Origin of the sequence: Motilimonas sp. 1_MG-2023, from assembly GCF_030547455.1 — a bacterium.
GTDB lineage: Bacteria > Pseudomonadota > Gammaproteobacteria > Enterobacterales > CBDFNC01 > Motilimonas.
In genome coordinates this window covers 57,672-112,253 of the sequence record NZ_JAUOPX010000014.1, presented here as the reverse complement: position 1 = coordinate 112,253, position 54,582 = coordinate 57,672, and the positions used below count along the sequence as shown (strand labels likewise).

53 protein-coding genes and 1 pseudogene (1 of these 54 cut by a window edge) are annotated in these 54,582 nt (G+C 43.7%); 23 read left to right on the top strand and 31 right to left on the bottom strand.

From position 1 onward, the window contains the following. A pseudogene (locus Q4519_RS09915) lies at positions 1 to 240 on the top strand (IS66 family transposase); the annotation flags it as partial. Between the two features lie 129 nt (positions 241 to 369). Here Q4519_RS09915 and Q4519_RS09910 read toward each other — a convergent pair. Together Q4519_RS09910 and Q4519_RS09905 are read right to left on the bottom strand one after the other, a co-directional pair. Beyond that, complete coding sequence (locus Q4519_RS09910; RefSeq protein ID WP_303511885.1) at positions 370 to 1,470, bottom strand: hypothetical protein; 1,101 nt, start codon at positions 1,468 to 1,470, stop codon at positions 370 to 372. A 256-nt stretch (positions 1,471 to 1,726) separates the two neighbouring features. Then, positions 1,727 to 2,362: a glutathione S-transferase family protein gene (locus tag Q4519_RS09905; protein WP_303511884.1), complete on the bottom strand. Its 636-nt coding sequence runs from the start codon at positions 2,360 to 2,362 to the stop codon at positions 1,727 to 1,729. Positions 2,363 to 2,508: 146 nt separating this feature from the next. On the opposite strand from Q4519_RS09905, the gene Q4519_RS09900 reads away from it, so the two are divergent. Continuing rightward, positions 2,509 to 3,063: a TetR/AcrR family transcriptional regulator gene (locus Q4519_RS09900; protein ID WP_303511882.1), complete on the top strand. Its 555-nt coding sequence runs from the start codon at positions 2,509 to 2,511 to the stop codon at positions 3,061 to 3,063. A gap of 271 nt (positions 3,064 to 3,334) precedes the next feature. On the opposite strand, the gene Q4519_RS09895 is transcribed toward Q4519_RS09900, so the two are convergent. Then, entirely contained in the window at positions 3,335 to 4,861 is a 1,527-nt protein-coding gene (locus tag Q4519_RS09895; RefSeq protein ID WP_303511881.1) for a DUF3360 family protein, read from the bottom strand. A gap of 175 nt (positions 4,862 to 5,036) precedes the next feature. Between Q4519_RS09895 and Q4519_RS09890 the strand changes: the two genes are divergently transcribed. Beyond that, positions 5,037 to 5,924, top strand: a complete 888-nt coding sequence (locus Q4519_RS09890; protein ID WP_303511880.1) for a LysR substrate-binding domain-containing protein — start codon at positions 5,037 to 5,039, stop codon at positions 5,922 to 5,924. Between the two features lie 354 nt (positions 5,925 to 6,278). After that, a complete protein-coding gene (locus Q4519_RS09885; RefSeq protein WP_303511878.1) occupies positions 6,279 to 7,283 on the top strand; it encodes an acyltransferase family protein in 1,005 nt (334 codons plus the stop codon). 52 nt (positions 7,284 to 7,335) lie between these two features. On the opposite strand, the gene asnB is transcribed toward Q4519_RS09885, so the two are convergent. After that, on the bottom strand, positions 7,336 to 9,234 hold the full coding sequence (gene asnB, locus Q4519_RS09880; RefSeq protein ID WP_303511876.1) for an asparagine synthase (glutamine-hydrolyzing): 1,899 nt from the start codon (positions 9,232 to 9,234) through the stop codon (positions 7,336 to 7,338). A 216-nt stretch (positions 9,235 to 9,450) separates the two neighbouring features. Next, positions 9,451 to 9,846, bottom strand: coding sequence for a hypothetical protein (locus Q4519_RS09875; protein WP_232802042.1), 396 nt, complete (start codon positions 9,844 to 9,846; stop codon positions 9,451 to 9,453). 236 nt (positions 9,847 to 10,082) lie between these two features. Between Q4519_RS09875 and Q4519_RS09870 the strand changes: the two genes are divergently transcribed. Together Q4519_RS09870 and Q4519_RS09865 are read left to right on the top strand one after the other, a co-directional pair. Beyond that, the gene (locus tag Q4519_RS09870; protein ID WP_232802043.1) at positions 10,083 to 10,937 is read left to right on the top strand and encodes a Tim44 domain-containing protein; all 855 of its coding nucleotides are present in this window, start codon (positions 10,083 to 10,085) and stop codon (positions 10,935 to 10,937) included. A 412-nt stretch (positions 10,938 to 11,349) separates the two neighbouring features. Next, positions 11,350 to 12,753 carry a hypothetical protein gene (locus Q4519_RS09865; protein ID WP_303511874.1) on the top strand — a complete coding sequence of 468 codons (1,404 nt, stop codon included), beginning with the start codon at positions 11,350 to 11,352 and terminating at the stop codon, positions 12,751 to 12,753. 6 nt (positions 12,754 to 12,759) lie between these two features. On the opposite strand, the gene Q4519_RS09860 is transcribed toward Q4519_RS09865, so the two are convergent. Further along, positions 12,760 to 13,392 (bottom strand): hypothetical protein, encoded by a 633-nt coding sequence (locus Q4519_RS09860; RefSeq protein WP_232802045.1) that lies wholly within the window; start codon positions 13,390 to 13,392, stop codon positions 12,760 to 12,762. A 181-nt stretch (positions 13,393 to 13,573) separates the two neighbouring features. Between Q4519_RS09860 and Q4519_RS09855 the strand changes: the two genes are divergently transcribed. Further along, complete coding sequence (locus tag Q4519_RS09855) at positions 13,574 to 13,816, top strand: TIGR02647 family protein (protein ID WP_232802046.1); 243 nt, start codon at positions 13,574 to 13,576, stop codon at positions 13,814 to 13,816. Between the two features lie 81 nt (positions 13,817 to 13,897). On the opposite strand, the gene Q4519_RS09850 is transcribed toward Q4519_RS09855, so the two are convergent. The 5 genes from Q4519_RS09850 to Q4519_RS09830 form a co-directional block, all read right to left on the bottom strand. Further along, entirely contained in the window at positions 13,898 to 14,419 is a 522-nt protein-coding gene (locus tag Q4519_RS09850) for a DUF3833 domain-containing protein (RefSeq protein WP_232802047.1), read from the bottom strand. After that, positions 14,419 to 14,928 (bottom strand): chalcone isomerase family protein, encoded by a 510-nt coding sequence (locus tag Q4519_RS09845; RefSeq protein ID WP_303511872.1) that lies wholly within the window; start codon positions 14,926 to 14,928, stop codon positions 14,419 to 14,421. The genes Q4519_RS09850 and Q4519_RS09845 overlap by 1 nt, the downstream gene beginning before the upstream one ends. Positions 14,929 to 14,997: 69 nt before the next feature. Then, positions 14,998 to 16,107 (bottom strand): HlyD family secretion protein, encoded by a 1,110-nt coding sequence (locus Q4519_RS09840; RefSeq protein WP_303511871.1) that lies wholly within the window; start codon positions 16,105 to 16,107, stop codon positions 14,998 to 15,000. A 107-nt stretch (positions 16,108 to 16,214) separates the two neighbouring features. Then, complete coding sequence (locus Q4519_RS09835; protein ID WP_303511869.1) at positions 16,215 to 17,573, bottom strand: glycosyltransferase; 1,359 nt, start codon at positions 17,571 to 17,573, stop codon at positions 16,215 to 16,217. Continuing rightward, complete coding sequence (locus tag Q4519_RS09830; protein ID WP_233054810.1) at positions 17,566 to 18,999, bottom strand: diguanylate cyclase; 1,434 nt, start codon at positions 18,997 to 18,999, stop codon at positions 17,566 to 17,568. The genes Q4519_RS09835 and Q4519_RS09830 overlap by 8 nt, the downstream gene beginning before the upstream one ends. A 240-nt stretch (positions 19,000 to 19,239) precedes the next feature. Between Q4519_RS09830 and Q4519_RS09825 the strand changes: the two genes are divergently transcribed. The 5 genes from Q4519_RS09825 (at position 19,240) to Q4519_RS09805 (ending at position 22,320) form a co-directional block, all read left to right on the top strand. Beyond that, positions 19,240 to 20,202: a bifunctional helix-turn-helix transcriptional regulator/GNAT family N-acetyltransferase gene (locus tag Q4519_RS09825; RefSeq protein WP_303511866.1), complete on the top strand. Its 963-nt coding sequence runs from the start codon at positions 19,240 to 19,242 to the stop codon at positions 20,200 to 20,202. A gap of 3 nt (positions 20,203 to 20,205) precedes the next feature. Further along, entirely contained in the window at positions 20,206 to 20,958 is a 753-nt protein-coding gene (locus Q4519_RS09820) for an AzlC family ABC transporter permease (protein WP_303511864.1), read from the top strand. 2 nt (positions 20,959 to 20,960) lie between these two features. Next, complete coding sequence (locus tag Q4519_RS09815; RefSeq protein WP_303511862.1) at positions 20,961 to 21,284, top strand: AzlD domain-containing protein; 324 nt, start codon at positions 20,961 to 20,963, stop codon at positions 21,282 to 21,284. A 61-nt stretch (positions 21,285 to 21,345) separates the two neighbouring features. After that, positions 21,346 to 21,891, top strand: a complete 546-nt coding sequence (locus Q4519_RS09810) for a lipocalin family protein (protein WP_303511860.1) — start codon at positions 21,346 to 21,348, stop codon at positions 21,889 to 21,891. 72 nt (positions 21,892 to 21,963) lie between these two features. Then, positions 21,964 to 22,320: a hypothetical protein gene (locus Q4519_RS09805; RefSeq protein ID WP_303511858.1), complete on the top strand. Its 357-nt coding sequence runs from the start codon at positions 21,964 to 21,966 to the stop codon at positions 22,318 to 22,320. 208 nt (positions 22,321 to 22,528) lie between these two features. Here the strand turns inward: Q4519_RS09805 and Q4519_RS09800 are convergent, their stop codons facing one another. Then, entirely contained in the window at positions 22,529 to 23,446 is a 918-nt protein-coding gene (locus tag Q4519_RS09800; protein ID WP_303511856.1) for a sugar kinase, read from the bottom strand. Positions 23,447 to 23,586: 140 nt separating this feature from the next. Between Q4519_RS09800 and Q4519_RS09795 the strand changes: the two genes are divergently transcribed. Both Q4519_RS09795 and Q4519_RS09790 read left to right on the top strand, forming a co-directional pair. Continuing rightward, on the top strand, positions 23,587 to 25,611 hold the full coding sequence (locus Q4519_RS09795) for a TonB-dependent siderophore receptor (protein ID WP_303511854.1): 2,025 nt from the start codon (positions 23,587 to 23,589) through the stop codon (positions 25,609 to 25,611). 40 nt (positions 25,612 to 25,651) lie between these two features. Next, the gene (locus Q4519_RS09790) at positions 25,652 to 26,803 is read left to right on the top strand and encodes an HmuY family protein (RefSeq protein WP_303511852.1); all 1,152 of its coding nucleotides are present in this window, start codon (positions 25,652 to 25,654) and stop codon (positions 26,801 to 26,803) included. A gap of 856 nt (positions 26,804 to 27,659) precedes the next feature. Here Q4519_RS09790 and Q4519_RS09785 read toward each other — a convergent pair. The 5 genes from Q4519_RS09785 to hutX all read right to left on the bottom strand — a co-directional run bounded on the left by Q4519_RS09785 (position 27,660) and on the right by hutX (position 32,691). Continuing rightward, positions 27,660 to 29,252 carry an alkaline phosphatase gene (locus Q4519_RS09785; protein ID WP_303511850.1) on the bottom strand — a complete coding sequence of 531 codons (1,593 nt, stop codon included), beginning with the start codon at positions 29,250 to 29,252 and terminating at the stop codon, positions 27,660 to 27,662. Between the two features lie 213 nt (positions 29,253 to 29,465). Then, complete coding sequence (locus Q4519_RS09780) at positions 29,466 to 30,230, bottom strand: ABC transporter substrate-binding protein (protein WP_303511848.1); 765 nt, start codon at positions 30,228 to 30,230, stop codon at positions 29,466 to 29,468. Positions 30,231 to 30,520: 290 nt separating this feature from the next. Next, the gene (locus tag Q4519_RS09775) at positions 30,521 to 31,276 is read right to left on the bottom strand and encodes an NYN domain-containing protein (protein ID WP_232802059.1); all 756 of its coding nucleotides are present in this window, start codon (positions 31,274 to 31,276) and stop codon (positions 30,521 to 30,523) included. A 339-nt stretch (positions 31,277 to 31,615) separates the two neighbouring features. Continuing rightward, entirely contained in the window at positions 31,616 to 32,167 is a 552-nt protein-coding gene (gene hutZ / locus Q4519_RS09770) for a heme utilization protein HutZ (protein WP_232802060.1), read from the bottom strand. After that, positions 32,164 to 32,691 (bottom strand): heme utilization cystosolic carrier protein HutX, encoded by a 528-nt coding sequence (hutX, locus tag Q4519_RS09765; protein ID WP_303511846.1) that lies wholly within the window; start codon positions 32,689 to 32,691, stop codon positions 32,164 to 32,166. Before hutX ends, hutZ begins: the two co-directional genes overlap by 4 nt. 121 nt (positions 32,692 to 32,812) lie before the next feature. On the opposite strand from hutX, the gene Q4519_RS09760 reads away from it, so the two are divergent. From Q4519_RS09760 to Q4519_RS09745, 4 genes are all read left to right on the top strand, one after another. Next, on the top strand, positions 32,813 to 33,679 hold the full coding sequence (locus Q4519_RS09760; protein WP_303511844.1) for a hemin ABC transporter substrate-binding protein: 867 nt from the start codon (positions 32,813 to 32,815) through the stop codon (positions 33,677 to 33,679). Positions 33,680 to 33,681: 2 nt separating this feature from the next. Next, on the top strand, positions 33,682 to 34,710 hold the full coding sequence (locus Q4519_RS09755; protein ID WP_303511842.1) for an iron ABC transporter permease: 1,029 nt from the start codon (positions 33,682 to 33,684) through the stop codon (positions 34,708 to 34,710). After that, entirely contained in the window at positions 34,710 to 35,558 is an 849-nt protein-coding gene (locus Q4519_RS09750) for a heme ABC transporter ATP-binding protein (RefSeq protein ID WP_303511841.1), read from the top strand. Before Q4519_RS09755 ends, Q4519_RS09750 begins: the two co-directional genes overlap by 1 nt. 84 nt (positions 35,559 to 35,642) lie before the next feature. Next, positions 35,643 to 36,056 (top strand): response regulator, encoded by a 414-nt coding sequence (locus tag Q4519_RS09745; protein WP_303511840.1) that lies wholly within the window; start codon positions 35,643 to 35,645, stop codon positions 36,054 to 36,056. A 151-nt stretch (positions 36,057 to 36,207) separates the two neighbouring features. On the opposite strand, the gene Q4519_RS09740 is transcribed toward Q4519_RS09745, so the two are convergent. Together Q4519_RS09740 and prs are read right to left on the bottom strand one after the other, a co-directional pair. Beyond that, the gene (locus Q4519_RS09740; protein WP_303511839.1) at positions 36,208 to 37,806 is read right to left on the bottom strand and encodes a nicotinate phosphoribosyltransferase; all 1,599 of its coding nucleotides are present in this window, start codon (positions 37,804 to 37,806) and stop codon (positions 36,208 to 36,210) included. A gap of 23 nt (positions 37,807 to 37,829) precedes the next feature. Then, positions 37,830 to 38,669 (bottom strand): ribose-phosphate diphosphokinase, encoded by an 840-nt coding sequence (prs, locus tag Q4519_RS09735; RefSeq protein ID WP_232802067.1) that lies wholly within the window; start codon positions 38,667 to 38,669, stop codon positions 37,830 to 37,832. A 294-nt stretch (positions 38,670 to 38,963) separates the two neighbouring features. Here prs and Q4519_RS09730 point away from each other — a divergent pair, with 294 nt between their 5' ends. Further along, complete coding sequence (locus Q4519_RS09730) at positions 38,964 to 39,692, top strand: NUDIX domain-containing protein (RefSeq protein ID WP_232802068.1); 729 nt, start codon at positions 38,964 to 38,966, stop codon at positions 39,690 to 39,692. Here Q4519_RS09730 and Q4519_RS09725 read toward each other — a convergent pair. Continuing rightward, positions 39,689 to 40,336, bottom strand: coding sequence for a bifunctional 2-polyprenyl-6-hydroxyphenol methylase/3-demethylubiquinol 3-O-methyltransferase UbiG (locus Q4519_RS09725; protein WP_232802069.1), 648 nt, complete (start codon positions 40,334 to 40,336; stop codon positions 39,689 to 39,691). The genes Q4519_RS09730 and Q4519_RS09725 overlap by 4 nt on opposite strands. Before the next feature lie 397 nt (positions 40,337 to 40,733). Between Q4519_RS09725 and Q4519_RS09720 the strand changes: the two genes are divergently transcribed. Together Q4519_RS09720 and Q4519_RS09715 are read left to right on the top strand one after the other, a co-directional pair. Next, on the top strand, positions 40,734 to 41,351 hold the full coding sequence (locus Q4519_RS09720; RefSeq protein WP_303511838.1) for a DUF4303 domain-containing protein: 618 nt from the start codon (positions 40,734 to 40,736) through the stop codon (positions 41,349 to 41,351). Positions 41,352 to 41,401: 50 nt separating this feature from the next. After that, on the top strand, positions 41,402 to 41,647 hold the full coding sequence (locus Q4519_RS09715; protein WP_303511836.1) for a hypothetical protein: 246 nt from the start codon (positions 41,402 to 41,404) through the stop codon (positions 41,645 to 41,647). A 146-nt stretch (positions 41,648 to 41,793) separates the two neighbouring features. Here Q4519_RS09715 and glmS read toward each other — a convergent pair whose 3' ends face one another. Then, a complete protein-coding gene (glmS, locus tag Q4519_RS09710) occupies positions 41,794 to 43,626 on the bottom strand; it encodes a glutamine--fructose-6-phosphate transaminase (isomerizing) (RefSeq protein ID WP_303511834.1) in 1,833 nt (610 codons plus the stop codon). A gap of 180 nt (positions 43,627 to 43,806) precedes the next feature. Continuing rightward, positions 43,807 to 45,171: a bifunctional UDP-N-acetylglucosamine diphosphorylase/glucosamine-1-phosphate N-acetyltransferase GlmU gene (gene glmU / locus Q4519_RS09705; protein WP_303511832.1), complete on the bottom strand. Its 1,365-nt coding sequence runs from the start codon at positions 45,169 to 45,171 to the stop codon at positions 43,807 to 43,809. Between the two features lie 254 nt (positions 45,172 to 45,425). On the opposite strand from glmU, the gene Q4519_RS09700 reads away from it, so the two are divergent. Beyond that, positions 45,426 to 46,085 carry an OmpA family protein gene (locus Q4519_RS09700; protein ID WP_303511830.1) on the top strand — a complete coding sequence of 220 codons (660 nt, stop codon included), beginning with the start codon at positions 45,426 to 45,428 and terminating at the stop codon, positions 46,083 to 46,085. Between the two features lie 66 nt (positions 46,086 to 46,151). Here Q4519_RS09700 and Q4519_RS09695 read toward each other — a convergent pair whose 3' ends face one another. The 8 genes from Q4519_RS09695 to Q4519_RS09660 form a co-directional block, all read right to left on the bottom strand. Continuing rightward, positions 46,152 to 46,526, bottom strand: a complete 375-nt coding sequence (locus Q4519_RS09695) for a DUF805 domain-containing protein (protein WP_232802075.1) — start codon at positions 46,524 to 46,526, stop codon at positions 46,152 to 46,154. A gap of 312 nt (positions 46,527 to 46,838) precedes the next feature. Beyond that, complete coding sequence (locus Q4519_RS09690) at positions 46,839 to 47,828, bottom strand: rhodanese-related sulfurtransferase (protein WP_303511827.1); 990 nt, start codon at positions 47,826 to 47,828, stop codon at positions 46,839 to 46,841. A 335-nt stretch (positions 47,829 to 48,163) separates the two neighbouring features. Further along, the gene (gene folX / locus Q4519_RS09685) at positions 48,164 to 48,529 is read right to left on the bottom strand and encodes a dihydroneopterin triphosphate 2'-epimerase (RefSeq protein ID WP_232802077.1); all 366 of its coding nucleotides are present in this window, start codon (positions 48,527 to 48,529) and stop codon (positions 48,164 to 48,166) included. Positions 48,530 to 48,550: 21 nt separating this feature from the next. Beyond that, positions 48,551 to 49,258 (bottom strand): dihydromonapterin reductase, encoded by a 708-nt coding sequence (folM, locus tag Q4519_RS09680; RefSeq protein ID WP_303511826.1) that lies wholly within the window; start codon positions 49,256 to 49,258, stop codon positions 48,551 to 48,553. Between the two features lie 570 nt (positions 49,259 to 49,828). Further along, positions 49,829 to 50,275 (bottom strand): peroxiredoxin, encoded by a 447-nt coding sequence (locus tag Q4519_RS09675; protein ID WP_303511825.1) that lies wholly within the window; start codon positions 50,273 to 50,275, stop codon positions 49,829 to 49,831. Further along, positions 50,272 to 50,727, bottom strand: a complete 456-nt coding sequence (locus Q4519_RS09670) for a hypothetical protein (protein ID WP_303511824.1) — start codon at positions 50,725 to 50,727, stop codon at positions 50,272 to 50,274. The genes Q4519_RS09675 and Q4519_RS09670 overlap by 4 nt, the downstream gene beginning before the upstream one ends. A gap of 3 nt (positions 50,728 to 50,730) precedes the next feature. Continuing rightward, entirely contained in the window at positions 50,731 to 51,225 is a 495-nt protein-coding gene (locus Q4519_RS09665) for a TlpA disulfide reductase family protein (RefSeq protein WP_303511822.1), read from the bottom strand. A gap of 23 nt (positions 51,226 to 51,248) precedes the next feature. After that, positions 51,249 to 51,944: a cytochrome c biogenesis protein CcdA gene (locus tag Q4519_RS09660; protein ID WP_303511820.1), complete on the bottom strand. Its 696-nt coding sequence runs from the start codon at positions 51,942 to 51,944 to the stop codon at positions 51,249 to 51,251. 227 nt (positions 51,945 to 52,171) lie between these two features. Between Q4519_RS09660 and Q4519_RS09655 the strand changes: the two genes are divergently transcribed. Continuing rightward, positions 52,172 to 54,523: a winged helix-turn-helix domain-containing protein gene (locus Q4519_RS09655; RefSeq protein WP_303511819.1), complete on the top strand. Its 2,352-nt coding sequence runs from the start codon at positions 52,172 to 52,174 to the stop codon at positions 54,521 to 54,523. Positions 54,524 to 54,576: 53 nt separating this feature from the next. Here Q4519_RS09655 and hemH read toward each other — a convergent pair whose 3' ends face one another. Next, on the bottom strand, positions 54,577 to 54,582 hold the 3' portion of the coding sequence (hemH, locus tag Q4519_RS09650) for a ferrochelatase (protein WP_303511817.1). It continues 1,008 nt past the right edge of the window; only the last 6 of its 1,014 coding nucleotides appear in the window; the start codon falls outside the window, past its right edge; the stop codon is at positions 54,577 to 54,579.

Genomic DNA, 54,582 nt, shown 5'->3' with positions numbered 1-54,582 from the left:
CGCGGTACGCCGCTGACAAACAATGAAGCCGAGCGGTGCCTGCGCGGCAGCGTTATCATGCGTAAAATTTGCTACGGTACAAACTCAGATCGTGGCGATAAGTTCCGTTCACGCTTGCTATCAGTGATAGAAACGAGCAAGAAGCGGGGCTTAAATGCGCTCAAAATGATTGAAACGATAGTCACCGCAGTGATGAAAAAGGGTGAATACCCAGATGTGTTTGGGTTGATATCGGATTAGTCAAGCTGGGGTTGGTGAAAGGTTACAGTGATTGGGAATATTTCCCTACGGTGATTTGAGTCGGATTATGTGATGGTTGAAGCAAGATTAGCAGCCAACTTTTCAGCTGGCTGTTAATTGATTAAGCAACTACTGCGAAGCTGACTGGGTATTCTGGCGATTCGTTTTAAGATCCATCCACAGGCTTCTGACGGTTGGGTCTATCAATCGGCTTATCGTACGCTTTACAGTCCACAATAAACCTAAGCCAACCAATGCGGTGAGCCAAAGGTTACTTACAAAGAACAATAACAAAGCCAAAATTCCCAACATTAACAAGCTGTTTCGCGCAGAACGAAAGCGACTGAAATTGTGCGTATTTAAAATCAATCGCTGCGGTAGGTGACGCTCTAATTGCGCCAAGGCATGAGCTTTTACGGTTGGATTTAAGAATTCAAGGGTGGCAGACTGTTCAGCGCCGTATTCCACAGTAAATACATCACTGTAATGATCACTTCTCACTCGGATAATATCATCAAACGGTATTTCCTTCAGTTTACCGTGGGCCGAGGTCAAAATTTGCTGCCAAGAGCCCCCTTGTTGATACAAGTGCTGTACATCATCGATGTGTTTTTTATGAATGGATAAAGAAGATAAGTGGTCACTGTTGTATACCACTAGGTAACCATCTTCAACGTCTAGCCAACTGTTCTCAGTATAAAAACCTTCAGGTAAATAGCCTTTAGGTTCGCGCGCGAAAATTAAAGCGAGTATGTAATTCAGCAGCACTGCAATTGGCACAACAATTAAAGCCACATTTAACGCTCTGTGTCCCAATGTTTCTTTTGCAATTTCGCTGGCTAGCTTGAATTCAGTCGTATTAATATCAGGTCTACCTGCTTGATACCAAACCTCTAATTGCTTTTTACCGGCGAGCTCGGTGTATTGCTCCGGCTCTATTTGCAACTCACCAAAAAAAAGCTGGTCGCCAACTAAAAAATCATAACGCACAAAATACACATCACGTGTTTTTATTCGGCCTTTTCGCCCATGGTACTCTTCGACATCTAGATACAGATCAGTAATATTGCCTTGTGCCGTTTCATGGTGCAGATAGAAAGATTGATGTTGTTTTAATGTTTGACCTTGCTGATAAACACCCATTGCTATTGCGAGCAATGCCGCGACAGCAATAACCAATTTTATTAGACGTTTTCGCTTTTGCCCAGGAGTGAGCATTTTCTTCGCCATTGCGTTGCCCATATAGATTTAAAATATTTATAAGCACATATTTTAAGCAAAATCTGACAAAAAACTGATTAATGCGACGAACGGTAATAATGTAAATGTTACAAAACAGCATGAAGTGCCACGTTTAACAAAATGACAACAGATCATAAAACCATTGTCATTTGCGTGTTTTATTATAATGAATAATATCGCTAATTTAGTTAAAGTCGCCATCTTGATATAAAGCATAAAAACAAGATATCGATCACGTTATGATTTAGATAAGTACCTCTGAAAAACTAGATAGAGCCCGTACTTTTTCAATATAGGGATGGATCGCACTGTCAGGTGTAATCAGGCTTAATTCTGTTGGTAAGCGCGTTGCGTATTGTAATGTTGGTACTAGCAACGCATCGGCAATACTAAAGTATTCTGAAGCAATAAACCCTTGTTGCGTCAGCTGATGCTCCACCACCTTAACGGCTTGTTCCGCATCCGGTTTGCGACTTGCCATACGTGATAGATTCGGGTTTTCCACTAAGCCATGCATATTTACAAATTCGAGTAGATAACGCCTAATAATAGCCCTGTCGATATCACCCACAGCCAAGGTTGCCCACATGTCTTGCTTAGCTTGTTGCTTTGGATCTGTGTCTAATAGCACTTCACCTTGTGATTTTTTAGCAAGATAGCGACAAATTGCTAAGCTTTCCGCCAACACAAAGTCTTGCTCAAATAAAATAGGCATACGGCCAAACGGATGCAGTCTAAAATGCGCAGCACTTTTCCATTCTATTTCTTGCTGCTGGTTTTTATAACCGATTTGATAGTCGATTTCTTTTAAGCGGCATACAAGCTCTACACTGCGCACGAAATTACTGCGTTGGTCGCCATAAATTATTACCTGACTCATTGGTTTTCCTTATCCTAAACGTTGGGTTAAGAATAGATGCCGATGCACCTTTCATCTTCATCAGAGTAAAAGTTGTGACAATATGTTCAAGAACATATTTTTAAGGTGTGGCATTGTAATCACCGCAATAGAATTCAGGAGGCACTATGGCATGGCAGCAAACCCATAAAGAGCAAACACGACAACGCATTTTGTCTAGTGCGGGCAAACTGTTTACCACGCAAGGTTATAAGCAAGTTTCCATTGATGATGTAATGAAAGACGCACAGCTTACGCGCGGCGCTTTTTATCACCATTTTAATTCAAAACAAGCTTTGTATAGTGAAGCGATTGTTTTCGCCGCACGCCAAGCTGGACAAAACCGCCAGCAAAAGAGTCTGTCCTTGCCCGACTTGATCCGCCGTTACCTATCAATGGAGCATGTTATTGCAACTGAAGATCCCTGCCCACTGGCTTTCTTAATATCAGATATTGGTCTGCAAGAAGAAGCGGCGAAACAAAGTTATGGCAAGGTGTTAGATGGGTTTGTGGCTCGGCTTAGTCTTCACTCTGGTATCGACGAAACTAAGGTGTTGCAGGCTGCCATAACGATGATCGGTGGCGTTGCCTTAGCTCGCTCAACAGCATCAGCACCGCAAGCACAAAATATACTCGATGCCGCTTATTGCAATGCACTGCGAGCACTTGAAATAATTAAATGAAGAAAACAGTCCCTGCTCGAAATCCAGCTCTTGTCGACTTTAAGTATATGAATAATTTATAAACATAATAAACCGATAGTAAATCAAAAAAACTGATAAGACTAATAAGTAAAGCAAGGTAATTAAATTACTACTTTATTGACCTAGAGGGGTATTTTTGTCGGTCGATAGACAGGGTTCGTAACTAAGTAACAAATAAAAAACCTTGACCAGCAGGCCAAGGTTTTAAATTTTATCTATTGGATGGCCTAATTAGAGGCTAGTTAGGCAATTAAATTAGCTTAGGAATACCTGGTAGCATACCTACAGCCGCCATTGCTAATGTACAGATTACAAAGGCAAGGCCTGGCACGATAATACGGTCAGAAACCGATAACGTCTTAGCACGGTCCTTATCACCAATCAGGCCATTGTTGTCTAGCAACATAGTCAGTGCCCACGCAAACACAGGGTTAGCAACAAAGGCAGCGAAGATACAAATACCTGCTGATTGACTGCTCTTAGAGTCTTTAACCATTTGCATGCCCGCCTCTAGTAGCGGTAAGAACACACCTACTAGTAATGCAATTGACATCACTGGACGCCATACCGTTACATCCATTGGGTAGCCCAATACTGCCACTATGATACATAATGCACCCAGTAGGATGGCACCAGCTGGAATGGGACGCTTCGCAATCGCGGCAGGGATCATGTAAGTACCCCAGCTTGATGTAATGTTACCACCCCCTAGTGCAGTACCAATCATTTGGCGTACAGAACAAGTGGTCATGGTGTCATCAACATCCATTAATACTTCTTCAGTCTTTTTCGGGTAGTTCAGCTCTTGGAAGATACGGTGACCTAAGAAATCAGGTGACCACATTGCAACAGCTAAGATGGCAAATGGTAATGACGCAATAAAGTGCTCTAGATTAGGTAAGCCTAACTGCCAACCTGTTTCAGTTGAGCCCCACCAGTAAACTGGGCTTAAGTTTGGTAAACCAGGCTCAGTCACAAATTTAAGATCTAAACCTGCACCCAAAGCAAAGGCGATGGCAATAGCAGCAATAGAACACAAAGGAATAGCTAGCCAACGCTTACCGATACGAGCCAAATAAGCATATAAAACAACATTTAAGGCTAATATGATAAAGGCAACATGGCTTAAGCTGTAATCCAAAGCGTGGCTGCTTTGCAAACCACCAGACCAATCAAATAAGGAGGTTATTTGGCTTTTCGCGCCCATGAAACCAAGGAACACCAGCAGACCACCGGCAACCCCGTCACTGGTGAGGTTAACCAGTTTCGAGCCGCCTTTAAAGTAAGCGAGAATTAAGCCAAACACCCCTAATAATATAGCTAACGCTAATGGGTGAGCACCCGCTAACGCGATAGCGCCGATTAACGGAATCATTGGACCGTGGTTACCGGCAAGGTTAGCTTTCGGGTTAATAAAACCTGAACTGATAATACAAAACAGTAAGGCTGGGATCAGCATTTCTACACGTACAACGGCGATAGCAAAGTCGGCACCTAGGTTTACGTGGTCCCATTTTTCCGTCAGGCCTGCGGCCCAAGCCTGCATTACTGCTGAGTACATCACCGTAATACCGATAGTGCCGGCAATGGCGGGAACTAAGTCTTCCCATTCAAAGCGAAAATCACGGCCCGGAAGATTTAAGCCCCAGCGGCGTGGCTTCATTATTTGTAATTCATGATCTAAGTAATCTGAGCGTGAAGCAAATTCAGAAGCCGGTTTATGCCGTTCCTGATATGTGCCCTCTGCAGCAGCGTCCTGTTTTGCTGTATCAGTCATAACGTCCTCGAGTATTTCAAGATAAAAAACTGTACTATCGGTTACGAATTAAAGTATGTTGCCAATTCGCTGCAAAATCCTTTGCAATGCCGATGTTCTATGACTAGAGAGACTAAGGAGACGAGGTAAATTAGTTAAACCAGTTTTACTTATTTACTTTATCATTTTTTCTTATATGAAATTTTCTCTGAAACAAATTGCTATCTTTGATGCCATTGCTGATACCGGCAGTGTCAGTGCGGCTGCTGCCCGTATTGCCATCAGTCAATCTGCCGCCAGCATGTCACTACAACAACTTGAGCAACAGGTTGGTACGCATCTGTTTGATCGTCAAGGTAAGCGCCTCGTGCTGAATTCGTGGGGGCTATGGCTCAGACCCAGAGCGAAAGCACTGTTGCAAGATGTGCATCAAATCGAAATGGGCCTGAATGCTAAGCATTCCTTAAGCGGTAAGTTACAACTTAGTGCTAGCCAAACCGTAGCTGAAAGCTTAATCCCTAAATTGATTAGTAACCTCGACAGCAACTTCCCGCAAATTCAAGTTAAGCTTCAAGTAAAAAACAGCCAACAAATCATTCAAGATGTGCGCAGCTTTAATATTGATTTAGGTGTGATCGAAGGACGTTGCGACGACAGTAAAATCAATCAAGAACTTTGGTGTGATGATGAACTGATCATCGTGGCTGCTGCGTCTCACCCTTATGCGCGCCAAGATGAAGTGTCATTTAGTCAATTAGAAGCCAGTAAATGGGTTTTGAGAGAGCCCGGCTCTGGCACTCGAGATGTATTTGATGCCGCTATCTTTAGCAAACTTGAGCACCTTGACGTCAGTAAAGAATATGACCACATTCCAACACTAATCGCCCTGATTGCTTCTGGTGAATATATTAGCTGTCTACCTGCACGCAGCTGTGCTGCTGGCATTAAGCAAGGTATGCTGCAAAAATTGAATATTAAGGGCTTAAGCCTAAAACGCCACTTTTCTTTTATTTGGCATAAAGATATGAACGATCATGCACTACGAGACTGCCTGATTAAGGAAGCTAAACGATTAATTAGATGATAATTAAGCGCAAAAACCTTCGCTTACCCCTTAAAATATGGCGCTGTCAACAAGCCAAAACCACGGCACTGTTGGATAGAGCTAGGCTAACAGCATAATCATAACGTTAGGCACTAGCTGCAATGGCGTGCAGCTAGATATTAAACTCGCTTACTTAAATCTTTAACATAAGGTTAATCATTACAGGCTACAGTAATGCGGGTTTACCAACTCATCTATTAAAATGAAAAATTTTACTTTTAGTGAAATTTTTTCTGTCGTTGGCCTTTCTATGTCGAAGCTGTAAAAAATGAACATTCAGCGACTTGTTAAATCGTGAAATCAAATAAAGCGCACTTTAAAAAGGATTTTATTTTGGACTCTATTGCAAAAAAGGAAAGAAATTTCAGCGTTGACACCCTCAGAGGGCTTGCATGTATCCTGCTCATTCTATGTCATGTAATAGGAGTCAATGCATTTAATGGGCTAAAAATAGAAGAAGGTTTTTTACGCCAAATCACCGACTTTCTTGCCTACATTAGAATGCCACTATTTACTTTTCTTTCTGGTTACATTTACGCCTACAGGCCATTTAATGGTGAGTTTAAAGAGTTTATCAGTGGCAAAGCCACTCGCTTACTTATTCCAATGTTTGTTGCTGGCACAAGCTATGCCCTAATGCACTCAATAACCAGTGGCGTCGAATATCGTTGGCTATACTTGCATATTTGTCCAGTGAATTTATATTGGTTTGTCGAATCATTGTTTCTGATATTCATGTTTATATCGATACTAGAGTCGATAAGACTGTTGGACAACAAGATTTCATTCTCTTTCTTATTTATTATTTTTTCCACTCTCTATATTTTAGATTTAAAGCTAAAACATAATTTTTTCTCCATTAATGGGGCTATCTACCTACTGCCGTACTTCATGGCAGGGCTTGCATGTTACCGATTCAAACTTAAATTACCAAAACTATATCTTGCTGTACTCCTATCGGTTTCGACTTATGCTCTTTTAGGCGTATTGGATATTTTTGCAAAAGAAGATACAAAAAGCATTATAGGATTAATCATTGGACTTCTCGCATGCTATAGCCTATTAAAATCAGGCTGGAAGAATAAATTCCTTAGCTACATAGGCCACTACTCTTTCAGTATATACCTATACCATATCTTTTTTACTGTGCTATCAAAAAAGGTATTAAACGCACTATCAATAGATAACACATTGTTACTAATAACATCTGGAGTAATTATAGGTATCTCACTCCCTATAATTATTGAAAAATTGGTATCAAGAAACAAATATTCACACTTCCTGGCGTTAGGAGTGTGGAAAAATAAGGTTAAAAACAAAGAAGTGAATTTTGATTGAAAATCAAAAGCCATATAGAAGCCGCTACAGCTGAAGCTGTAGCGGTGACAGACTAGTTTGGATTATCAGAAATTTTTATTTTTGATAATTCAGTCATCATGTTTTTCGCTACAAACCCCGACACGTCTTCAATGGATTCATTATGAATATTCAATCGTCCCCATATATCCATTGAGGCGATATTTCCTAATGTATAGCTACTTGTATTTTCGCACATAAACTCTAGTTGTTTATTTGATAAGCCAACAAATTCTTGCCAAAAGCCATTTTTAAAAAAATCAGCATTTATACTATTTTCAGATTGAGTATGAACTCGAAATGCGTACTTTTTTCTCTTCACTAATTCTTCGCTCAAACCTTGAATTCCAGCTTGGCGAACAATATGCTTTGATATATGAAAAGGATGACGAATATCACCAAATTTCCAGCTACGTCTAATTTTATGCTTAACTGGTAAGTTTGCTGCAAATTTTAAAATTGATTCATCTAAAAAAGGAAAACGAGATTCTATTGAATTCATCATTCCCATTCGATCATTTCGCCAAAGTAACGCATGCAAGGTTGTCGTCAATAATTTAAGGCTTTGCGCCTGCAATCGGTGCTGTGATTTAGGCAATGCCAAAACCGATTGGTTAATTTTATACTCATCCTCAAGTTGCTCGTAATCTAACTGCATATCATTTAATTGACTTAAATATTTATTTTTTATTGCCTGCTGCTGGGATTGTGAGCCAGGAATTTTAGAATACAGTCGATTAAACCAATTCCATGGAGAATTGATTGCCTGATCAAAAGCAGCCCTCACATGAACAGGGTAACCTAAAAATAATTCATCAGCCCCTTCTCCTGTCAACACAGCTTTCTCACCATTTTTATATGCTAGAGCTGTTAAATTACCAAAAGGAACCGCATGAGGATTAATCGTAACTGGGGCATCGTTGAACCAAGTTGTTTTTACCCAATCACGCAGAAACATTTCAGGCTCAAAATTATAAATATGTAATTGGGTCCCAATTTCACCTACCAATTTTTTTGCATATTCTATTTCGCTATGCCGGCCAGTAACATTTACTGAATATGCCTGCAACTTTGCACCTAACTTCTTCGCTTCCATTGCAATTAAAGATGAATCAATGCCTCCAGACACAAAAGCACCAATCGAAGCATCCGCAACTAACATTTTTTCCACTGAATTGGTAAATAATGATGCGAACTCGTTAGATACTTCATGATCAGATAGCCTATCCAACTCATTGTAATAGGCTAGATCGACCAAATCAGCAGGATGAAACCAAACATTAGACTCAACGTTTCCAGCAGCATCAAATACCATTGTAGTACCAGGAGTAAGTTGTTTAATACCCTTGAACAAAGTTCTGCTTCGACTACGTTCAGCGTGGCCTGATAATCCAGCAATCACCATTGGGTGATCAACCTTAACATCGACTACATTTTTTATTGATTTTAGTTCAGAGGAAAAGAGAACAGAGTCATTTTTAATCGTATAAAATAATGGTTTTATTCCCAATCTATCACGGACAAGATAAAGCTTATTTATTTCGTTGTCGAAAAATGCAAATGAGAACATACCTTCTATTTTTTCCAGTGTTTTTTCGACACCAAAGTAAATCAAACTGTAAAATAACACTTCAGTATCTGTGCTAGATAAGAAGTTAATATTAAAATTCAATTCAATTTCTTTTCTTATTTTTTTAAAGTTATATATCTCACCATTGTATACCAATGAATACCGATTATTGTAAAAGGGTTGGTGTCCATTCTCAGAAAAGTCAAGTAAGCTCAATCTTGTGTGAGCGAGGCATAATGCCCCAAATGACTTTACAGCTTGATGGTCTGGACCCCGATGATGTAGAGCTGAAGCCATATTTGATACAGTTTGCAGGTCTGCGACTTGATTATGAAATGAAAATTGTCCAGCAATACCACACATAGATTCCCTTCTTATATATAAGTTTAAGTGAGTTAACTAGTGGTAATATAACCGATTGAACCAACATTAGTGAACTATAAAAACATTAATTAGTGCTTCTGGAACGAGCAAGCTGAAGGGAAAAGTAGCTACTTATTATTGGTTAAATAATCATTGATAAATAAATATGCCACATCCGTTATAGGGTAAACATTAGTTTTGGAAACACGGACAAGTCTAGGCCATGAAATCAAACAAAGTGCCTACTTTTCTTTCTGATCCGCTACTATCAAAACCAAATAGTTCATTGGTTTTGTTGCTAGCAAAATCTTTAATCGCAAATTGCATCGCGCTCACTAACTCGTCCAATTCATTTTGTAATGGTTTTAGTTGCTGTTCTTTATCGCCTGCAGCTATTTCGGTACTGTAACGAATATCATTCATCGACTGCTTAACCCTCTGTATACCTTCTAGGATGGTTTCTTGAGTCGCTGGAGTACCGTTGGAATCTTCATTTTCAGCCGCATCTGGCAAGGTCGTCGGCTTATTGGGCTCTTTAACCTCCTCTGCCACTTTATTTTTATCTGGCAAACCGTAAGCCAGACCGGGTTGGTTGTAAGCATTTAGTTTCACGACATCCCCTTTTAACGTCAAAATGTTAACGATTATCAAATTTACTGGCCACAAGTAATAAACAAAGCAAAACCTATGCCAGAGAATATGACTAATAATAAAAAGCTTTAAAATAAAACCCAAAAAAGCACGCTCACCCCGCTTTTTCATTTAAATAACAATCATTGTCGATTGACATATAATGTCGCACAGCTATGATGAGACCACCTCAACCAATTAAAGAAAAAACCCTACAAATGAAAAAGTTTTTTATTATGTTCGCGATGATTTTTGCCGTCGGCTTGGTGAGCAGCCCAGTTGTTGAAGCAAAGAAATTCGGTGGCAGTAAATCAATCGGTAAAAGCCATAAAACGGCCCCAGCACAGCCTGCTGCGCCAAATAAACCGGCGGCAGCACCAGCAGGAACACCTGGTAAAAAAGGCTTAATGGGCGGCATGCTAGGCGGCCTATTAGCGGGTGGCTTACTCGCGGCACTCTTTATGGGTGGTGGTTTTGAGAATATTCAGATTATGGATATTCTGATCATCGCCTTAGTGGCCTTCGTCTTATTTAAAATATTCCGTGCTGTTATGGCATCAAAGGCAGGCGCACAACAACGACCCGCTTACGCCACTGCGAATCAGCAAAACCCAAATCAGTTCCGCCAACAAGCCGAACAAACGGGTTTTGCCAATACTGGCAGCAATGGTTTTGCCCAAGCGGCAACTGATGTCCCATTTGACTTGCCACCGGGATTTGATTTGGCAGGCTTTTTGGAAGGTGCTCGTAGCCACTACAAAACACTACAACAAGCTTGGAATGACAACGACTTAAGCAAGATCCAAGAGTATGTTTCCATTGAACTCTACAACGAGCTAAGCAGCCAACGCCGAGAGTTAGCCGGTGCACAACACACTGAAGTCATGTTTATGGATGCTGAACTAGTACGTGCTACTCATAGCGCGAGCCTAGCGGAAGTCAGTGTTAAGTTCAGCGGTCGCTACCGTGACACGGTGGAAGGCGTAGAAGAAGACATTAAGGAAGTGTGGCACTTAGAGCGCAATGCCGCTCAAGCCGACGCTCCTTGGTTAATCGTGGGTATTGAGCAGTAAATAAAACCAATATACCTCAAGATACCTCAAGATGGAGGATTCAGAGCCGCTCATTCTTTTTACTTTGAGGCAAAAAGACGAAGTAATGGTGCTCCCTTGCGAGGCTTTTTAACGAAAAAATGAACATAATGAGCGGCTCCCAAAGGGCGAGTTGTGTAGGCTGTTATGCTTTGTTGCTGATTTTCAACGTAGGATAACTATGTCTCAAATCAGCGTCGCGCCTAACAGCTTACAAATTCTCGCTGAACAAGTATCTTGAGGTAACTTGGGTATAAATATCAGCCCCTTTGCTTAGCAAAGGGGTTATCGCTTCTCTAACTTCGTGAAACAACCAAACATACTATGCATTAAGCTAAGCTATTATTTAACGCCTTGTTTATAATAAGGGGAGATCCCTACTCAAGGAACCAAGTTGCGCCAAGTTAATATAACAAGTCATGAAAAACTCTCATTTAAACTGAAGCATCAGTTAAACAAAGGTGAACAGCGTCGCCTCGATTTATATTTTTCCCTGCCTAAAGAAATGGGCATTAACAGTAATACGCTCTCGGAAACCGAATACTTTAACTCAGCAATCACAGGTCAACGCGCCTACTTTACCCAAGGTTTACATTTACCTTTGTTACATACTCGGTTTGCCAGCCGCATGAAACGCTCTCCTGATGAATACCGAGTTAACCTTAACTTATTTGCCTATCAATACCTGGTCGCCCTAGATACAGATATTGCTGAAGCCTTGATTTTGGAAGACAGTGAGTATACTCATGCCTTTTACGATGCCGCCTTAGTGCTGGCTTCAAACAGCTTAACAATTTTAAAAAAATTGCGTCGTAACGCGCCCAACGATGTAAAGCTCAATGCAATATTTGAAAACGTTGATAATTACCTTTCTTGGTACACCGAACAGTCATTACTCAAAATGCTGGCACAAAAACCACGTCAATCGGATTACAGCCAACAACGTAATGAGTTACTGCAATTTTGTGAGCAAGAAAATAAATACCGTTTGAGCCTTAATTACAATTCCACCTCAACCCTTAACGACCCCAACCGCATCTCAAATAAAATGCGCTTATTACGTCGACTCATTGAGCATGGTGTCGTATTTCGTGAACAAACCACAGCTTTAGGTAGCATCACTCGAAAAGTGGTAACGGGAGTCGCAACCGCCTTGGTGATGACAGTAGTGCTAACACTTATCATCAAAACCCAAGGGGCGCTGAGTGGCATTACTTCAGTGATGATTCTAGTGCTTTCCGTTATCTATGGCGTGCGAGAAGTGTTTAAAGATGATTTCAAAAACATGCTTTGGCGCTGGATCAGACGTGGTAAACCGAAGTGGCTGCGCACCCTGAAAGACACGGTTAACCAAACAGAAATGGCCAAGCAAAAAATTTGGCTCGACTACATCCGCTCACGTAAGTTGCCAAAACAAGCACAAGAGTTGTTAGCAAGACGTCATACCCAAAACCAACAAAGTGCTGAACTACTGCATTACCGCCTAGAAACTCGCGTCGCTAATTCCGAGTTTCAACCTGGCTATGAGTCGTTAGAAGAAACCATCATTTTTAGCTTACGGCCACTGGCGCGTTATTTAGAGCGAGGCCAAGGTAAACTATTCGAACTCAATGGTGAGAAGATTCAAAAAACGGCCATCGAACGACGCTACCAGATAAATGTCATTATCGCCCTCAATCAAGGATTTGCTGAGGAGGAATTTGAACGTTATAAGATCACCCTAAACCGCTCTGGCATTATAGATGTAGAGCACGCCGGGACGTATCAAAAACCGGTAGCAAAAGAGCCAGAGCAGTAGGCGGAATTATTTTAGATAATATTCCAATAATTTCATAAACAAAGGTTTAGCTTGATCAAACAGCGGATTCATTTCTACTACGCCAGAGTTTTTCAAATAGCGCCCCACTGTTTGCTGGTTGGGGCGAAACACTAAACTATAGTGATTCTCTCTCTCTTCAATGCCAAATTCATCTTCGCTTAAGTGCACCGTATTGTCAGAGTAAATTTTAAATACGTTGAGAATTTTCTCCATGGTTGGCGACACCAATTCAGCGCGCGCCATGGTGATCCCCTGCGCATTTGAAATTAGCACCTCAAACACGTTAGAACGATAAGCCACTAGTGAATAAAGTTTACGAATTTGACTGCGCGTGGGCGGGTTAGCAGCATGAATTTCACCTTTCAAACAAAAGCGCAGCAAACGTAGCTCAGCCATTAATGCTATCAAATCAACTTCGTTCCATTGTTTACCCGAGGGCGGACGGCCATATATCACAGATACCGCATCGACATGGTTACGTCTACGATCGGGATACCAACGCTGTAAATTGAGCATTCTACCGTCAGGTAAAATAAAACCCACATCCTTAGCAGAGGTGGACAGACCAAAGTGATCGATGAGTATTTGCGTTTTCTGCTCTGCCGACATGTCATTCATGTTGTGCGCTCATTGGTGAAGAACTCTATTCACGCTATAAAAGCCGAGCCAGAAAAGCAAACTTGCTCACGAATAATTGTGAATAGTCGCGCCTTATCGGCAATATTTGACTTAGCACAGCGTTTTCAACGTCTAAACTGTTTAGTGTGGCGTTAACCCTTTATTCAGTTAAGGAAATCTTATGAAAGGTGCTGAAATAATCTCCGTTGAACTGGTCAACGATTTAAAAATTCTCTCTTGCTTTAATACTGACAACCACGAACAGGGCATTAAAATTCACAGCGAGTGTTCTCCTGAACTGGCCGTGGCAGCTAAACGATTATTCGACAAAGGTTTAATTACACGCGATGACGGCGGCTACTTAACTGACATTGGAGCCAAAACAGCTGAAAACTTAGAAGCGCTACTTATCTCTCTGCGCTAATTATCACTGGCTAACCTATTTCGCACCGCCACTCATTGAGTGGTGGCGTTTTTATTTATCCAACTGATTTAAATGGAATGATTATTTCTTTCTAATCGACAATATCACTTCACCGACATCAAAACCCCACTTCTTAATTTTACTTTTATTAATGATTTCATTGTCTGACACTTGGTACATCCAATCATCAAACTTAACTTGATACACGCTGCCATCCACTTCAATTTCTAGGTCATAAACCCACTTCAAGGCATTACCAGCGCTGGCGCCTTCAGCAGTGCCGATAATATCGCCTGCAGTGCCCGTATATTGGCCATTGCCCAAATCATTAATACGCCAAGTGCGAGTGGTTTTTTCGCCATCATCAAACACAAACCACTCTTCTAATACCCCTTGATTATTTTGCCAAGTGCCTAGTAACTCCACTGTAAATGTGCGCGTCACCTTGCCTGTTGGCCCAATCACTATGCCAGACGCTTCCAACTCACCGGTAAAGAAAGCTTGCAAGTCCAGCGTTGGTTGCTTGTCTTGATAGTCACTCAACTGTTGGTTACTACAGGCTAATAGTAAGAAGCTGCTTATTAGTAAAGTAAATGAACGCATTACAGGGCTCCTATCAATTGCTGGCGTAATTCTGGGCGGCTGGTGTGTTCTGACAACCAAATAGCGAGAAAGGCTGTTGAAAATTCACCATCTTGAACCTTGCCGATGGGTTTATTATTGAAATAAAACATATTGCTGGCATCAGCTTGCACCACAAAAGTCAGCTCATCGCCACTGTTTACGTCAGGCCAGATCTGATTTAGTAGCATCAACCAATCGTTCTGCTGTTTATTATCAATTCCAAGGTGTTGCCACTGCTCCTGAGTCGCTTCAAGTAGATGTTTTTTATCAATCTGTTTGTGATATTTGATTTGCAGTGCGATTGGAAAACGGTCGGACTGATAAGTCCCCGTTTCACTGTAGAGACTGGCATCATAAAGCGAAAAAAATAACCACTCCATTTGCCCTGAGCCAACTTTTTTTAAATCACTTACGGGAGAAACGGCAAATGCAGCGTTAATGCTAAGCAAAAACAATAACCCTAGGACTCCTAGCAACTTATGTTTCATATCCAACCCTTAACCTTTACTGTTAAATTAGATACGAGCCGCTACAGATGTTAGATCGATAATTAATCATTAAGCCCACATGCGTTGCCACCAACGAGATAACTGATCTAACCAATAACTGGTGTTTTCGCCATTAAAATGAAATCGCACTATCACAGGTAAATTTTCAATTTGAGCATCAATCAACGTTAATGGCTTAATTGTCACTTCAAGGGCTGCGTTATCACGCTGAAAAGCGGTGCTTAGACTTTCCGGAATAATTGCCGCCATCACGGTCGGCGCACTAACCCGCCCTAGCACCGTATCGCCATTAGGCAGGATAATGGTCACCTCTTGGCCTATATCGGAATAGTCTAAAAATTTTGGTGGTAAGTAACTGATCACCTGCTGGTTTTCTATATTACTCAATAGCAGTAGCGGGGAAGTATTAGTGACAATATCACCCGGTTTAACAAACACATGATGCACAGTACCTAAACGCGGAGCGGCTAGATTAAGCGCGCCTTGCTCAAGCTTTAATAAATTAATTTGCTGCTCTACGTTTCTGATCAGGCTGGCCATGGGGCCGGTCACTGATTCAATATAAAACTGACGTTTGGCGTTATCGAGTGCGTACTGCCGGTCTTGCACTGAGATTCTTGCTTGGGTGTGTTGGTTACGAATTTCGGCCATTTCCGCTTCATTTAACACCCCTTCACGGCGCAATACATTGTATTTTTTTAGCGTTTCACTTTGATCCACTAAGCCTTCCTGTGCGGCAACTAAGGCCCGCTCTAAACTACGCAGTAGCACACTGTTTCTGTTTTGACGTTTATTATGCAGACTGGCTAATTCAGTGGTCAGTAACTTTTCCTGCGCCGTTAACGACTCACTGGATAAGTTAATAAGTGGCTGACCGGCAAAAACGCTTTGTCCCGGTGTCACTAATACCTGCTCGACACGCGCGCGGTCGCTGGCATAAAGCACTGCCGCATCGGTATTCAGTAACCCTTTGGCTTTCACGATAATGGTATCGTTGGCCAGTTGATAAAGCATGAATGCCACCGGGCTAAGCACCACAATTAAAATGGCGTACCAACGTAATTTAAATACCTTACGTTTATCTGAGGCATAAATAACTTTCGCGCCATCATCAACGTCAGGCTTACGTTGCTTTGATGAAGAAAATTTTATATCCATTGCCTCTCCAATTAATCAATATCGACGATTTTTTCGCTGTATAAATACAGCTCCTACAACGCCCAGTGGCAGTGATATTTATATCGCAATCAAGCATTTCCGCGGAATCAAAACTTGGTGCCGCGCTTTATTACCCACCAAGGCGCCATGCTCGTTTCCTCATGACCACGTCCGACAATTTCATAAAGGGCGGCGACCATTGACCACATTTTTCTAAAAAAGGCGAATAAGGGATAAATAGGCGACCAAAGAAAAATCCAAAGCTCTTGCTCGCGTCGCTCTGAAATCAGAAAATAATACAAAGCCAACATCAGCACGGCTTGGCCTAAGTATAAAAAGTAGACAAACAGCAATACCCCCCAAGCATAGTCCGCGGGATAAATCACAAATAGCCACAAGGTGAATAAGAAAATTAAGAATGGCAGTATTATTTCTTGCAGCACACCGTAAATGACAGTGAAAATAAAGTTCTTAATGCCTAGTAAACGAACACGAAAGCTCTGTTTGTGCTTTCTTAAATAGAGGAACAATAAGTCACCATCCCAGCGTAAACGCTGCTGACGAAACTCTTTAAAAGTCGCTGGCGCTTCCGTAAAACCAATCGCATGAGGCTCAAAAGGGATATATAAATTGGGGTGGCGACCAAAGTACGCTTTGATCCGCATGGTTAAATCTAAATCTTCCGCGGTGTGGGTATTCCAACCGCCTATTTTGCGTAAAAAATCACGACGAAATGCGCCAAACGCACCAGAAATATTATTCACCATATTCCAACGTGCCAAGCCCGTTTTCGCACATTGAATCGACATCATGTATTCCAAAGTTTGCATCCGCGTCACCCAACCATCGGTCTGGTTACGCACTTTAAGCGCCCCGGCTACTGCCGGCACATTCGGGTCTTGAAAATGGCGCACCATCAAAGCCACTGTGACATTATCGAACGAAGTATCACCGTCGGCATTAATGATGATTTCACCATGGGCGACATGCAGTCCCGCATTTAAGGTAGACACTCGCCCCCCGCGCTGCCATTTGGGCAGCACGCGATAACTGCGGTTGGGGTAGCGCAGCGGCTGATTACGATGGCGACGTTCAAACCAAGCACGGCAAGCCATGGCGGCAGCAAAGGTGTCAGCATTTTGCTTCGCACCATCCACCACGGCGATAATTTCAATATGACCGGCATAAATTTGCTCGGCAAAACTCAAAATGGTTTTTTCAATCTCACGGCCTTCGCCATAACACGTTATGATGATCGATACCCGAGGGTGATAGGTGCTTGGCATGCTCAAAAAGGCTTGGCGATGGCGATACCAGTGTAAAATACCAAACACGATCACCAATAACAGTGACAGCTCGATAAAGATAAATGCCGGCAACAAGAAAGCGGTGCGCTGGCCATCAATAAGCGCACTAAGCCAAATTTGCCCCAGTAAACCAAATACGGTGGTCAGAAAATCAATCATGGCCACTCGCCTCAGCCAGCAAGCGAGCGATTAAAAACTCGCCATTCTCACCTTCAACAAGCTCGCTTGGCGCATGATAATAAGACACCGCCATATCAAGCGCGCTAGAGCCTTCCACCAACTGAGATAGCTGACGCATCTTCTGCTGTACCACTGTTAAATGATCGACTGGTAAATTGGGCAATAGCAACAAGTAACTGTGATCTTCGTATTGGCAAATCACATCGGTAACCCGTAGTCGATCTTTAACCTGTGTACCTAGTTGCCCGATCATCCGATACACCTGAGCGGCCCCCAACTCATCAACCGCTTGTTCAACCCGGTTAAAGCTTAGACATAACAAAGCAAACTCTATTTGATGACGACGGCTTAAGCCGAGTTGCCAGTCCACCAGCCAATGTAAATAGTCGCGACTGACCTGTTCACCTAGGTCTAAAGAAAAACGTTCATCTAACGCGACACGTAACCGAAACTTGGCTTTATCGGTAATTCGAAAAGATTGGATTTGAGCAATATTCAGATCGCTCGGATCATTTTCATGGTCACAGTGTAAACAGCGCGCGACTACTTTAGCTTCAATAAAAAAAGACTGGCAGCTATTACACTCCATGTTTTCTAACGGACGATCATAATCCGCGCCGATATGGCGCAAAGCGGTTAAACAATTAGGGCAAACTAACCGCCCACCATCCATAAATCTTTGCTGTTCACCAACATGGCCACAGGTAAAGCAGTGAATAGCCGATTGCTGCTTAATATCTAGCGAGCTACATTGAGGGCACAAATCGACATAGTTCAGCTTGTTATGACCACAATGGGTACACTGGCGCACCCGATCAACTAAGCTCACCGGCGACATTAATTCATCCCGCATCGCTTGCTTAAGAAAATACTGACTGTCGCCCAAATCAAATAGCTCTAATACTGGGTAGCGATAGCTCAAGGCTGACGATAAGTCGCGCTCAGGGGTAAGTAAGCAATCACCTCTTAATGCTAAATAGGCTAATAAAAGATCTTGTGGATTATGAGTTTTACCTAGTTCAGGATAGCTCGCATACGCTTGCTGCCAAGCTTGCCATGCTGACGTTAACTGCTGCTCGGTAGGTATATTGCCATCATGAGGGTATAGACAAGGCTCATCACAAAATACCAGTATTAATGCGGTATTAGGATGCTGACGGATCACCGGTAACGCCTCATCAGCAGCATGTTGACAGAGCAAGATCGCCGCTAGATTTTCATATAATGGTAACGCGTCATAAAAAGCGGCCAAATCAAACAACACCTTGACACTATAAGCCTCGGAATAGTGAACATCAGGCTTACCTAAGCATAAAATCACCGGCTTTTTGTCATCAGAATCATACGCTTCGCCCGCCTCATTAAAGTTGAGTAATGCTGGCTTTCCATTAGAGTGATTGGGCATAGGCGACTTCCTTTCTGCACTGGGTGACCGGTTCAAACAAGCACGAACAGGTAAGCTATTTAGCTAGGTTTTCGGTTGCGCTCATCAATAAGTTTAGGTGTATTTTCTTCATTTAGTCGGCAATTTTGCTGGTAACTAATTATAAAAATAGGGTTTTTCACGAAGAATTGACTTAAAAAGAAAAATCAAATAGCATTTACGTAACTAGTTACACAAATAAATATACTGATGACAGATCATATGCAAACACTCGGCAGCCTTTCTCTTGGTAGCCGCACTAAACGCTTGTCAGATTTGCTGATGCAACAGGTTGATGCCATTTATCAACAACAAGGGATAGCGCTTAACCCAAGTTATTTTCCGCTGTTTACCTTGATTAACAATGAAGGCCCTGTCAGCGTTACTCAAGCCGCACAGCGCTTATCCGTCAGCCACCCTGCCATCAGTAAAATGACACAAAAAATGATCAAAGAAGGCTTGTTACACAAGCAACCACACCCGAGTGATCAACGGGTAACAGTCGTGGCCTTTACCGAAAAGTCACTGAAAATTAGTCAGCAGGCGCAGCCCATTTGGCAACAAATACAATGGCAGTTAGAGCAAATCATGCAGCAACAGCAGCATCCGTTATTAGCAGCGATCGATGAGTTTGAGCAGTTGCTGGCACAACAAAGCTTAACCGAGCGAGTGGTAACGCAATTGCCTGCACCGCAAGATGCAATAACCATAGAGCCGTGGCAAACCGAATACAAACACGACTTCACCGAGCTTAATTTGGCTTGGCTAAATCAGTATTTCAATGGCGAATTAACCGCGATTGATCAGCAAGCCCTTTATCACCCCGAACAATATTATTTGGCCAGTGGCGGCTATATTTTCTTTGCTCGCCAAGGCCATCATATAGTTGGCACCCTCGCCTTACGACTTCATGATCAACAGACCATGGAAATATCCAAAATGGCAGTGCAACCGAACCAGCAAGGTAAAGGCATTGGCCGTCAACTAATGCTGACCGCGATTAATAAAGCGCAACAATTAGCCATGACACAAGTATTTCTAGAAACTAACTCGGCGCTTACGCGGGCCATGGCCTTATATCAACACCTCGGCTTTCAAGTCGTGCCACATCCGCAAGGACAGTCAAGTTACCCTCGTGCCGATCGTTATATGACGTTAGCACTCAATACCTCAAGTAAGGATTAAGCCATGGCAACGACCAACACACTTGAATTACACATGCTACGCTGGCGCGAATTTAACGCCGGAGCAGTAGCAACCTTACCTTTGATTTTAGGTGCGATCCCCTTTGGCATATTATTCGGCACCCTCGCCCCCGCCAGCGGCCTATCCATTGCTGCCACCATGGCTATGTCGATCATCGTCTTTGCAGGCTCAGCGCAATTTATTGCCTTAGGCTTGATTGCCGCAGGAGCCAGCCCAAGCATTATTATTTTCACCACCTTAGTGGTTAATTTGCGTCATTTACTTTATGCCACAGCTTTAGTTGAGCAAGTTAAACACCTGCCGCTACCCGTGCGCGCTATCATGGCGTTTGGCTTAACCGACGAAACCTTTGCCGCCGTCAACCGCCGCTACCAAGGCGATAATATTAAACAAGCACATTGGTTCTACTTAGGCTCAATGTCAGCCATGTACGGTAACTGGGTTTTATGCACAGTGATCGGCATTGCTTTGGGCAGTGCCATTCCTAATATCACTGACTGGGGACTCGACTTCGCCATGTCTGTCACCTTTATTGGCATGGTCGTGCCTTACCTAAACAGCAAAGCGATGATCAGTGCGGTATTAGTGGCTGCAGGTATGTCACTGCAATTTGCTCACCTACCCAATAAAGTTGGCCTGTTGATCGCCGCCCTTGCTGGCATCAGCGTTGGTTATTTGGTGGCGAAATATTTCCCCCTTGCGAATGCCACAGCTACAGCTAATAAAGGAGTTTAATCATGGCGATACAACAAGAAGCTTGGTTAATCGGTGGCATGTTCGCGGTCACTTTCTTAATTCGCTTTATCATGTTTGCGATGGCGGGTAACTTACGCTTACCAGCCCCTTTACAACAAGCCTTAAGTTATGTGCCACCTGCTGTGTTAACCGCCATTATTGTGCCCAGCGTGGTGCTGCCTCATGGCACGGTTGAGCTAAGCTTTAGCAACAGTTACTTGGTCGCTGGGGTGGTGTCGTTTTTTGTTGCCCTCATCAGCCGTAACCTGCTGTTAACCATAGGCCTGGGCATGGCATTTTTTATGGTTTATCACCACTTGATCTAAACATGGCTAGATTAAGTAACACATGAACTTAACTTATATCTTACTGGCTAAGGTGATACAGATGAAAACGTGGCAAAAATGGCTTCTCTCTTGTAGCGCATTACTACTTAACGCTTGCACAGGCTTACCCGCGGGCATTACACCTGTCACGCCTTTTTCAAGTGAACGTTATTTAGGTACTTGGTATGAAATAGCGCGACTCGATCATTCTTTCGAGCGCGGTTTAAACCAAGTGTCAGCAACGTATTCGATGCGCGAAGATGGTGGCATCAAGGTGCTAAACAAAGGTTTTAATACTGCAGAGCAAACATGGCAAGAAGCCGAAGGTAAAGCCTATTTTGTTCGCGATGATAATGAAGGGTATCTAAAAGTATCGTTTTTTGGCCCTTTTTACGGCGCTTATGTGGTATTTGATTTAGACCAAGACGATTATCAATACTCATTTATTGCCGGTAACAATCGTGATTACTTATGGCTATTATCTCGTACCCCCACCGTAACTGACGCCGTGAAACAAGACTTTATCAAACAAGCCAAGGCATTAGGCTTTAATACCGATGCGCTGATTTTTGTTGAACAATCCGCTGCTGATACAAGTGCGCCTTAAAAGTCCCTGCACCTTGGCTAAAAAGGTGCTAACTTATTGACTCTTCAATAAATGACAAGTTAGGCTCAAACAATGAAAACCTGCCCCTTTTGCGCCGAAGAAATCATGGATGCGGCGATCAAATGTAAGCATTGCGGTGAATTTTTAGCTGCACCAACTCAATCTTCGCCAACCAAGCCTATAACGCCCACCGTAACCAACACTAAGCCTGAACTGCCTTGGTATTTCAAAACCAGCATTTTAGTGGTGTTATTTTTATCGGTTGGGCCATTGGCACTGCCGCTAGTCTGGTTCCACCCCAACATTACTCGGTTATGGAAAGTAGCGATCACCCTAGCAACGAGTCTACTAACTTGGGGCTTGATTGTGGCTACGCTGCGCGCGTTAGAAGTACTGCAGCAATATTACGATATGCTTAATCAGCTATAGCATTTATAAACAGACCCTAGGGTGAGATAGTGAATATCTTTTTAAACAATAAGTGATAAATCATTAGACGAATATCAGCCGCATGAATGCGGCGGTTAAACCATCAAGGATGATGTTACGGCGCTTCGTCTAGGAAGATATCACTGAGTAATTAAAATTCACTCACTCATCCGTTCACCCTGATGCTTAAACCGAGCTAGAGGTACTGTTATGGCATCGCTTCTATAGGGATAATCGCGCCAGAGTATTGGATCACGGTACCAGCAAGTTGATGGCCAGCTTGGGCCGCCGCAGATGGGCTAACACCTAACAGCCGCGCCGCCAAATACCCCGCACTAAATGAGTCGCCAGCCGCGGTGGTATCCACTATGTTAGTCACCGGCTGAGCAGGCTCCGCTGTCACGCCCTCTGCTGTAACCACCAAACACGGCTCTGCCCCGCGCTTAATCACCACCTCACTTACCCCCGCAGCAAGGGTGCGTTTAATAACCCGATCTTCATCTTGTTCGCCGTATAACAACTCTTCATCGTCAAAAGTTAAAAATGCCAGATCCGTTAACGCCAACATCGCCTGATAACACTGCTGAGCCCGCGCTTGGCTAGGCCAAAGTATCGGTCGATAGTTATTATCAAAGGCAATTTTAATCCCTTTCGCTTTCAACTGTTTTAACACTGTAAACAGTAACTCTCGGCTATCGTCGGGCAAGATAGCCAAACTCACGCCACTCAAATAAAGCCAATCAAATTGTTCTAGTAAACCGGTTAAGCTCGCCACACTGTGCTCGCGTAGCCAATATTTTGCCGCCGCATCACTGCGCCAATAATGAAAGGTTCGCTCACCTTTTGCATCGGTGGCTATCGAATATAAACCGGGCAACTTATCTTTTAAACGCGCGACAAACTGTGTGTCGATGTGCTCTACCTGCCAAGCTTGTAGCATTTGCTCACTAAAGGTATCAAGCCCCAGCCCTGTTAAATAAGCAGTACTCACACCATGGGGTGCGCTCAAGCGAGCCAAATACAAAGCGGTATTTAAGGTATCACCACCGAAGCTGGGCTGATACAAATCGCCTTTTTGCTGCAGCTCCACCATGCATTCCCCAATGACTGCTACTTTTGTTGTCATTATTACGCTTCCTTGAGAGACCAAATCAGGATTGATTATGCGGCATCATCCGCCAAGCAAGCAAACCTAAAAAATCAAATTGCAATTGATAACCATTATCATTATTATCTAGCTGTTTTTTGCAGCTGGGTATTAGCAATATGGATAATCTTGTTTCTTCGCTTTTTCGTCGCCGCTGGTTAGCCTCAATGTTATTGAGCAGCTACGCCTTGATCACAACCGCTAGTGCTGCGACAGAGGCCCCTGTTATGGTAGTAACAGGCACCAAAACCGAAAAGGCCTTACTCGATGTACCGGTGCGCACAGAAATAGTCACCGCTGCAGAACTCGCCAACAGCCATGCTCGCGATCTCGCTGAAGGGCTAAAAAACGTCCCCGGACTCATGTTAAAGCCAATCCACGGAAAAAGTGGTCAAGAAGTTTGGTTACAAGGTATTAACGCCGACCGCGTACTGATTTTGATTGATGGCCTGCCCGTCACGGCCTCGACTGGATCCAGTGTCGATTTAAGCCAGATAGCCGTGGCTGACGTGCAACATATTGAAATTGTTAAAGGTGCAGTATCTGCGCTGTATGGCAGTGAAGCCATGGGCGGCGTGGTCAACATTATTACCAAACGCGCAACTGCTGGCACACGTTACCAATTCACCCTCGACGGCGGCAGCTACGGCAACCAACACAATGTCAGCAGCGCCCTACTTAATGATCAACATGCCAACCTATTACTCAGTAAGAATAGCGATACTTGGTACGCCCAGTTGATGGCCGACATTCGCCACAAGGGTGGCAGTGATCTTGATCTTAGCGACTGGGATTTTGCAGGCGATGCCGGCGATAAAACCAATCTCTCCCTTGAACTAGGCTACCTATTTGCTAATGGCGGCGAGCTAACCGTCAAGCCCAGTTGGTACCAAGAAGATATTTACAAAAACTTTGGCTCTTTTGTCCCCGGTATTGGCAAAATAAAAAAAGTAAAAGCCGAGCAAGCTAGCCGAAAAAATATTCTACTGGCTTACAATCAACCCCTTACAGATCATCTTGAACTGTCTAGCTGGTATATGTATGAAGAATTTGAAGATAAAACCTCGCAAGATACTTTAAGTACCCAAGCATTGGATCAAAGCCGTATTGGCCTAAGCAAGTTCGACAAAGTAGAGCTACAACTCGACAGCGATTATTTTAACAATCACTTGGTTACCTTTGGTGCAGTCGCTTATCGCAGCAGCTTAAACCAGCAGCAAATCAGTCGTAGCCAGCAAAACCAAAGCGATATCGATGAGCTCAACGGGACAAAACGTCGCAACAACCTAGAGTTTTACTTACAGGATGACTTCTTCCTCACTGATAATTTAGAGCTGCTGCCCGGTATTCGCGTGCAACACGACTCGGACTTTGGCGTGCATGCCGCGCCCAAATTTAATCTGATGTATCGCCCCGACGCATTAAGCCAGTTTGATGGCAAAATTCGCAGCGGCATCGGTACCGGCTACCGTGTCCCCACCTTAAAAGAACGTCATTATGTATTTGATCATAGTGCGTTAGGCTACATGATTTTGGGCAATCCTGACCTAGTCCCTGAAACCTCAGTTAGCCTGCAACTTGGTGCCGAGCTGCACCCTAATGCCGACTTAATGTTCGACATTAACCTGTTTCATAATGAGATTAAAAACCTGATTGATACGGCCTATGATCAGCAAGCATCGGATGCGCGAGGCCTGAGTATTTTCAACTACAACAACGTTAACCAAGCCATGACCCAAGGTGTAGATATTAGCGCCAGTTATCAATGGCTACACAATTGGCAAACCAACCTTTCTTATAGTTATTTAAATAGCGAAGACAAAACGACTGGCCAGCAGCTCACTCGTCGCCCGGCACATTTAATTAAGGGCAAGCTTAATTATCACTTAGCGGCGATCAATACAGACTTTTCGTTATACGGCAATTACCAAACCAAAGAGTACTTAGATGCCGAAAACCTACGTCAGTCGCCGGCCTACAGCACCTTTGACTTTAAGGTGAACTATTTTATTCAGCCACAAACGCGAGTCTTTTTTGGCATAGATAACCTTACTGACACCGTACGCGACACGCCCGCAACCGGCACAGATTTTAGACCGGAAGTCGGTCGTTTTGTTTACCTTGGACTGCGCATAGAAGGCTAGTCCCCACCCTCTGTTTGATCTAAGAAAGGAAGAAACCAAGATGTACCCTAATAAAAAAATACTCGCCCTTGCTATCAGCTCTATTTTACTAACCGCGTGTGGCGGAGGCTCAGGCGGATCTGCCACAACCGACACCGACCAGCCGGTGCCTACACCAACGCCTACCACCGCTCCCGAGCCGGCACCGACTTTTACTGATGCAAACTTAGATGCCACCAATGCTAGCCAACCAGCATTATTCGATCTGCTATCAAATGCCACCGTAACCGATCAAAGTTGGCAGATCGGGTATCAAAAATACAGCGGCTTTATGCTAAATGGCGGTTTATCTGGCCAAGGTAAAGTCAGTGGTTGTATTGCACACCAATACAGCGGCTTGTTTGATGGTGAAGGCAACGCAGTCGAAGCGGAATTTGTTAAGCTCAATCAAACCAACACGGTTACCGATTTTAACGCCGTGACCGCCAACGCCTGCAATGAGTTTGTTAGCGATAGCTTAATCACACAAATTAACACCTCGGATTGGTTAACCGCCGATTACAGCCAAGGCGCACCGGTATATTCCGCTAAAGCAGACAATGGTTGGATCATTCGCTCAGCCAGTGGCGACCATTATGCTCGTGTTAGCGTCAAACAAGTCAGTGTTGCCTTTGGCCCAACCACAACTCGAAAAGTGGTATTAAGGGTAGAAAATTGGGATGCCAATGCGCAGCAATTTAGCCCTGCGGTAGATTCACCAGCGTTAGATTTTTCTAACGCGACAGCTTATTGGGATTTAGAAACGAATGCCCTAACAAGCGCAGATCAAGCTTGGGACTTAAGCATTAAAGTAAATGGCCGCGATTACCCACTGCAAGTGAATGGCGGCGCATCGGGCTCAGGCAAAGCAGGCGTAGGCGCGGTGATGGTAGCCAATGTAAATGCCGTGACCGATCCCACCGACAACAAGCAAGTGTATAAATACTTTGCCGATCGCGCCGAAGGCATTTTAAGCAAACCTGGTAGCTACGGCCCCTTGGAATACAGCGTTCAAGGCCAGCACAAAATGTGGCCAACCTTTACCACTTATTTAATCAAAGACGAAAGCCAAGGCGATGCCCGCTTGTTTAAACTGCAAGTGGTGAGCAACTACGGCAGCGATGGCGCCCTAAAAAGCGGTAATTTAGTATTGCGCTATCAAGAGCTTAATTAGTCCTGCATAAATAGCCATTGCTTGATTAAGCCGCCACGAGCCGCCGTAAATACCTCCCTGTAAGCTCAAGCGCGGCATCCTTACCGCGCATGCTCGTGGCCACTTAATCAGCATGGCTTAGTGGTCGACGCGATCGCAGTAAAGCATGTTTTTATGGCAAAACTTCGTTTTCAAGGATGAAAACGCAGAGCGTATAGGGACATATTCACAGCGGTTTTGCGATGAAAACAGGCTTGAGTGCTCTGGTACTCAAGTGATCAATAAATGACAGCGCCAAGCCATTGCTTGATTAATCCACCACGAGCCGCCGTAAATACCTCCCTGTAGGCTCAAGCGCGGCATCCTTGCTGCGCATGCCCGTGGCCACTTAATCAGCATGGCTTAGTGGCCGACGCGATCGCAGTAAAGCATGTTTTTATGGCAAAACTTCGTTTTCAGGGATGAAAACGCAGAGCGTATAGGGACATATTCACAGCGGTTTTGCGATGAAAACAGGCTTGAGTGCTCTGGTACTCAAGTGATCAATAAATGACAGCGCCAAGCCATTGCTTGATTAATCCACCACGAGCCGCCGTAAATACCTCCCTGTAGGCTCAAGCGCGGCATCCTTGCTGCGCATGCCCGTGGCCACTTAATCAGCATAGCTAAGTGTAACTGTAAACATTATAATTTCATTTAGAACATTGATTTTTAAGACAATACAGCAGCATCAAGCTCGCTAACAAAAATAATTTGTAGTGGATACACTAAAAAATGGAAACCTAGAAAACCAAAGACAAAAAAGGAGAAGCTTAGTGCCTCTCCTTTTAATCATTAGTTTAATCCGTTCGGTTAATTTACCGGTAACCGATTTTTATTAGCTACCTTTCACGGTTTTAATTAACAGCTGGCCTACATCAGTGTGGTGCGAAAGCTGTGAAAACGGTGCGGTGACAGCATCTGGACCGTAGGCAATAACAGCAACTGGCGTATCAGTATGTGTACCCGTGCCCCAAACAATATTTTGTTCTTCACCCATCGCGCGGCCAATTAGGTCGCTACGAACTTCTTCACCGTAAACATAGAAAGCTTCAAAATCATCAACCTTAGGAAAGGTTTCAGCGCTTAAGTAGCTATGTTTAGGGTCGTGAAAGTGATTCGGCTCAGTTTCCAAAATAGCCTTAGCTTGCTCTAATGTAATATCAAACTCGCTGTTTGCATTAACGATTTTTTGCAGTGTTTGTGGTTTTTTATCACCGCTATCATCAAACTCAATCAGCATGTTCGCAAAGCTGGTTTTTTGCGCGTATAACTTATCAAGAATAGCTAGGCCACCAAAGTTAAAGTTAGGCTTGTAAGCGTGATCTTTAAATGCGCTACCCGAACGATTTTCTGGTTGAACGATACCAGCGCGTGAATAACTAAAGCCAAAGCCACCGGTTTCATGGTCTGCCGTTACCACCACTAGGGTATCGTTACGATCTTTCACCCAGTCATACACATATTGAACTGTTTCATCGAACTTAAGCATTTCATGCAACATGGTGCCGGCGTCATTATTATGTCCAGCCCAGTCAATTTGCCCACCTTCAACCATTAAGAAGAAACCATCAGGATCTTGAGCTAATACATCTAGCGCTTTCTGAGTCATTTCTTTTAAACCCGGCATCGAGCGTTTCGGATCGTTTTTACTATTACTGTATTCAATACCATCTTGCATGCCTGAATAAGCAAATAGACCAAGCACTTTATCTCCCTGCGCCGCCGCTAAAGCCTGACGAGTATGAACAACGCTATAACCTGCAGATGCAGCTTGAGTTAATAGGTTTTTCTCGTCGTTACGCTTCGACTTAATTTGAATATCACCACCTGTTTGCTTAACCAGCTGCTGATACAACTCGCCTTTATCGTTAGCCGATTTAGGGATCCAGTAACGTAAGCCACCCGATAACATCACATCAACGCCTGTCGCGAGCATCTCTTCAGCAATTTCATTTTCGAATGAACGATGTGGTTGATGCGACGCAAAAGCCGCAGGGGTTGCGTGGGTTAAGCGCGTATCAGACACTAGGCCTGTGGCTTTGCCCATTTTTTTGGCAATTTCTAAAACGCTTTCAACCGGGTTGCCATCAATATCCAAGCCGAGCGCTTCAGAAGGTGCATCAACACCAGAGGCTAAGTGAGAAGCAGAACAAGCAGAATCAACCACCAAAGCATCCGCTGGGCTATGTAATGACATGCCAAGCACGCCCTTATCAATGAGGGTTTTTAGTGCAGTGTCATGACCTTGGTAGATGGATTTAGGCGCTTTACGCGCATACTCTTCTAGCAATCCCATTTGGCCAGGTCCCATGCCGTCACCAATCATTAAGATGACATTCTTTACGGGGGTTTGTGCAAAACTTGCGTAACTCGCTAGGGTTAATGAAAGCGCTAGAACAGACTTTTTTGCCACGTGCATCGGTATCATGGGTTTTCCTATGAAAAATGATGAAATAAGTATTAGAGTGGCGATACTAAGACTGTTTTATGACAAGAATAAGACACTTGAATGACTAACAATAAACACTAAAAGAACTACAAATACTCAATAACTGCAGAATAGATCGCTAATTAAACCGATTATTCGAGGTACTCCCCTGCATAATTATAATGGCCCGACAAAGCCCAGCGACAAGAAACGTCAATACTTCCCTTGCTCCAACCGCTCAAAATATTCCTGGTAGCGACCACTTGCAATGGCTTGCTCTAACAACTGGTTGAATTGCACTCTAAGCTTATCTGAATCAGGCATGTTACGTGGAAACATGACAAAACTGTCATTACGTAAAAAAGGGGCTTTACTGTATGTAATCAGGACTGCACTTGCGGGATCAAGTTCACTCCGCAGCTCAGCCAAACCAATGTGCATTTCCTGCGGGTAAAGATCGATACGCCCCCGTAATAACTTACTGAAATTTTGCTTCACACTCGTCACTCGTTGCTGGCTTACCTGACCATCAGCTACCATCTTATCTAGCTCTGGCCCGTAGCTGTAGGCGATATCTCCACCAAGACGCATGCCAACAATCTGCGCTAAATTCTCAGCCTGCAATTGCCGTGACTTAAGGGAAAAGAATACGAATTGCTCCTGTAACACTGGTGCACTAAACAAAAAATCGCGTAATCGCTCCGGCTTGTACATCCAGACCGCAGTGGCGTCATAAAGCTGGCTGCTCGCCGCCAATGAATAAACGCGGCCCCAAGGCGCAAAATGATAGTTAACCTGATAGCCAGCGTCTTTAAACAAATCACTAATAAGATGTGCCACCGGGCCATGATGTTTCAACTGTTCGGAAACAAAAGGCGGCCACTCACCTACCACAATATTAAGTACGCGAGCCTGTTTGGCAAGCGCCAATGAACAAGGTAGAGCTAACCATAAAACAAAGACGAGGATCAGTCGCATGGCAACGACAACGGGAGATTAAATCGTTGAATTTTTGGTAAAAAAATATCCCCCACTAAGAGCGCAGTAAAAAATGACTGGGTTACCTGCAATGCTAGCATGAGTTTCATCCCTTGCTGTAAATCGGTACCAAACCGCCATTGCGGTTAAGATATTTGGTTGTTAAAAAGTATAAACCAGCTAATGCTTATTTATAAATTTAAAAAATAGTCGGCAATAGGCTAGTCTCTTAAATTAGTGCCTAGAAAAGCAATAACTGATCTATTGCAAATTAATCTTTGAGACACAGCTCAAACAAGTGCACAACTTTGCTGCTTCACTTGTTTTGATTTATTGATTTGCTTCGCTTTTTTCTTATCTCTTACCCATAAGACTGAGCCATTGGTTTTTTTCATCTCGAACAAATCAATCGCTGAAAATAAGTCACTAAGCTTTTTATAGCCATAATTTCTTTGATCAAATGAAGCATGGTTAGAAATGTGAGTACCAATCGGCCCAAGCATCGCCCAACCATCATCTTCCTCAACGGCTTCTATGGCTTGGCGTAGCAGGTTAACAAGCTTGGTATCACTTTTTATACTTCTACTCTGCTTTTGAATGGGCTGCTCTTGCTCTGTTTCATCATCAAAATAAAGGAATCTAGAACAACTATTAACAAAAGCCAATGGAGCTTTACGCTCACCAAAGCCAATAACAAACTTACCATCTGCAAGTGAACGAGTAACAAGGGGAGTAAAATCACAGTCTGAAGAGACTAGGCAAATAATATCAATGTTCTTTGTGTAAATAACATCCATTACGTCGATAACCAATGCCATATCCGTGGCATTTTTCCCTTTGGTTAAATCAAACTGCTGAATGGGCTGTATCGCAAACTCATGAAGAACATCTTCCCACGGCTTTAAATTTTGATTTTTCCAATTGCCGTAGGCTTTTCTGATATTTACAACACCATACCGAGCTAACTCTGAAAGGACTTTACCTATCTTCTTGGCTGGTGCGTTATCAGCATCGATAAATACTGCAATTTTTTCTTTATCCTTCACTGCTTTCTCCTCAGCAAGATAAGAGCCCACCTTGAATTATCCACATCTAAGCGCACGAAACACATACCACTAAAAACCAAATTACATACATGCATCAAAATACAGCTTGAGCAAGTAACAACCGTATTACAGGAAAAGGAGAGTATTGATGGAACAAAAATATTAAGCAGGCTTAGCTATAGATATTTTTTATCAAGTATATACCTGAGCACTAACAAGAGCCTGTGAGCGACCCTAGATATCAGAGAAAAACACAGCTACTTTTTAGTACATGCTGAAATGAATGAAGTAAAAACGGCTGTCAAACGCATTGATTTTAAGCCCAATGCGTTTTAAAAATCACACCACCTCTGCCTTAGCTATCGGCTTGTGCCCTTCGGTTAAATGAATAAAATCAACTAAGTCCTCACCAGAAACTTGAAAAGCTTGACCAAAACCTTTAACGAATAAACCCTGTTGTGGCGTCAGTTGGAACAACACAAAATCTTCTAACACACTTAAACCAGTTACGATTTCACCAAAACGATCGGTTAAGGACTCAATCACTTGTTGCCACTCTGGGGTTTCGCGCTCGACCGCCTTGACGCTGGCATCAAAGGTGAGCCGCTTACGGGCAAAGATGCTTTTGGCTTGTGCTTCATCCTCGATCATCATTAACGACACCTTTGGCTGCGCCAGTAAGTTGCGAGCATGGCGGGCTATTTTACTGATCAAAATGTAATACGCTTGGTTATGCATAATAAACGGCGCATAGCTAACATTCGGCTGGCCTTGCTCATCCACCGTGGCCAGCTGCAAGGTTTGGCATTGCTGACGAAACTCAGCAATGTCGGGGCCCAAGCGGCCTTGTAATCGCTGTTGCTTTTCGGTGCTTGTCTCTGCTTGGTTCATACTTCTTCTACCTGTGACTGCTTAAGTTTTTGAAATTTTTCGACTTGCTCAGGGATTAACTGGCGCTTGGCATCGCGACCTAAATACACTTTAAACACCCCTTCTCCCGTGGCGGTGAAAAAGCCAATAAAGTAACTCTCTTTGCCGTTAAATGGCTTACTGACTAAGGCAATGTGCGCCACGTTATCTAGCCTTAAGTGGCCATGTAATTCACCACTTTTGCCCATTAAATTATAGTAACCATGAGCTGATTTCCCCTTCGGGAAATTGGCCTTCACCTCAAAAATAGAGCCTTGGCTATGCACTATGGTGGTCACGGGTCCCCAATCACTCAGTTGCTGTAAGATAGTTTCGGCTGCATCACCAGCAATGGCGGTAACCATGGCTTTGGGCAAAGCCAACACGACTTCTCCCTCACTTAAATTTAATTGCTCGGCCATTCCTGCCGGATGCAAACCGGGTTGATCAATCAGCACTGTCGCCACTTGTTTGGCAACTTGGGACTTAGAAATATCTTGGTACACAATGAACCTCTTAAACGAATATCTAGCGCAGTTTTGGCGCTAGCTTCAAACCAAGTAAGCTGGAATACCGATAAATTTATCGCAAATGATAATTGATATCAATTGCATTTAGGAATAATATTTGCCGAAATCATCGCATGAGGACGTAATGATGCGCGCAATATCCCTACTTTTAATCAGTTTAATTTTTTCTTCAACAGCGCTCGCCAATAACAAAATTGTCAGTGCTGGCGCCACGATCACCGAAATAATTTATGCCTTGGGGGCTCAGCAGCAGTTAGTGGGCACCGATGTCACCAGTAATAAATGGCATAACGGCACCCTGCCCGATGTGGGCTATCACCGCGCGCTTACCGTTGAGGGGCTGCTGTCATTAACACCCGATTTGTTGATTGCAAGCAAGGAGGCCGGACCCGACACCACGCTGCAACTGTTACAACAGGCAGGCGTGCAGATCACCATCGTCAGCAGTGGTAATCGCATCGAAGATTTAAAACAGCGGATAAATGAGATAGCGCAACAAACAGGCAAAGAGGAACAAGCCAGCAACTTAAACAACAAAGTGGATGCCCTCGCCAACCAATTGCAACAACAAACACCGGCGAAAGCACAACAACAAAAGGCAATATTCTTACTCTTACGTGAAGGCAGTCCCGCCAGTTTAGCCGGCAAAGACACGCCAGCAGACGCCATTATTAATTTAATGGGCGCCACCAACCCTGCCGCAACAACCATTAGCTCGTATAAACCAGCCTCAGCTGAGGCCTTGCTAGCCATGGCGCCAGATGTGATCTTGGTAAGCCACCGAACCCTCAAGGCATTAGGCAGTGTCGAGGCACTATTAGCGGCGCACCCAATGTTAGCCGCCACGCCTGCCGGACAAGCCAAGCGGGTATTTAGTATTGCAGGCACCAGTTTAATTGGTGAACTGGGTATTAGCAGCTTACATGAAGCCTTACGTTTAAATAATCAGGTTTACGGTAACTAATCATGCTGATTGTGCGCTATCAACCTCGTCATATCTTTGTACCAACGGGATTACTATTACTAGCCGCAGCGGTCGGTTCTATTTTTATCGGGCCGCTGCCGATCTCGATTCAGCAAGCCATTAAAGCACTACTTAACCAAGAGGTGGCACCCCATGTCAGCTTGGTGATGCAACAGGTGCGGGTGCCACGCATGTTATTGTGTTTAGCCATCGGTGCTATTTTAGCCTTGAGTGGCACTGTAATGCAGGGGCTGTTTCGTAATCCCCTCGCCGATCCGGGTATCATTGGCGTGTCGGGCGGTGCGGCGTTAGGAGCCGCGTTAGCCATTGTTATTTTTGCGCCACTGGCAGAATTTTATCCTCTGTTACTGACTCTTGGCACCGTACCGGTATTTGCTTTTTTCGGCGGCAGTTTAGTCACTTTTTTAGTTTATCAATTAGGCTCTAATCAACATGGCACCTCGGTGGCCATTATGTTGTTGGCAGGCGTAGCGATCAGCGCCTTAGCGGGCGCGGCATTAGGCTTGTTAAATTTTTATGCCGATGAACAAGCACTGCGCGATCTTGCATTATGGTCAATGGGCTCTATGGCGGGTGCCACTTGGCCCAATATCGCCTTAGCTTGGGGCACATTTATCACGTTGTTCGTTTGTTTTCGTCAAGATGCCAACAAGCTCAATGCTTTTCTATTAGGTGAGCCAGAAGCCCGCCACATGGGCATTCAAGTAGAAGTATTAAAACGTCGATTGATTCTGTTGTGCGCTGCTGGCGTGGGGATCAGCGTATCACTCTGCGGCATGATTGGCTTTGTTGGTTTGATTATTCCGCACCTTGGCCGCATGCTAGTGGGCCCTAACCATACTTTACTATTACCTCTCTCAGCGTTACTTGGCGGTTTGCTGTTGTTAATCGCCGACACAGTATCAAGAGTCATAGTTGCGCCAGCAGAGCTGCCAGTGGGCATTATCACTGCGCTAGCGGGCGCACCTTTCTTTATTACTTTATTATTTCAGCAACGAGGCAAAATTTAATGCTTAGGTTATTAGCCAAAACGCCTCATCCGGCACACCATTTTAATGATATTCACATCCCCCAAGCAGCACCATTACAGGTCAGCCACTTGAGCTATCAAGTGCAACAACAAACCTTAGTGGATGATATTAGCTTTGCCCTTAAACACGGCGAACTTTGCGTGGTACTGGGCCCCAATGGCGCGGGTAAAAGTAGCCTGCTTAAGTTGATTAGCGGTGAAATTGGCCTCGCGGGCCATAATATTCGTTTGTTTGGCCAACCGCGCGATATTTGGCCTGATGGCTTACTGGCACAACACTTGGCAATTTTACCCCAGCACAGCCAATTAAGTTTTGCTTTTAGCGCCCTTGAAGTAGCGCAACTGGGTGGATTATCTTTACCGGTTAGCCAGGATAAAATTCGCCGTATCGCCGAACAAAATATGCAAGCTACAGATGTTTTACACTTAGCTCAGCGCGCTTACCCCAGCTTGTCAGGCGGTGAAAAACAGCGCGTTCACTTGGCTCGTGTGCTTACCCAGCTGAGTCGTGCCAACAACCATGGCTTACTTATTTTAGATGAGCCAACCTCGGCATTAGATTTAGCCCAACAACACAAGGTGTTGCAACTGTGTCAGCGATTATGTCAACAAGGTATCACTGTGCTTATGGTGTTACATGATCTTAACTTGGCTGCGCAATATGCTGACCGTATCTTGCTATTAAAATCAGGTCAATTACGGGTTGATAGTGCGCCCACTGAAGCGCTTACAACTGAAAACATTGAACAAATTTATCAATATTCAGCCAAGGTGATGGCTCATCCTGAGCTAGGCTACCCGATAGTGATGAGTGAAAGTAATCACTAAAATATCTTTATACTAAACTCTAATAAGTTGAATGGCAGATCATGACAAACGAGACAATAATAAGTGCTCATAAGGGACGCTTAAATGAAAATATTGGTTGTTGAAGACACCATTTGCTTACGCCACATTATGCTCCATATGCTGCGCGAGCTTGGCCATACGGATTTAGAAGAAGCCGCCGATGGTACTCATGCCTTGCATTTATTAGCTAAACATCAGTTTGACTTGGTGATCACTGATTATAATATGCCAAAAATCAATGGGCTGCATCTACTAAAGCATATTCGTGCCAACGAGTTAACGGCCGATTTACCAGTACTTATTGTTACCAGTGACGCCGATAAATCGCATCTAACTCAAGCCATTCAAGCCAAGGTATCTGGCTTTTTGGCTAAACCCTTTAGTCTTACCATCTTGAAAAAACAGATGGATAAAATAATACAAAAACGCAATCAATCGGCGGCCAACAAAACCACCCGATTCATTGCGTTGGACTAAGCCAAATATGGGATAAGCGAAATCGTATATTTTCCTGCAAAAACCCTGTGGATATATCCCTATCGGGTTTACGTTTTCATCCTTGAAAACGAAACTTTGCCGTAACCACACTTTATTTGGCTGTGCTCAGCTTCAACAAAACTGAGGCTAACTAAATCTGGCTATTAATCAAAGCTCTGATTTCTGCCAAGGTAGTAGTGCGAACTAACTGACCATCTTCAAACACAGTTTGCAATAAGCCCTGTTGTTCTTCTGCCTCAGTAACATTATCGATCACCACTAATTCGCCATTAACCCGCTCGACTTTAAGCAGCCCCTTAGCTGATTTTTTCTTAGTATCGGTTTTTGGGTCTTTAAAAATCGCCATACGTTCGCCGTTTTTCACTACGCTGGTGGCTTTCACTGCACTGCCGTGAGTATCACGGGTAACGTATTGGTAGCTGTAAGAGCCAATCCCGAGCACCACTTTTGATGCGAAGCCTTTGTCCATTAAGCGCTGCAATATTTGGCGCTGACGCTCAAGGGTAATGGCATCGCCGTAAATAGCACCAATGTGCGGATCCAGTAATTTAAAACCTTTGTCGGTTACCGTGCCGCCAAAAGTGTCCCATAAACATTCAATCAGCCCCTTCACTTCACAAGGCATAAGCTCGGTTGGCACATGGTCTTGATCTGCCACCTCATAAATCCGATCATCAAAACTAAAGGCTTCGGCATCGGCCTTACGCGCTTTTAAGTTAGCTGCGGCTAAGGTTAACTCTGCCGAGCTAAATGGCGTAGCGTGAACTTGGTAACCGGTTAAAATTTTCACTGGGTCGCCAGAATCAGGGCGGATCACTAAGGTACCATCACGTGCCATAATCTCTTGTTTTAACTGTGGTAAATAGTCGGTTACTAAGGTCCAAAAGTCCCAAGTATCGCTCACCACTGATAAAATGCCGGTTGGCGCTTGCTGCTGCATCAAGTAACGGAAAAACTCAATTTCTCCTTCCATTAACCAACTGCAGGTTACGCTGTGCTCGGTTGCATCAACTGAGCAGCCCACCAGCTCTTGGTCAACATTGGCGCCGTAATATTTTTCTGCAAACAATACTGCGGTGATGGTGTCGGTGCCCACCAAGCCAGACGCTAAGTGACCAAAGCCACTCATGGCAGCTGCTGCCTTACCAAACATGCCGCGAAACGAAAAATCGTGACCCTGAAACGGCACAAAACTCATGTCTAGACCGGTTTTTTCAGCAAACTCTTTAAACACTTTGATATAAGCCGTTGCCGTGGTGGCGCTGGTTTGAATCGGCCAGTTTTCGCAGCTCAATACAGTTTCAATCATATTGGTTAACCACTGAAAACCGTCTTTAGTATTCACGATAGTGATAGGTGGCACTTGGTAAGGCACTAGCGTGCCTTCTGGCAAGGCTTTAATGCGTAACGGTAAGTAACCAAGATCGTGCAGTTTTTCTAGGTAAGTTACGTCTACGCTGTAACCTAACATCGCCGATAAAATACGTTTGTGTTGCGCCACGGCAACGGCTCTATCCATTTTGAAAAAGTCATTCCACTCTTCAATAAGGTACGACATGATGAAATATTGCAGACCAACAAAGGCTACTTTGTCGTTATCTGCCACATTACTTAACTTGCCCGAGCGCGAGGTGAAATTAGCATATACCTCAGATACTTCTGGGTGGTAAGCACGGCCGTGAAACTCTTTGTACACGTCTTTTTGCATGGTTGCTGCTGAAATAGTCATAGGTTCTTCCTTCTTAATGGGGTTTACGCGATGTGTAATTCGATTGCACCGCTTAGCTCAGGTGCCGGAAAAGATTCGCTGGTGTAAATAGCATCAATCAGGCCATCAAACACAGCTAGACCATTGGCAAAAATGCCGTGAGTGACAAACAAGCTGACACGCTTCGCACCTTGCTGCTTTAATACTTTCGCCAACTCAATAAAGGTGCGGCCACCGTCGCAGATGTCATCGGTAATCAAAACATCTTTATTTGTAATGTCGCCAAAAATAGCGGTGTGAGTAATTTCACCTGTTGCCACATCGCGCACCTTTTCCGCTTGTACCACGGCGATACCACCACCAAAGTATTTCGCTAGGTTGTGTACTTTTTTTGCTGCGCCAGCATCTGGCGCAATCAGGGTTAACTCGCCCGCTTTTAGCTGGGTGGCTAAGGTATGATGACGAGCTAATAACTCAGCCTGTTGCACATTGACCACGTTATTAATCAGCGCAGGAGTTACATCGCTGTGGGCATCCCAAATGGTGACTTTTTGAAAATTAAGTGCGTTGATTAGCTTCGCCATTACCGCCACACCTAAGGCTTCACCTTCGTTACATACTCGGTCTTGACGTGCATAAGGAAAGTACGGTGCCACTAACTCAAGGGCAATTTGATGACCATATTGGCGCTGCAGCGCATCAACCGTAACGGCTAATTGCATAAACGCAGCTGAGTTGTTTAAGCGAGTGGTAATTTCAATGTGTGAGACCTGCTCAACCACATTGGTAATGCGCACATGCTCTTCACCACCATTGAAAGTAAAACTATCGAACTGCAGTTCCGTTGCTTGCTGCTGACCTATTTGAAACGCCTTAATGTGCATTATTGACTTCCTTTTACTTTAAATGTCTCAGAGACCCTTAACTTGACTATAAATATAGTCTCAGAGACCATATAGTGTCAACTCTATTTTGAGTCTTTAAGACTCTATTTTGTTTTCATGATGTCCAGCTGTTAACACTGACGTCATAAAAGGGGGTTGATAATGGCTGAATAATACCTCATTTTATAGTCAACCAAGCTGAGACTTGTACCTAGCTCACTGGAAATGATTGGCATTGGATTTATTAACGCAGCACGCTATTATGTTGTCTCTGAGACTAATAAGAGCCAGCCTATGAGCCAGCAAACCGAACAAGCCTATTTAGCCAGTTACAACATTAAAGATTACGACACCTGTTTGACCACGGTGGATAGCGTGTTATTTACCGTATTGAACGGTGAGCTATATACTTTATTGGTACGTCGTGCCAATCACCCTTATTTGGCTTACTGGGGCCTACCCGGCGGCTTTATTGATGTGCAGCGTGATGTGGATTTGACCGCTTGTGCTAATCGCCATTTAGCCGAAAAAACGGGCATTATTCCGCCCTACTTAGAGCAAGTATGCTCAACCGGCAGCAAAACACGTGACCCCCGAGGTTGGTCAACCACAGTAACTTATTACGCACTAATGGCCCACATCCAATGCACCACAGATATCGACTCGGTAGATGATGTGCAATGGCTACCTGTCACCCAGGCGCTACAGATGGAACTGGCTTTTGACCATAAACAAATGATTGAGCAAGCACTGGAGCGACTCAAGCAAAAAGCATTATATTCATTAGTGCCTGTTTATGCCCTGCCCGAAACCTTCACTCTCAGCGAACTACAACAACTGCATGAAGTGATATTAGGAAAGTCGATTCAAAGTAAATCGTTTCGCCGCCGTATTGAATTAGCCAACGTGTTAGAGGAAACAGGCGAACTAAGCACGCAAAAAGGAAAAGGCAAGCGCCCAGCTTTATACCGTGTTAAAGCCAGTGCGGCAGACTATCGTTTCATGCGCAATTTAGAGTATTAATAGTTCCGCGTTGAACGCATAAAAAATAGATTACTGGCGCGTTGCACCGATTTGTCTTGGCCTTTACTCAAAACCGCATTGAGCCACATTTCATTGCCGCTTCTGGGCCTTAAATCTGACGTTCGCCAGGTTTTTTCAATGGTAAAAGGCACATCGCTGATCACATCAGCCAAACGCGTCAGGTTTAGGTTGGTAAACCAACGCCCATCCCGTTCACCTTCGCTATTGCCGTACTTAAACGACAAATACAGCACTCCACCCGGTTTTAACGCGCGACATAAGCGATTAAGGGTATCCGGCAAATCATCATATTTCACATGTAGTAAGCTGGCACAGCACCAAATGCCATGATAGGCGCGCACTTCATCAATATGTTCAAAGTCTTTCAGCTCAACCGCGACACCAGAGTAGCGCGAGGCTTTAATTGCTAATTCAGGACTAGGATCCATTGCCGACACTTGAAAGCCATGCTCGGCAAAAAATTTGGCGTCACGCCCCGAGCCACAACCTGCATCAAGAATCGCCCCGCCAGGGGGAATGAAAGGTAAAAACGCTTGATACAGTGGATCGAGATCTAAATACACCGTCGATTCAAAAAAAGCGTCCGCATTTTTACTGTAGTAGTTAAGAGTATTAGTCATCATGATAGTTATTTCTACTGGCAACTCGTCCGTGAGTTAGCGCCATTTTACCCGTTTAATGGCAAGAGTGCATTATTTGTGCAACTTTGATTTTAATTAAACGCGAAATTTACGCCCAAAAAGAGCTAATGTGGACGGTTTTGACTTGCTAGGGCTACAAGGCTCTATGTATAAATGGTTGCAAAAAAGTGTGAACCGCATGTGTTGATAAAAAACGAGTTAACGGTGGTCGCATCGCATTATTAGTCGCCATTTTTTGTCGGAGTATAAATGAAAAACTTTAACGAAATCGATAAGCGACTGCTTGCCTATGATAAAATTAATACTTTGGCTATGTTTGGAGAGGCTTATTGGCCCATTAAATAGCCCAATAAAAATTATATTTCAATAGGTTAATCTAATGAGCCACTATGAAGATACGGCGCGAAAGATCTGGCTCCCTTGGTATCAACAAGATTATCGAGAGCTCATTGATTCGGTAAAAGAATCTATAAAGGTGCATATTGAAACGTTTAAAAGGAATCACCCCGAAAAGGTGGTTTATGGCTACTCCATCTACACATGTAATGGCTTTCCTCACTTTGGGCCCGTTTTAAATACTGTGGTTGAGCTGGAGACGAAAGAATCACAGCCATACTACCAATATTGCCCAGACGAATGGTCTGATTGGGATGACTACTCTTGCTTTGAGAAGCCTAAACAAATTGTCGCGTCACTTCATAGAGAGTTTGACCAGTGCGAGGCTAGATTTGAGGATATGTACGAAGAAAATGACGCTCCGATAAATGCCGAGTCAGAAGATTATTGGCAAATGAATATAGAAAGAATCCATGGCGCGATTCTATCAGCTTTGTCAGACCTAAAATCAGCAGGAGTGTTTGACTGGTTAGCTGACCCCGCACTAATTATGATTTGGTATTCTGATCCTTCCGATTGGGAGCTATTAATGGCTAAAAAATCTATTGAAAGTCTTGTGGGTGTAGAGCAAGCGGATGAATTTTCGCTCTCTTTACAATAAAACATAGCCTGTCGATCATAATCATCAGTTTCAATAATAGGGACAAGTATATGAAGTGTTCAGTATTTATTGCGACGAGTACCGACGGCTACATTGCAGAAGAAGATGGAGGTTTGGATTGGCTTCAAACATCAGGAAATCAAGATGCCGATATGAGCGAAAACCCCGACATCGGCTTTGTTGGTTACATTAACTCCGACAACTGTATGGTCATGGTGCGAAAATGTATGGAAACGATATCTAGCTTCAATCTGCCCCCTGAGCATCGCGCTCTAAGCCATCTGTTAATAAGGTAGCTGGAGGCATCTAATCTTCAGCTACCATCATGCGAGCCTGTAATAGGCCGGTGCTTTAGGACAACCCGCCAAAAAAGTTCCGCTCTTTATTGGCGAGTATGACACTTTAATGTCTGCCGATACTAAACTAAAACAATAAGCCTAACCTATTCTACTGTAACACTTTTTGCCAAATTACGAGGTTGATCGACATCCGTGCCTTTGATGATAGCAACATAGTACGACAGTAATTGCAGCGGTATGGTGTAAACAATCGGCGCAAGAATTTCGTCCACATGGGGCACTCGCAGTAAGGTAATGCCTTCACTTTCCACCAGCTCGGCTTCTTCATCGGCAAATACGTATAAATGACCGCCGCGGGCACGTACTTCTTCGATGTTGGATTTCAGCTTTTCTAACAACTCATTGTTAGGCGCAACCACTATGGTCGGCATGTCAGCATCAATCAAAGCGAGTGGGCCGTGCTTCAATTCACCCGCAGCATAAGCTTCGGCGTGAATGTAGCTGATTTCTTTTAGCTTCAGCGCACCTTCCATAGCAATGGGGTATTGATCGCCGCGCCCGAGGAAAAGCGCGTGGTGCTTCTCGGCAAACTCTTCTGCTAAGGTAGCAATGCTATCATTGAGCGCTAAAGCTTGGTTTACCGCATCAGGAAGTTGTTTCAACGATGCGACTAGGTCTGATTCTGCGGTTTCAGACAACACGCCTTTGCTTTTGCCAATCGCACCACAAAACAGCAGTAAACCTGCGAGTTGAGTCGTAAAGGCTTTGGTTGAGGCCACGCCAATTTCTGTTCCGGCGCGGGTCATAAAGGCGAGATCGGATTCACGCACTAACGATGAGCCGGGCACGTTACACATGCTCAAACTGGCGGTGTAGCCCATTTCTTTGGCTAAACGTAAGGCCGCTAGAGTGTCTGCGGTTTCGCCTGATTGCGATAAGGTAACAATCAAGCTATTTGGTCGCACATAAGATTTGCGATAACGAAACTCAGAAGCTATTTCAACATTACAACTCACGCCCGCCATGGCTTCTAGCCAATAGCGCGCCACCATGCCAGCATGATAAGAAGTACCACAAGCAATGATTTGTACATGTTCAATGGTTTTGAAAATATCACCCGCACCCGAGCCAAAGGCCTCACATAACACCGTATTACCCGCTATACGGTTTTCTAGGGTATTAATAATGGCGCTGGGTTGCTCAAAGATTTCTTTCATCATGTAATGACGATATTCACCTTTGTCGCTGGCGTCTTGCGTGACGCTCGACTCAACCAACTGGCGCTCAACCGGGCTGCCATCTAAGGCAAAGATTTTTACGTCACGACGGGTGATTTCAGCCACGTCGCCTTCTTCTAGGAACATAAAGCGACGAGTCACGTTAAGTAATGCTTGCTGGTCAGAGGCAATAAAGTGCTCACCTACGCCAACGCCTATCACCAACGGACTACCAGAGCGTGCCACAATGAGCCGTTCCGGTTGCTCGGCATCCATGATCACCGTGCCATAAGCGCCGTCTAGCTCGCGCACGGCCAGTTGTACTGCGCCAAGTAAATCATTGTTTTGCTGCAAGTAATGCTCAACTAAGTGGGCAATGACTTCGGTATCAGTTTGCGAGCTAAATTCAAAGCCTAACCCTTTCAGCTTTTCTCTGAGTTTTTCATGGTTTTCAATAATGCCATTATGCACCACCGCGATACGGCTTGAGATGTGCGGGTGAGCATTCGCTTCTGAGGGTTCACCATGAGTAGCCCAACGGGTATGGGCAATCCCTGTTCCACCGGAGAGAGGGGTTTCTTGCAACGCATCATTAAGGGCTTGAACTTTGCCGAGTCGGCGTAAACGTTGTATTTGATGATCACCATTGTTAATGGCTATACCGGCACTGTCGTAGCCGCGGTATTCTAATCTGTGTAGTCCTTCAAGTAGTATTTCCGCAACATCCCGTTGCGCTACTGCGCCAACAATCCCACACATAGGCTGGTATCCTTGTTTTAAGAAGCAGAGGTAAGCTCTGATTCATGATTTTATTTAGTTTTATATCCTTCCTTAGAATTGTAGAAGTTCTGTTCATCCTGAACGGAAAAAATGTCGCCTTTTCTCAGACAAAAAATAAACAGCCCTATTTTCATAGGGCTGTTTATTTAACAGATAAGGTTATTTTTTTTGTTTTTCTGGGCGTAGCCAGTTTTGAATGTGACGCTGTTTCACGCGGCTGATGACTAACTCTTTTTCACCTACGTTATGAGTGATGGTAGAGCCTGCACCGATAGTTGCGTTTTGGCCTATAGTCACTGGGGCGATTAACTGCGTGTCGGAGCCGATGAAGGCACCATCTTCAATCACCGTTGGGAACTTGTTAACGCCGTCGTAGTTGCAGGTAATGGTACCTGCGCCAATATTTACGTTAGCGCCAATCGATGCATCGCCTAAGTAAGATAGGTGACCACATTTACTGCCTTTGCCTAAAGTGGCTTTTTTCATCTCAACGAAGTTACCCACGCTTGCGCCATCTTTTAGCACAGTGCCTGGACGTAAACGAGAGAACGGGCCGACACTACAGCCTTCACCCACTTCAACGCCTTCAATGACCGAGTTAGCTTTGATTTCACAATCATCACCAATTTTGGCATTGCGAATTACACAGTTAGGGCCAATTTTAACGTTGTTACCTAAGCGAACCTTGCCTTCAAACACACAGTTAACGTCGATTTCAACGTCCATGCCACAGTCGAGAGAGCCGCGAAGATCAAAACGATTAGCATCTAAAATGGCCACACCATCCATCATTAAATCTTCAGCCAGTTTTAACTGGAACGCGCGCTCTAAACGGCCAAGTTGCAAACGGTTGTTAACCCCTTCCACTTCAATAGCGATACTTGGATGCACGGCATTGACAATACGGCCTTGTTTATAAGCCATTTCAATAATGTCAGTAACGTAATATTCACCCTGTGCATTACTGTTACTTAATTTGAATAGCCAGTTTTGTAAATCTTTCGCGTTAGCAACTAAGATACCGGTGTTAATCTCGCGAATACGATGCTGATCCGGCGAAGCATCTTTATGCTCAACAATGCCACATACCAAGCCATGCTCACGTACAATACGACCATAGCCCGTTGGATCATCAACCATTAAGCTTAGTAAGCCGATGCCTCCTGGTGGTTGTGCAGCAACCAAACGTTTAATGGTGTTAGCGCCCAATAAAGGCACATCACCGTAAACCATTAGAATTTTCTCATCATCTTTAAAATGAGGTGCAGCTACCTGCATTGCATGGCCAGTACCTAGTTGCTGCTCCTGCTTAACCCAATTTAGTTTAGTGTCTTTAATGACTTCTTTCATATGGTCACCACCGTGACCGTAAACAAGATGAATGTTATCAACCCCTAGACTTTTAACGGTATCGATAACATGCTGTACCATAGGTTTATGGGCTATTTTATGTAACACCTTAGGATATTTAGAACGCATACGAGTTCCTTTACCCGCAGCGAGAATGACAACACTCAATGACATATATTTGATTCCAACAATGATTTGGGGACGTAGTTTAGTGAAAAACAGCTTAATTTTTAATAAAAAATAAGACTCTTAGATGAATTTTCATTTAAAACAGATAAAAAACCAACTTATTGTGTGTTATTTCATGCTTTTCTCACAATGAAAGAGCATTTATGAAAAATAATTCATCGAGATTAGTGCTGGCTTCACTTCACTAATAGGCAATAAAACCTTATAAAGATGACATTTTTACCATTAGGGATACTTTTATGAACAAAAAAACTCTGGCAATCGCCGCTTTAACCAGTGCCAGCTTAACGTTAAGTGCATGTACCACAGTCAACCCTTATACTGGTGAAGAGCAAACATCCAATGCCGCCAAGGGCGCAACAATCGGTGCGTTAAGTGGCGCAGTACTTGGGGCTGTAATTAAAGATAAAGATCGCTCTAAAGGCGCATTAATTGGTGCAGCAGCTGGAGCAGCAGCTGGCGGTGGTATCGGCTACTACATGGATGTGCAAGAAGCAGAACTACGCCAAAAGTTACGCAATACCGGTGTCAGCGTTACCCGTGCTGGCGACACCATTATTTTGAATATGCCCAACGCTATCACCTTTGATGTCAACCAAAGCAACTTAAAACAAAGCGCTATGCCAGTGTTAGACAGCGTACTACTCGTGCTGAAAGAGTTCGATAAAACGCGCGTGAATGTATTAGGTCACACAGACAGCACCGGATCTGCAAACTACAACCAAACATTATCAGAGCAACGTGCGGCTTCAGTTGCCGATTACTTACTGCGTAACCAATTGCCTAGTGCGCGAGTGAGTACGTTGGGGTATGGCGAAGCTCGCCCAATTGCAGATAACAATACCGCGTCAGGCCGAGAACAAAACCGTCGTGTGGAGTTAGTGTTAAGTCCGATGTAATTTTCTAGCCCAATGTAAAAAGCCAAGCAACAGAGCTTGGCTTTTTATTAGAGAGCGCCTAATTGATTAAGCAGTCGCTAGCTTAGGATTTGCACCAAAATCATTCGCTTCAGCACTGTCCATAATTGTAAATATTAATAGGATAATACCGCCAACGCCAGGGATAAGAGAAACCCAAAACCACCAACCTGATTTACCAATATCATGTAAACGACGCACAGTAACAGAAATAGCAGGCAGCAAAGAAGCAAGGCAGTATACACCCAGCACAACACCAGTGATGAGTCCTGATGTGCCTAAAACACCGTCCAAAATGCCACAAACAACACCCAGTGCGATGATTGCAATGAAGTTAAATAGTTGAAAAAACCAATATTCACTGCGACGAGCGCGCCCTTCAAATGTGGCGTACTTAGCCCAACATAATTTGTACCAATTCATCTTGTCTCTCCTAAAATATAGTGATCTAAATTTTAATCACAAAAAAATCACCCGAAGTATACCGAGTCTAAATCCTGATTAGTAGTGACAAAAAACACAATTCTAGCAACAACTCACTAAATTTAAGAAAAAAGCGAGATAAAGAACAATGAAAAGGAGAAGTTTCAGAGGAATAAATTAAAGTGGTGTTTCTCCACCACCCTAATTGTGAATAATACAACTAAATTTAGGCTTTAGCATAAAGAATACTTTCGCCAAGAAAACAGAGAGATACGCCGTGTTATTTACAGGCGCAATTCGCGCCCTCTGCTATTAGCTATTTTTCTTCTGCTGCTGTTGCAGCTGCTTTTGCACTTGCTTATGGCGACGGCGCTGGTCAATAAATTTACCTACATCACCACCAATGTGTGCTTCGCCGCGCTCTTGGGCAAGACGAATTTGCTTTTCACGCTCACTAAAACGCTGCTTTTGCTGCTCAGTGAGCTTGTCGTAACAATTTGGACAACTTACGCCCGCCATGTAGCGTTCATCTTGCTTATCAGCTTCGGTGATCGGTAAGCGACAGGCGTTACATTGGTCATAACTGCCTTTTTCTAGGTTATGGTTAACCGCTACACGGCCATCAAACACAAAGCATTCGCCTTGCCACATGGTTTCCGCTTCAGGCACTTCTTCTAGATACTTAAGAATACCGCCTTCAAGATGGTAAACCTCTTCAAAGCCTTCTTCTTTTAAATAAGCGGTTGATTTTTCACAACGAATACCACCAGTACAAAACATAGCCACTTTTTTGTGCTTGGTTTTGTCGAGGTTTTCCTTCACGTATTGTGGAAACTCACGGAAGGTTTCAGTATTCGGGTTAACCGCGTTTTTAAAGGTGCCGATGCTGATCTCGTAATCATTGCGGGTATCCACCAGCAACACTTCAGGATCAGAGATTAAGGCATTCCAGTCTTGTGGTTTAACATAAGTACCCACTACTTTTTTCGGGTCTAACCCTTCCACGCCCATGGTGACAATTTCTTTTTTCAGCTTCACTTTAGTGCGTAAAAAAGGCTGTTCGTCATCCAAGCTCTCTTTATAGCCGATATCAGCAAATCGAGGGTCACTTTTTAACCATGCCAATAGCGCATCAACACCCTCACGGGATCCCGCGACTGTGCCATTAATCCCTTCTTGGGCTAACAGCAAGGTACCGCGAACATCATGCTGGAGCATCACGTCTAACAGTGGGGTTTGAATGGCTTGATAATCGTCAAGGGTGACGAATTTATAGAGGGCACAGACTACATATTGCGACATTTTCTTTTCCTTATATTGCTAACCCTGACGTAAACAGGGCGCGAATGAGGCGCTATTCTAACCAGATTGCTTGCCGCTAAATACCGACACTTTGTAGGGTTAAATACTTTGTAATGTGTAGCAAGTAGTTAGCTTAAAAAATAGTCTTTTTATGCACATCAGTCAGCTTAATTTTCCGAATTATTTAGCCGCACAATAAAATAGCTTGTCGCGGCGCAAAATGTATTTTTCAGGGATGAAAAATCCAAGCTTACAGGGAAGTACTCGCTGCGGTTTTGCATAGGGGTAAGCTATTTTGACGAATACCATTTTGGCAAATACTGTTTTAAGCAGTGCTAATCACGTTGCCAAGCTAATGTCAGTGACACCGAGTCAGCAAAGCGCAGTGCGTGAGGCTTATCAATTTTCACTTTAGCGTAAGTGACCCAAGGGTGCTGATGGCTGATTTTTAGTACATCATCCACCAGCTTTTCTAATAATAAAAAGCGCCCTTCTTCAACATGATGAATAATTTGCTTGGTGACATCTTTATAATTCAAGGCATCGGCAACATTATCAAACAAACGTGCTTTTTCGGCAGGGTAATGAATTTCAACATTAATCACTATGTCCTGCATTTTTTCCATTTCATCAGGGTTAAAGCCGATAAAGGTACGTAATCGCAAATCAGAAATATTAATAATCGCTTGGCTAGTAGACATAAGATCCTCTATTAAATGGCCTTAAATAAGGTGACGCCCACCATCTAGGTGTATAGTGCGGCCCGTAATATATTGGCTTTGCAGTAAATAGGTAACGGCGGCAACCGCCTCTTGCTCACCTGGAGTTAACCCCATTAAAGATTTAGCCAGTGCTTTCTTTTTGTACGCCTCATCATCACCTTGATTAAACATAAGCAAAGCAGGCGCTATGCTGTTTACTTTTACTTTAGGAGCTAACTTAGCGGAAAACGATAAGGTTAAATTAGCTAACGCGGCTTTACTGGCAGCATAAGCAATGTGTTTTTGACTCCCCTTTTCAGCCACATAATCGGTGAAGTGGATAATATCGGCCATACCGTCATTGGCCTGTAGTAAGGGAGCCAAAGCTAAGTTTAATTGATAAGGCCCTTGTACATGCACCTGCATCATCTGTTGCATCAGAGCGCCAAAATCATGGCTTTTTTTCTCTGCAGCCCAGTCTGATGCATTATGAATAATCGCTCTTAAATTAGTGACCTTCTGCTTCACTTGCGCAATAAATGTCTCGATGCCAACCTGACTAGAAAAATCAGCCTGAATACAAGTAACACCTAAGCTACGCAGCTGTCTTACCCCTTCTCGCTCAGTACGATAACTGACTATCACTTGAAAACCTTGCTGATATAAATCGTTTGCAAGGGCCAGACCAATGCGCTGCCCCGCGCCTGTGATCACTATGGTAGAACTCATTTAGACCCACTTATGTTTAACTTTTTTAGCTGCTATCGCGCTATTAATGCTTTCAGATTACGCTCTTAGGTAACGCCCCAGATATTGATGAACTCTTTCACCAAACAGCAACCTATGGGAGGTTTGAATGTAAGCAAACTACGCTGGTGGCAGTAAGCTGGTTCAATCTCTTTATAAAAAACAGATACAATGATTATGGACAATTTGATTCTAGTTTACTGATTAAATGAACAAAAATGAGATGGAGAAAATATTTTCTCGGCAAAGCTGATCCAACCCGCTTGCACACGCGTTTTATCTTTCGAAGGGTAATTGAAGTGTTTACACTCGATATTATTGCTGTATCGACCAGCCTAATGAAGCCCCTTCGCGATAGTTACTGTGGTTGCTAAAGGAGTAGCGAGACAGTAAAAAAAGCACCTGAATTCAGGTGCTTTTTGCTATCTAGCGTCTTTTTTTGCAGCCCATTATAAATCTTTTTACTGCAACGTTTCGTTGTCAACAATGAACACGCAGAGCACAGGAATACATACTATCTTGTTGATCCAAACTCGGGTTATCGACTAAGGGCTAAAACGCATCCCCACGCTCAACAATTTTATGTTCATTATCTAAGCGAATTAAGTAAGGCGTAGCAAACACTTGATACTGTTGAAATTCCTTATTGTCGAGATCAAACACTAAAGGGATCTTGATGTGATATTTATCCCTAAACGCTTCGGTAATCCCTTGATCAACATAAAAAGAGCTGATAAAGCCAACCCAATTAGCTTGCGGTTTTGCCGCTACCTGCTTATTCAGCTTAGCAATTTTTTCCTCACAGCCGGGAAAATGAGGCATTGGACAGAGGGAGTCGAGAAAAACAAGATTAACAGCCTCACCTTTATATTGTTGTAGTGAGATTGATTGTCCTGTGAGGCTAGTGGCTGAGAAATTATGGCTTTTATCACCCACATCAGGTCGCGCCAGAGCCACAGTAGAAGCAACAGTTAGTAACAGCGTTAACATTGATTTCATTGACTTTCTCCTACAGAAAACTGATTGGCAAAATCGATCAGCTGTTGGCCATTACCTGAAAAGACCACCTGACCTTGCTCCAACAATACATGATGCGGTGACTGCCAAACGTCATACTGACGAATCAGCTGAAACCCCTTATCTAATACAATAGGTTTAACGTCAGGGTAAAACTGTTGAAACTCACTCAACTGAGCAGGCGTAACATTGATTTGCGGCTGTACCCACACCGGACTAAATTGTTGGCTGAATGACTTAGGCAATGCTGCTAGCGTTTGCTCAGGGCCAGCGCCTTGATAGCTAGCCCAAACATCAAAAAATATCAGGTGAGTCGCGCTATCTAGAGATATAACTTCACCACTAATACTGGTTTGATCTGCTGCCGCGAACGCCGAAGTAGTGAATGCAGCAGAAGTGACGGCTGCTATCAGTATTTTATTGATTGCTTTCATTTTTTACTCCTGCGCCAAGGCGGCCAATCTATTACTTAACTCATCAGTGGCCAAAAACGTTTCATAAACCACCTCACCCTGCTTGTTAATCAACACTTGAAAAGGCGTTCCAACCACTTGATATTCAGCTGTTATATCCCCTTTTTTGTCAAAGATAACGGGTAAGGTATAGCCTTCTTCTTTAAACAGAGCTTGTACATTCTCTACGGAGTCATTTAGCCCAACGTTCACCGTCAGCACCTCTATCTCATCACCATACTCTTCTTGAATACGCTGTAAGTGAGGCATTTCAGCCTTACAATAGCTACACCAAGTGGCCCAAAATTTTAGATAAATAGGCTTCTTCCCTTTCAATTCACTAAAGTTAATAGCTTGGCCATTAATAGTGGTGGCATTAATGTTTGGCGCCATGTCTCCCACTTTAGCTAACGCAGAACTTGAGTAGGTCAGGCCTACTATCAGTAGCGTTGCGCCTAATTTTTTCATATTTATTTCCATAAAATCTCCTTTATTAATAGCTTTTACCAAGCCAAGTAGGCTTGCCAGACGAGGTACAGACCAGCAAGTGAAATAAGCAAACTAAGTAGTGTTTTGATGCGAACCAGCCAAAAGCCAGACTTAGGCAGCAGGGTAAGAAAGCCACTGAAGGTGCCCGCCAGAATAAGCAAGCTGCTCATACCAAAGGCAAAGACAAACATCATGCCCGCCCCCCAGCTGGGATTACCTTTTGCTGCTACAAACATCAGCAACATACCAAGTACAGGTGAGGTACAAGGAGCCATCACTAAACCAGATAGCGCCCCCAATACAAAAATTGATAGCTTCTTATATTTCTCGGAAGGTTTGATATGTGAGGCCACTGTCCATTGCGGTAACCGTAACCAGCCTTGCATCCAAGCAGCCATCAAAAAACACACTAGTGCCATAAATAGGAGTGTTGCAGGATGGCTGGAAACGCCACCAAAAAGCTGTCCTGTACTTGCAGCTAACATGCCGAGACCGGCATAAGAGCAAGCTAAACCAAGGACATAAATGATAGAAAAATAAAAACCAGTGCGTCGGGATGTCGCAAAATTTCCCACCAAGGAGACAGTGATCGGCAATAAGGGATAAACACAGGGTGTGATGCTAGTTAACACCCCAGCAAAAAAAACCATGCCTAACAGTAGCAGTGATAACTCATTCTGCATCAGCAGGGTTTGAATCATACTTTCCATTTCTTGCTTCCTTCAATTGGTCATTGAGTGCAAAGCTATCGAAACGGAAAGCGGTACGCTTGATATCGAGTTAAAATCTAAGCTAAATCGACATAAAATCGGCATGAAATAGTTTAAACAATTTAAAATCATACACTTAAAGATTTACAAAAAGTATTAATCGTTAGGTGATATGAGTCGAAATCATTATAATTTAAGCGCGTTTTAGGTTTAAAAAGAAGGAAGTCATGAGCCAATATCGGTTTGAAAAATTTCAATTCAATAGTAGTAATGGCGAACTAAGCAATGTTGAGAATGTGGAATCAACCCCACTTCAGCTGCGCTACAAAGTTAGCATTTTATTGAAATACCTTATCGACAACAGCGATCGTGTCATACCTAAAGATGAACTACTCGATCAGCTTTGGCAGCAAAGCGAGTACCGAGAAAACTCCCTCACCCAAAGCATTCGAGAGTTACGCAAAGCATTGGGGGACAAGGCAAGTGAGCCCAAATTTATAAAAACCTACCAACAACGCGGCTACCAATGGGTTTGCCCATTTGAAAACCAAACAGAAGCTGATCAGTCAGTTAACAACAATCAAACACCACACAGATTCAAATGGCTTAGCATAACGAATATGGCTCTTGCCTTAGTAGCAATCATGCTTCTTGTTTTGAGTTTTTTTGTCGTCAATTCAACAACCAGTGACACGGCCCAAACAACGAACCGAAGCTTACTGGTGCTGCCTTTTATTAATCAGACAGGAAATAAAACCATGGACTGGCTTGAGCTCGGACTCGCCGACATGGTGGCTAACGAGTTAGCAAGCCAAGGCTCGTTGCAAATTATTCCCCCGGCGATGGCCAATCGTTTATTTGCCGGCTCTGAACTAAGCTGGCCCCCCTTAGCTATCGACATTAGGGCCTTGCTGGCAAAGCAAGATATTGATAAAGCGCTACTGGCTAATGTACAACTTCACAAAGGGCAACAAGTTTTAGCATTTCAGATTATTTCGCAAACGGGTGGCGTACAACAAGGAGCGATGACATACACCTCCTTAACCAATGCTACCAACGCCGTTGCGAACCAGCTCCTACACTTATTATCCGGACAATCTGGCTCATTCTCGGTCATCTCAGAGGAAGAATCAGGAGCAAACGCTTTAGCTAAACAAACCTTAGCCAGAGGGTTGCAAGCAGCCCATACTACCGGCCAGATGGATGCGTTTAAATTCTTTCAGGCCTCGTATATTTTGGCGCCAAATCAAACCTGGAGTGCGGCATATATGGCCAAAAGCCAAGTATTAACAGGAAGCTGGCAAGAAGCTGAAACAAATATGTTAGCGCTTATTGAAGACCCGCAACAACAGCCCTCTTTGTTAGCTTTTGTTCATTACTGGCTGGCTGAATTAGCTTTTCGTCGCGGCGATCAAGCTGAGTTAACGAAGCAAATCGCGATGGCGCAAACATTAGCAGAGCAGAGCGGTAAGCACGATATACTGATTCAGGTTTATCGACTGAGGGCGCAACAAGCCTGGCACAAGATGCAATGGCAAACTTATCAACATTGGATAGAACAAGCTTCTGCTTTATTTCCGCAAGAGAATGACTTGGAAATGCAAGCTGACAGGCTATTTTATCTAGGTAATCCACCCGCTCACGGGCCAGATAAGTCACCAGAGACGCATTTACTTTTAGACCAAGAACGATTAGAGAAAGCACATAACTTCTACCAACAGTTGGGTAATCAACCTAAAATAGCCGACAGCCTGTTTGCCATTGCACAAAATTACAATGTTGCCATTGCTAGACGACAGCAGGCATTACAGCAAGCAATAGAATTATATAAACAGTTGAATCAGCCATTTGAACTGGCCACCGCCCTTGCTTACCAAGGCTTTGTATTCATTCAGCTCAAACAAGGCAAGGCCGCGCAAGGGCCATTATCGGCAGCACAGAACATTAGCCAAACCCTAGGCGCAACAGCGCTTGAGCAAACCATTCATTTCTACCTTGCTTTCGCGCAGCTAGACCAAGGGTTAGACCAAAGCTCTTTAGGCCGTCATGGACAAAACAGAACCGCCATCTTAGGGGCTATTGCTGATTTTAAATCATTACTCCCCAAGTTAGCTTTAAGCGCCAATCAAGCCAATACTTTGTTTATGCTAGGTTGGGCATATTCAGACTTGGGCCAATATGACCAAGCATTAGATTATTTGAAAAAGGCTGAATTGAATTATCGACAACTCAAGCTCAGCACGTCTTTGGGCTATAGCCGTTACAGTCAAATGCGTATCTATCTTGACCTTGCCGACTTTGACGCAGTGATAGCCTTAGGCAATGCGAATAAAGCAACCACTAAGCTGGAATACACTTACTTGGCGCGCGCATATTATGAAAAAGGGCTGTATAAAAAAGCCAGTACTACCCTACTGAATTTGAAACAAGCGTTGCCAACACAATGGCAAAACCAAGACGCGCAACGCTTGGCTACTTATCAAGCTGCAACGGTTTCCCAAACAAAAACAGAACTGCCAGCAGAGCCTGTCGCCCATGGGGTTTATTGTGAATCAGACTGGCTGGTGGAAAAGGGTTAAATCATCAGCATATTGTATTCGTTGGATGAACGAGCACCCAACGAATGACTGTATCAGAG

What these genes read in the sequence shown, in the direction of transcription:
- asnB (WP_303511876.1), bottom strand. Translation starts at nt 9,234, where the DNA reads ATGTGTGGTATTGCTGGACAATTTTCATTTCATAATCAAGTCGCAGAC.
- Q4519_RS09745 (WP_303511840.1), top strand. Translation starts at nt 35,643, where the DNA reads ATGAAAATATTGGTTGTTGAAGACACCATTTGCTTACGCCACATTATG.
- Q4519_RS09755 (WP_303511842.1), top strand. Translation starts at nt 33,682, where the DNA reads ATGCTGATTGTGCGCTATCAACCTCGTCATATCTTTGTACCAACGGGA.
- Q4519_RS09720 (WP_303511838.1), top strand. Translation starts at nt 40,734, where the DNA reads ATGAGCCACTATGAAGATACGGCGCGAAAGATCTGGCTCCCTTGGTAT.
- Q4519_RS09665 (WP_303511822.1), bottom strand. Translation starts at nt 51,225, where the DNA reads ATGGAAATAAATATGAAAAAATTAGGCGCAACGCTACTGATAGTAGGC.
- Q4519_RS09820 (WP_303511864.1), top strand. Translation starts at nt 20,206, where the DNA reads ATGGCAACGACCAACACACTTGAATTACACATGCTACGCTGGCGCGAA.
- Q4519_RS09845 (WP_303511872.1), bottom strand. Translation starts at nt 14,928, where the DNA reads ATGAAACATAAGTTGCTAGGAGTCCTAGGGTTATTGTTTTTGCTTAGC.
- Q4519_RS09830 (WP_233054810.1), bottom strand. Translation starts at nt 18,999, where the DNA reads ATGCCCAATCACTCTAATGGAAAGCCAGCATTACTCAACTTTAATGAG.
- Q4519_RS09850 (WP_232802047.1), bottom strand. Translation starts at nt 14,419, where the DNA reads ATGCGTTCATTTACTTTACTAATAAGCAGCTTCTTACTATTAGCCTGT.
- Q4519_RS09800 (WP_303511856.1), bottom strand. Translation starts at nt 23,446, where the DNA reads ATGACAACAAAAGTAGCAGTCATTGGGGAATGCATGGTGGAGCTGCAG.
- folX (WP_232802077.1), bottom strand. Translation starts at nt 48,529, where the DNA reads ATGTCTACTAGCCAAGCGATTATTAATATTTCTGATTTGCGATTACGT.
- Q4519_RS09780 (WP_303511848.1), bottom strand. Translation starts at nt 30,230, where the DNA reads ATGCGACTGATCCTCGTCTTTGTTTTATGGTTAGCTCTACCTTGTTCA.
- Q4519_RS09655 (WP_303511819.1), top strand. Translation starts at nt 52,172, where the DNA reads ATGAGCCAATATCGGTTTGAAAAATTTCAATTCAATAGTAGTAATGGC.
- hutZ (WP_232802060.1), bottom strand. Translation starts at nt 32,167, where the DNA reads ATGAACCAAGCAGAGACAAGCACCGAAAAGCAACAGCGATTACAAGGC.
- Q4519_RS09715 (WP_303511836.1), top strand. Translation starts at nt 41,402, where the DNA reads ATGAAGTGTTCAGTATTTATTGCGACGAGTACCGACGGCTACATTGCA.
- Q4519_RS09895 (WP_303511881.1), bottom strand. Translation starts at nt 4,861, where the DNA reads ATGACTGATACAGCAAAACAGGACGCTGCTGCAGAGGGCACATATCAG.
- Q4519_RS09750 (WP_303511841.1), top strand. Translation starts at nt 34,710, where the DNA reads ATGCTTAGGTTATTAGCCAAAACGCCTCATCCGGCACACCATTTTAAT.
- Q4519_RS09690 (WP_303511827.1), bottom strand. Translation starts at nt 47,828, where the DNA reads ATGTCGCAATATGTAGTCTGTGCCCTCTATAAATTCGTCACCCTTGAC.
- Q4519_RS09785 (WP_303511850.1), bottom strand. Translation starts at nt 29,252, where the DNA reads ATGATACCGATGCACGTGGCAAAAAAGTCTGTTCTAGCGCTTTCATTA.
- Q4519_RS09840 (WP_303511871.1), bottom strand. Translation starts at nt 16,107, where the DNA reads ATGGATATAAAATTTTCTTCATCAAAGCAACGTAAGCCTGACGTTGAT.
- folM (WP_303511826.1), bottom strand. Translation starts at nt 49,258, where the DNA reads ATGAGTTCTACCATAGTGATCACAGGCGCGGGGCAGCGCATTGGTCTG.
- glmS (WP_303511834.1), bottom strand. Translation starts at nt 43,626, where the DNA reads ATGTGTGGGATTGTTGGCGCAGTAGCGCAACGGGATGTTGCGGAAATA.
- Q4519_RS09695 (WP_232802075.1), bottom strand. Translation starts at nt 46,526, where the DNA reads ATGAATTGGTACAAATTATGTTGGGCTAAGTACGCCACATTTGAAGGG.
- Q4519_RS09870 (WP_232802043.1), top strand. Translation starts at nt 10,083, where the DNA reads ATGAAAAAGTTTTTTATTATGTTCGCGATGATTTTTGCCGTCGGCTTG.
- Q4519_RS09810 (WP_303511860.1), top strand. Translation starts at nt 21,346, where the DNA reads ATGAAAACGTGGCAAAAATGGCTTCTCTCTTGTAGCGCATTACTACTT.
- Q4519_RS09730 (WP_232802068.1), top strand. Translation starts at nt 38,964, where the DNA reads ATGAGCCAGCAAACCGAACAAGCCTATTTAGCCAGTTACAACATTAAA.
- Q4519_RS09890 (WP_303511880.1), top strand. Translation starts at nt 5,037, where the DNA reads ATGAAATTTTCTCTGAAACAAATTGCTATCTTTGATGCCATTGCTGAT.
- Q4519_RS09660 (WP_303511820.1), bottom strand. Translation starts at nt 51,944, where the DNA reads ATGGAAAGTATGATTCAAACCCTGCTGATGCAGAATGAGTTATCACTG.
- Q4519_RS09815 (WP_303511862.1), top strand. Translation starts at nt 20,961, where the DNA reads ATGGCGATACAACAAGAAGCTTGGTTAATCGGTGGCATGTTCGCGGTC.
- Q4519_RS09860 (WP_232802045.1), bottom strand. Translation starts at nt 13,392, where the DNA reads ATGAATGACATGTCGGCAGAGCAGAAAACGCAAATACTCATCGATCAC.
- Q4519_RS09835 (WP_303511869.1), bottom strand. Translation starts at nt 17,573, where the DNA reads ATGATTGATTTTCTGACCACCGTATTTGGTTTACTGGGGCAAATTTGG.
- Q4519_RS09900 (WP_303511882.1), top strand. Translation starts at nt 2,509, where the DNA reads ATGGCATGGCAGCAAACCCATAAAGAGCAAACACGACAACGCATTTTG.
- Q4519_RS09855 (WP_232802046.1), top strand. Translation starts at nt 13,574, where the DNA reads ATGAAAGGTGCTGAAATAATCTCCGTTGAACTGGTCAACGATTTAAAA.
- Q4519_RS09725 (WP_232802069.1), bottom strand. Translation starts at nt 40,336, where the DNA reads ATGATGACTAATACTCTTAACTACTACAGTAAAAATGCGGACGCTTTT.
- Q4519_RS09905 (WP_303511884.1), bottom strand. Translation starts at nt 2,362, where the DNA reads ATGAGTCAGGTAATAATTTATGGCGACCAACGCAGTAATTTCGTGCGC.
- Q4519_RS09670 (WP_303511824.1), bottom strand. Translation starts at nt 50,727, where the DNA reads ATGAAAGCAATCAATAAAATACTGATAGCAGCCGTCACTTCTGCTGCA.
- glmU (WP_303511832.1), bottom strand. Translation starts at nt 45,171, where the DNA reads ATGTCATTGAGTGTTGTCATTCTCGCTGCGGGTAAAGGAACTCGTATG.
- Q4519_RS09910 (WP_303511885.1), bottom strand. Translation starts at nt 1,470, where the DNA reads ATGGCGAAGAAAATGCTCACTCCTGGGCAAAAGCGAAAACGTCTAATA.
- Q4519_RS09825 (WP_303511866.1), top strand. Translation starts at nt 19,240, where the DNA reads ATGCAAACACTCGGCAGCCTTTCTCTTGGTAGCCGCACTAAACGCTTG.
- Q4519_RS09675 (WP_303511825.1), bottom strand. Translation starts at nt 50,275, where the DNA reads ATGAAATCAATGTTAACGCTGTTACTAACTGTTGCTTCTACTGTGGCT.
- Q4519_RS09790 (WP_303511852.1), top strand. Translation starts at nt 25,652, where the DNA reads ATGTACCCTAATAAAAAAATACTCGCCCTTGCTATCAGCTCTATTTTA.
- Q4519_RS09700 (WP_303511830.1), top strand. Translation starts at nt 45,426, where the DNA reads ATGAACAAAAAAACTCTGGCAATCGCCGCTTTAACCAGTGCCAGCTTA.
- Q4519_RS09795 (WP_303511854.1), top strand. Translation starts at nt 23,587, where the DNA reads ATGGATAATCTTGTTTCTTCGCTTTTTCGTCGCCGCTGGTTAGCCTCA.
- Q4519_RS09740 (WP_303511839.1), bottom strand. Translation starts at nt 37,806, where the DNA reads ATGACTATTTCAGCAGCAACCATGCAAAAAGACGTGTACAAAGAGTTT.
- Q4519_RS09805 (WP_303511858.1), top strand. Translation starts at nt 21,964, where the DNA reads ATGAAAACCTGCCCCTTTTGCGCCGAAGAAATCATGGATGCGGCGATC.
- prs (WP_232802067.1), bottom strand. Translation starts at nt 38,669, where the DNA reads ATGCACATTAAGGCGTTTCAAATAGGTCAGCAGCAAGCAACGGAACTG.